Genomic DNA, 55,607 nt, shown 5'->3' on the forward strand with positions numbered 1-55,607 from the left:
GCGCCAGCATCCGCAGGGCGGCCGCGCTGGTGGCGGCCAGCAGAAGCAGCATCTGCACGAAGGTGGCGACGCTGGACAGCAGGGCCGCCGCCACGGCCGCATCACGCACGCCGGGCGTGCCCGGGGCCTTGCGCACCAGCGCGGCCATCGAGGCCACCGTCGCCACGCTCGAGACGAAGCCGCCGAACAGGCCGGTCAGCGGCAGCCCCGCCTTCTCCCCGAACACGCGCGTGGCGATGTGCCCGGCCGCGCCCATCATCATGACCAGCACCGCCACCAGCCAGAGCGTGCGCGGGTTCCAGGCGTCGAGCGGCCCCATGTAGCGGTCCGGCAGCAGCGGCCAGATCACCAGCGCGGCCACCGCCAGCGTCAGCGCGTCGTTGACCTCCTGGCGCGTGAGCGCGCTGCGCACCAGCCGGTGCAGGGTGGCCTTGCCGTGCAGCAGGCTCACCAGCACCGCGGCGAGGCCGGCGGCCAGGCCGGGATGCGTGATGGCGAGCGCACCGAGCAGCACCGTGCACAGCATCGCGAACTCGGTGGTCAGGCCCGGGTCTGCCGCCGCGGTGTGCCGGTAGCCCACCGCGGCGAGGCCGGCCGCGCCGAGCAGCACCGCCGGCAGCAGCCCGGCCTGCGGCAGGAAGGCGCCCAGCGCGCCGCACAGGCTGGCGATGGCGAAGGTGCGCAGGCCGGCGGCGGCCTCGGCGCCGTCCGCCGCCTGGCTGCGCTCGCGCTCGAGCCCGAAACCCAGCCCGATGCCGAGTGCAACGCAAAAAGAGACGACGGTCTGGTTCATGCCGGGTTCCTCTGGCCGGGGGGCGAGCGCAATGCCAGCGCGACTGTGGAAGATTGCGCAATGGCAGTCAGTGTGGGCCGTGCGCGCACATTTTGCCTGATGCACCTCAACCTATGTGGCCGCCGCGGGGTGCCGCCGGACGCCGTCGGGCGCCGCTTCGGCGCGCGCCCGCGCCGAAGCTTGATGCGTGTCAACCAGCGCGCTCGGCGCTCTCCTAGAATCAACTGACGGGCCAGCGCCCGCCCGGCATCGATGGCGGGCGTTGCGCCCGCCGCTTCCGACGGAGACAAGCCCCGGACACCTCGCCGCGCTCCACCACGGCCCGTCCGGTCCCTGCCCCCGCTTCCCGCCAGGCATTGCCGCGGCCCCCGCGGCGCGCGCAAACCAAGGAGATTCATCATGGCAGAACCGACCAGCATCCCGACCGACCTCCTGACCTTCCCCTGCGAAACGGGCCTGCGGACGCTGACGCTGCTGCAGGAAAGCCGCGCACGCCTGCTCGAGGCCCAGCTCGAGGCGGTGCGCAAGGACATCAAGACTTCGCGGGAAATCGGCGAGCAGCTCGTCCACGCGGGCGATTTCGGCGCGCTGGCCGCGCTGCCGGCCGCCCTGTTCCGCAGCCAGGCCGAGCACTACGCCACGCTGATGCAGGCGTGGATGCGGCTCGCCATCCACGACCAGAACGCCGTGCTCGAGCAGTTGCGGGAAACCGGCGAGTCCTGGCAGCGCTGCCAGACCTCGCTGTGGCAGCACGCCGCCAACCCCGCCGCGCTGGCCGCGCCGGTGAAGGACCTGTTCGAGAAACTGAGCCAGCCCACCTCGTGGATGCCGACCGCCACGGAACCCGCCGCCGCCACCGCCACCACCGCCACGGCCGGCGGCAAGTCGAGGAGCGTCGTTCATGCCGGCTAACCGCACCGCGCTCGTCACCGGCGGCATGGGCGGCCTCGGCGAAGCGATCGCGATCCGCCTGCACGACGCCGGCCACCGGGTCGCCGTCACCCACTCCCTGGGCAACGACCACGTGCAGGCCTGGCTCGGGCACCAGCGCGAGGCCGGGCGCGAGTTCAGCGCGTTCGCCGTCGACGTGGCCGATTTCGATGCCTGCCAGCGCTGCGCCGCCGAAGTGCTGGCGCAGCTCGGCCAGGTCGACATCCTCGTCAACAACGCCGGCATCACGCGCGACATGACCTTCCGGCGCATGGGCAAGGCCGACTGGGACGCCGTGCTCAGGACCGACCTCGACTCGATCTTCAACATGACCAAGCCGCTGTGCGAAGGCATGGTCGGCCGGGGCTGGGGGCGCATCGTCAACATCGCCTCGGTCAACGGCTCCAAGGGCGCCTTCGGCCAGACCAACTACGCGACCGCCAAGGCCGGCATCCACGGCTTCAGCAAGTCGCTGGCGCTGGAGCTGGCCACCAAGGGCGTCACCGTCAACACGGTCTCGCCCGGCTACCTGGCCACGCACATGGTCACCGACATTCCCGCCGACATCCTCCAGACCCGCATCCTGCCGCAGATCCCGCTGGGCCGGCTGGGCCGGCCCGACGAAGTGGGCGCGCTGATCGCGTTCCTGTGCTCGGACGATGCGGCCTTCATCACCGGCGCCAACATCGCCATCAACGGTGGGCAGCACATGCAATGAACGCACCGACCACAAACAAGGAACTCGCGGCCGCCGAGGCCGGATGCGGCTGCGAGCCGGTCCCGGCCGGCCCGCACGAACTGCTCGACGAACAGGTCCGCTCCATGCTGGCCGGGGCCACGCAAGGCCTGTCGCTGGCCTCGTTCTGGCTGGCCGGCATGGACTGGGCCCTGCACACGGCGACCTCGCCCGGCAAGGTCAGCGCCGCGGTGGGCCAGTGGCTGGCCGGCGCCGTCGCCGCCGGCGGCTGCGTGCTGCCCGGCACCGAACCGGCGCCGCCGGCGACGCCCGACCAGCGTTTCGCCGATCCGGCCTGGTCGCAATGGCCCTACCGCTTCTGGCGCGATGCCTTCTGCAACAACGAGGCGTTGTGGGAGTCGCTGACGCACGGCCAGAGCGGCGTGTCGCACCACCATGAGCGGCTGGTGTCGTTCTGCGCCCGGCAGGTGCTCGACACCTGCTCGCCCGGCAACGCCTGGTGGCTCAACCCGGTGGTGCTGCAGGCCACCGCCGCCAGCGCCGGCGGCAATTTCGCCAACGGCGCGCGCAACTGGCTCGAAGACCTGCAGGACGTGGTGGCCGACCTCACCCACGAGCCCGCGCTGCGCCGCCCGCCCGCCTTCAAGGTGGGCGAGGACGTGGCCATCACGCCGGGCAAGGTGGTGTTCCGCAATGCGCTGATCGAGCTGATCCAGTACGCGCCGGCCGGCGACGAGGTATGGCGCGAGCCGGTGCTGATCGTGCCGTCGTGGATCATGAAGTACTACATCCTGGACCTGCAGCCGCACGACTCGATGGTGCGCTACCTGGTCGAGCAGGGCCACACGGTCTTCATGATCTCGTGGAAGAACCCGGGCGCCGAGGCGCGCGACACCAGCCTCGACGACTACCTGCGGCTGGGCATACAGGCCGCCCTGCGCGTGGTGCAGGAACGCTGCCCCGATACCCACGTCCACGCCGCCGGCTATTGCCTGGGCGGCACGCTGCTGTCGATCTGCGCCGCGGCGCTCAGCCGCGACAACGACGGCGATGGCGACGGCGACGGCACGCCGCTGCAGAGCCTGACCCTGTTCGCCAGCGAGACCGACTTCACCGAGCCGGGCGAGCTCGGCCTGTTCATCGACAGCAGCGCGCTGGCGACGCTCGACGCCACCATGCGCCGGCAAGGCTACCTCGACGGTCCGCAGATGGCCGCCGCGTTCCAGATGCTGCAGTCGCGCGACCTGATCTGGTCGCGCATGATGAGCGAGTACCTGCTCGGCAAGCGGCTGCGCCCGAACGACCTGGTGTCGTGGAACCGCGACCTCACGCGCCTGCCCTACCGCATGCATTCGGAATGCCTGCACAAGCTGTTCCTCACCAACGACCTGGCCGAGGGCCGCTACTGCGTGGATGGCCGCCCGGTGGCGCTGGCCGACCTGGGCATGCCGATCTTCGCGGTGGGCACCGAGCACGACCACGTCTCGCCGTGGCGCTCGGTCTACAAGCTGCACCTGCTGACGTCGACCACGCTGACCTTCCTGCTGACCTCGGGCGGGCACAACGCCGGCATCGTGTCCGAGCCGGGCCATCCGCGCCGGCGCTTCCGCGTGTCCACGCGCGACGCGCTGGCGCCCTACGCCAGCCCCGAGCATTTCCTCGCCAACGCCACCCACCACGACGGCTCGTGGTGGCCGTGCTGGCAGGCGTGGCTGGCGTCGCACTCCACCGGCCGCGTGGCGGCGCGCGACCCCGCGCCCGGCGCGCTCGCCGATGCGCCGGGCAGCTACGTGCTGGAGGACTAGCGGCAGCCTGGAAGGCTGGAGACCGGAACGCCGCGCGGCGCCGGCCCGGGCAATGCCCGGCCGGCGCCGCGCGGCGTTTTGCGTTCAGTCCGGCGAGTCAAGCGAGCAGGTCAGTCGAGCGGATCAGTCCAGCGATTCAGTCCAGCGCATACGACCGCAGGTATTCCGGCATCGACACCGGCCACTGCAGCTCGCGCTCGATGCGCTGGCGCAGCGCGTCGCTGGCCGCCGGCTCGCCATGCACCACGAAGGTCTGCCGCGGCGCCTGGCCGAAGCCGCCCAGCCACGTCATCAGCTCGTTGGCGTCCGCGTGCGCGGACAGGGTCTCGATCTGCGCGACCGCGGCCCGCACCGGCACCGGCTTGCCGTGGATGCGCAGCTCGCGCGCGCCCGCGGCCAGCGCCGCGCCGCGCGTGCCGGCGGCCTGGAAGCCCGACAGCAGGATGGTGTTGCGCGCGTCCTGGCCGTAGGTCTGCAGGTGATGCACGACGCGCCCGCCGGTGGCCATGCCGCTGCCGGCGAGGATGATCTTGGGCGCGCGGTCGCGCTGGAGCCACGCCGACTGCTGCACGCTCTGCACCAGGATGGCCATGTTGCAGGCCGCGGTGCAGTCGGCGCGCTCGATGCGCAGCTCGTCCGGGTGCAGCGCGAACACCTCGGTGGCGTCGATGGCCATCGGGCTGTCGAGGTAGACCGGCACCGCCGGGATGCGGTTCTGCTGGCGCAGGCGGTACAGGCAGTACAGCAGCGCCTGGCTGCGCCCCACCGCGAAGGCCGGGATCACCACGCTGCCGCCGCGGCCGATGGTGCGGCTGACGACTTCGCCGAGCGTGTCGAGCGGGTCTTCGTCCGGGTGGACGCGGTTGCCGTAGGTGGACTCCACCAGCAGGTAGTCCGCCGCGCGCACGGCTTCCGGCGCGCGCATGACGATGTCCTGCTGCCGCCCCAGGTCGCCCGAGAACACGATGCGCCGCCCGCCCGCATGCAGCGTCACGATGGCCGAGCCGATGATATGCCCGGCGCGGTGGAACTCCGCCTCCACACCGGGCGCCACCGCCACGCGCGTGTCGTAGTGGGACGGCTCCAGCCGCCGCAGCGCGCGCACGGCGTCGGCGCCGTCGTAGAGCGGCAGCGCCGGGTGGTGGCGCGAGAAGCCCTCGCGGTTGGCGAAGCGCGCGTCCTCCTCGGCCAGGTGGGCGGAATCGGGCAGCAGGATGTTGCAGAGCTGGGCGGTGCCCATCGTGCAGAAGACCCGCCCGCGGAAACCGTTGCGCACCAGCAGCGGCAGGTAGCCGCTGTGGTCGATGTGCGCGTGCGTCAGCACCACCGCGTCGAGCCGGGCGGGGTCGACCGGCAGCGGTTCCCAGTTGCGCAGGCGCAGTGCCTTGTAGCCCTGGAACAGCCCGCAGTCCACCATCACGCGGCTGTGGCCGGTATCGAGCACATACCTGGAGCCCGTCACCGTGTCGGTGGCGCCGAGAAATTGCAGTTGCATCGCTGCGTTCCGCCTGTGGGGGTATATATGGGGTGGGCGCATCGCCGCGGCCGGCGATGCGCGCCAGGCCGGTCCGGCGGCGGCACAGCTGCGGGCCGCGCCGGTTGCCGGCGGACCGTCAGCGAATCGTCACGCGCTGCTGCGGCGACGCTTCTTTCTTGGGCAGCACCACGCGCAGCACGCCATCCTCGTAGCTGGCGTCGACCTTGCTTTCGTCGATGGTGCTGTCGAGCGTGAACGCGCGCTGCATCGCGCCGCTGTAGCGCTCGCGGCGGATCACGCGCTCGCCGTCCTTCTGCTCGGACGAGCGCTCGACCTTGGCCGAGATCATCACCGTGCCGCGGTCGACCGACACGTTGATGTCTTCCTTCTTCGCGCCGGGAATCTCGGCCACGAGGTTGTAGGCCTTGTCGGACTCCGTCACGTCGACCTTGAACGCGAAGCCGCCGGCTTCGGGGCCGCTGCGGAACGCCCGCAGCATGCCCTGGAACAAGTCGCCGACCGGTTCGATCGACAGCGGGTCGTAGATCCTGAGATTGCTCATCGCTTGCCTCCATGAGGTGAACGGCCCGGGCCGGGCCTGCGTTTCATGGTGGCACAGGGGGGCAAAACGGCCTTGTTCCAGATCAAGGCCGGCGCCACGCCGCGGCGGCGCGGACGCGGCGCCTCAGAGCTCGCCTTCGCCGAACAGCCGGTGGCGGATCGCATAGCGCACCAGCGCGGCCTCGCTGGGCAGCTGCATCTTCTCCATCAGCCGCATCTTGTAGGTGCTCACGGTCTTGGCGCTGACGCACAGGCCGGCGGCGATCTCGGTCAGCGGCTCGCCGAGCACGAGCCGCCGGTAGACCTCCATCTCGCGGTCCGACAGGCGCAGGTGCGGCTCGTCGCGGTGCTCGTCCTGCAGGCTGTTGGCGAGCTTCTCCGCCATCGCCGGGCTCACGTAGGTGCCGCCGCCGGCCACCTTGCCGATGGCGCTGACCAGCTCGGTCGCCGCGCTCTCCTTGGTCAGGTAGCCGGCCGCGCCGGCGCGGAACGCGCGCACCACGTACTGCTCCTCGGCGTGCATGGTCAGCACCAGGATGCGCAGCGCCGGCTGCTCGGCGCGCAACTGCTTGATCAGCTCCAGGCCGCTGCGCCCGGGCATGGACAGGTCCAGCAGGATCACGCGCGGCTGGCACTCGCGCGCCATCTGCAGCACCTGGGTGCCGTCGACCGCCTCGCCCACCACTTCGAAGCCGCCCGACCTGCCGAGGATGTGGCGCAGGCCGTCCCGCACCACGGCGTGGTCGTCGGCGATCATCACGGAAATCATGACAGGGCCTCCGGGCTGGTCTTGTCGGCGTCCGCTTCGGCGCCGGGCAGCGGGAAGCAGACCGTCAGGCAGAACCCGGCGCCGTCGGCCTGCGTGGTCGAGACCGTGCCGGCCAGCAGGCGCGCGCGCTCGCGGATGCCGACCAGCCCCAGCGAGATGCGCCGGCCGCGCGCCGGCCGGCCGGCGCCGGCCGCGCTGCCGCGGCCGTTGTCGCGCACCGTCAGCTCGTAATGCGCCGGGTGGCGCACCAGCCCGATGTCCACCCGGCTGGCCTCGGCGTGCTGGACCACGTTGCTGAGCGCCTCCTGCACGATGCGGAACACCGCCGTGGCGGCGCGCTCGCCCACGTCCTCCTCCTCGGCCGCGTGCACCGCCACGGCGATGCCGTAGCGCGCGGAGAACTCCTTGGCCAGCCATTCGATGGCCGGCATCAGACCGAGCTCGTCGAGCAGCGCCGGGCGCAGGTCGGCGGCGATGCGCCGCACCGAGGCCACGGTCTCGTCGATCACCAGGTTCATGGCCGCGGCCTGGTCCAGCAGGCCTTGCGCGGCGCCGGCCTCGCGCAGGTCGCCGGCCAGGATCGCCAGGTCCATCTTGAGCGCGCTCAGGCGCTGGCCGAGGTCGTCGTGCAGCTCGCGCGCGATGCGGCGGCGCTCCTCCTCGCGCGAGGCCTGGACCCGGTCGGAAAGCTGCTGGAGCTCCTCGCGCGACTGGCGCATGGCGGCTTCGGCCCGCACGCGCTCGGTGGTGTCGCGCAGGATCACGGTAAACAGCTTGCCGTGGCCGTCCTGGGTCTGCGAGATCGACGCCTCGATCGGGAATTCGGTGCCGTCCCGGCGCAGCGCGTGCAGCACGCGCTGCAGGCCCATCTGCCGCTCGCTCACGCCGGTCACGCCGAAGCGGCGCACATGTGCTCCATGCGCCTCACGGAAGCGGGCCGGGATGAAGTCCCCGAGCGGCCTGCCGAGCGCCTGCGCCGCGGTGTAGCCGAACAGCCGCTCGGCCATCGGGTTGAACAGCACCACCTGCTGCGCCTCGTCCACCGTGATGATGGCCTCCATCGAGGAGCGGATGATGCCGGCGAGACGGGCCTCGCTGGCCTGGGTGCGCGCCAGGTCCTGCGCGCCGGGTTGCGGTAGGTCGGTTGGTTCGGGAGCCATATCGGTAGCCGTCTTTGGGGCGAAGCGTGCTCCGCCGGCAGGTCGGCCGGCGGAGACGAAAGGTAGCCGATCTGCATGATACGCATTCGTGGCCCGCGGCGGGCACCCTTCTCGCGTTTGCCGGCCGTCTTTGTCAGGAAAACCTGACACGGACCTTCCTTTCCCGGACGCCATCTTCAGCCGTCGCTGCTTTCGGCCGGCCCCGCCGGCGACGATACTGCAACCCATGAATTCGTTGCCCTGCACCCAACCGCTGACCGTCCTCGTGCTCGAGCATGCGCCCATGATCAGCGCGCGCCTGACGCGGATGCTGCGCGCGATGAAGGAAGTGGAGCTGGTGGCCTCGTCGCGGGAGCCGCGCGCGGCCATGCTGGCGGCCCTGATCCTGCTGCCCGACGTGGTGATCCTGGCGCTGCCGCTGCGCCGCGAAGCCGGCATGCGCGCGCTGCAGGACCTGGCGCGCATGCGCCGGCCGGCCACCATCATCGTCCTGAGCAACTGTTCGATCCAGCCGATGCGCGATGCCTACCTGCAGGCCGGCGCGTCGTATTTCTTCGACAAGACGATGGAACTGGATGCGCTGCGCGGCGCGCTGCTGCAGCTCGCCGCCAGGAAGACCGCCGCGCAGCAGGCAGCGCCGCAAATTGACGTATCGACGCATTGACGTACCGACGGCAGCACCGGGAAACAGCGCAGTTGAATCGCGGCACGCCAGCCGGCATGCCGAAGGGATGAACGAGGCCACCATGTCACACCACCTGCAACAGGAAGCACCGCCGGCAGCCAGCGCTGCCATCCACGCCCCCCAGGTCCTGCGACTGCTGCGGCAGGAACCGCAGGCGCCGGCGGCGCCGGCCCCGTGCGCGGGCGCCAGCCACAAGGCAAGCTGCTCCAACTGCGCGATGCGCACCATCTGCCTGGGCAGCAAGCTGAACGACGCCGAGCGCATGCGGCTCGACACCGTGATCCACAACTGGCGCATGGTCAGGCGCGGCGAGGCCCTCTACCGCGCCGGCGATGCCTTCCAGAGCATCTACGCGCTGCGCTCGGGTTCGTTCAAGACCGTGGTGGCCCACGCCAACGGCTGCGAGCAGGTCAGCGGCTTCTTCCTCACCGGCGAGACGCTCGGGCTGGACGGCATCTGCACCGAGCAGCACGCCTGCGACGCCATCGCGCTCGAGGACAGCGCGGTCTGCGTGATCCCGTTCCACCTGCTCGAAGCGCTGTGCCGCGAAATGCGCTCGCTCCAGCAGCAGGTGCACCGCATGCTGAGCAGCGAGATCGTGCGCGAATCCGGCGTCATGCTGCTGCTGGCCAGCCTGTGCGCCGAGCAGCGCGTGGCGGCGTTCCTGCTCAATATCTCGGCGCGCCAGAAGGCGCGCGGCTACTCGCCGCGCGAACTCGCGCTGCGCATGACCCGCGAGGAAATCGGCAGCTATCTCGGCATGAAGCTGGAAACCGTCAGCCGGACCCTGTCGCGCTTCCAGCGCGACGGCCTGATCAGCGTGCACGGCAAGCGCATCAGCCTGCTGGACCTCGACGCGCTGGACCGCATCTAGCATCCCGCCCGGCGGCGGCCCCCGCCCCCTCTTGACCCCCGTCAAGCCGGCGCCCGGCCACCCGCCTAGCATGGAGACTCGGCCCGCCGGCACCGGCGGGCGCCACCCGGGAGAGCCGAGCATGGAATCCGAGGGACTCGCGCGGGCGCTGATGCGGCCCGCGGCCTACCCCCACCCCGTGGACAAGGTCACGCTGATCGAAACCCACATCTCGCAAGTCTTCCTGGCCGGTGCCTTCGCCTACAAGGTGCGCAAGCCGGTATGCCTGGACTTCGTCGATTTCCGCAGCCTGGCGGCGCGCCGCGCCGATTGCGAAACCGAGCTGCGGCTCAACCGGCGGCTGGCCGCGCCGCTGTACCTCGGCGTCGTGCCGATCGCCGCCGGCCCCGGGCCGCGCGAGGTCACGGTCGGCGGCGACGGCCCGGCGCTGGAATACGCCGTCAAGATGCGCCGCTTCCGCCAGCGCGACCTGCTGGCCACGATGGCCGAGGCCGACCAGCTGAGCGGCCCGCAGATCGAGGCGCTGGGCCGCCAGCTCTCCGCCTTCCACCGCGCCGCCCCGGCGGCGGCCCCCGGCGGCGGCCACGGTACCCCGGCGCAGATCGGCGCGGTGATGGAACAGGCGCTGGCCGGGCTGGCCGCGCTCGCGCCGGAAGACGCCATGACGGCGCGGGTGGCGGCGCTGCTGCGCGAGCGGGCGGCGGCGCTGCGGGCCGCCTTCGGCAAGCGGCTGGCCAGCGGCCACGTCAGGGAATGCCACGGCGACCTGCATCTGGGCAACGTCGCGCTGATCGACGAGGTGCCAACGCCGTTCGACTGCCTGGAATTCGACGCCGGGCTGCGCTGGATCGACACCGCCAGCGACATCGCCTTCCTGTTCATGGACCTGCAGCACCACGGCCGGCAGGACCTGGCCTACCGGCTGCTCAACACCTACCTGGAATGCAGCGGCGACTACGCCGCGCTGGCCGTGCTGCCGTTCTACACCGCCATGCGCGCCGTGGTGCGCGCGCGCGTGCTGCTCGAGCGCGCGCGGCAGCGCGGCGCGGCCGGCGCCATCAGCGCCGAGGAAACCGCCAGGACGCGGCTGCTGTGCAAGGACCTGCTGGGGCTGGCCGCCTCCACGCTGACGCGCCGCCCGGGCGCCATCACCATCATGCACGGGCTGTCCGGCAGCGGCAAAAGCACGGTCTCCCGGCGCCTGGCGCTGGCCGGGGCGATGGTGCGGGTGCGCTCCGACGCCGAGCGCAAGCGCGCCGCGCGCCGCGCCGGCCCGCCCGGCGGCGAGCTTTACGCGCCCGGGCGCACCGCGCGCGTCTACCGGCGCATGCTGGCGATCTGCCGCCTGGGCAGCGGCGCGGGCTTTCCCATGATCGCCGACGCGACCTTCCTCGCGCGCGGCCAGCGGCAGCAGTTCGCCGCGCTGGCGGCGCGGCGCGGCGTGCCCTTCTCCATCGTCGACTGCGATGCCGACGTGGCCGTCCTGCGCGAGCGCATCGCGGCGCGGACGCGGCAGGGCGGCGATCCGTCCGACGCCACGCTGCAGGTGCTGGAAGGACAGCGGCGCACGCAGGAGCCGCTCGGCAGCGACGAATGGCGCCACGTGGTGCGGATCGGCGCCGGGACGCTGGCCTGACACGCCGACGGCGCCGGCATGCCCCGTCACGCCGGCAGCACGCCGATACCTCCAGATCCAGAGATGGATGGAAATTGAAGGGTGGAAATTGAACCAGGCCCGCTGCGCGCGGGCCTGGCTGCGCTGGCTCAGGCTTCCTTGGGCGAGATCCACGCGGGGCGCTGCGCGCCGCCGCCCTGCCTGCCCGCGGCCTCGACCTGGTCGGCGAAGGTGCGCAAGGGCTGCTGCACCGTGCCGCTGACCACGTCGCTCTGGCGCAGCGCCAGCACCGGCGACGGCGGCGTCCTGCCCAGGCGGGCGATCTCCTCCGCGGCGTTGAACGCGCCCTGCCGCGACATCACGCAGATCACCGAGGTATCGCAGCCCAGCGGCGCGCGCTCGCGCAGGAAGCTGCGCATCGGCGCGGCCAGCTTGCCGATCCAGACCGGCGCGACGATCACCAGCCGCCGGCAGTCGGCCGGCGCCGGCCCGCCGTAGCGATAGGCCACGCGGCGCAGCAGCAGGTTGTCGATCACGCAGCGCAGGTCGCCCGCCAGCCCGGCGCGGGTGGCCACGTCGCTGACTTCCGCGAGCGGCCAGCCGGTCAGCGCCGCCAGGTCTTCGGCGACCTGGCGCGCGGTGCCGGTGCGCGAGTAATAGACGATCTGGATGCCTTGCTCGTTGTCGTTCATCATGTCTCCCCGGCCATCTTGGCGTGGTTGGCTGCGTGGTTGGCTTAGTGGTTGCCTATTGCGCCGGCTTCGGCGCGTGCACCAGCAGCACCGGCAGGTGGCTCTGCCGCACCAGGCCCTCGGCCACGCTGCCCATCAGCAGCCGCTTGACGCCGCGGCGGCCGTGCGTGCCCACCACCAGCAGCTCGGCGCCGGCCTGCTCCGCCGCCTGCTCGATCGCGCTGGAGACGTCGCCGATCGCGAGCGGCTCGTCGATCATGATGGTCGAGCACTTGACCTTTGCCGCCGCGGCGAGGGCCTTGGCCTCGTCGAGCAGTTGCTGCCCGCCCTCGACCAGGCTGGAGCGCAGGTCCGTCAGGTCGACATAACCGACCTCGTAGCGCAGATAGCTGTTGTCGATCACATGCACCACCACCAGTTCGGCGCCGGTCGCGCCGGCCACGCGCAGCGCTTCGTCCAGCGCCTGCATGGAGGATTCGCTGCCGTCCACGGCAACCAGGATCTTGCTGTACATCGTCTTCTCTCCCGCCGCGGTCGCTCCGCGGTCATCAAAGGGGGGAACATAGCCGCCCCTGCGGCAGCCCTGGTCCCGATGGTTCCAGTTTGTCCGCGCCGGCGACGGCCATGTTGATGTGGATCATGCATTTCGCAGCTTTGCCGGCGCGCTCCGGGGGCTGCCCCGCCACCACGCGCCACCACGCGCCACCTTGATGCGGCGCAAGCGGCCGCGCGCGGCGTGGCCTAGCATGGAAACAGGATAATCCGGCCGGCGGCCGGCAAGGAGGCGGAGATGCAGCAGTGGATGCGAGCGATGGTGTTCGACGGCGACGGCCCGGTCCTGCGCGCGGCGCGCGTGCCGGTGCCGGTGCCCGGGCCGGGCGAGGTGCGGATCGCCGTGACCGCCTGCGGCGTCTGTCGCACCGACCTGCACATCCTCGACGGCGAGCTGGCGCAGCCCAAGCCCGCGCTGATTCCGGGCCACGAGATCGTCGGCCGGGTCGAGTCCTGCGGCGCGGGCGTCACCGGCTTCGCCGCGGGCGACCGCGTGGGCGTGCCCTGGCTGGGCCGGACCTGCGGGCACTGCCCGTTCTGCGCGGCGCACCGCGAGAACCTGTGCGACGCGCCGCAGTTCACCGGCTACACGCGCGACGGCGGCTACGCCGAGTACGTGGTGGCCGACAGCCGCTATTGCTTCCGCATCCCGGACCGCTACGACGACGAGCACGCCGCGCCGCTGCTGTGCGCGGGCCTGATCGGCTACCGCACGCTGCGCATGGCCGGCGCGGCCCGGCGCATCGGCATCTACGGCTTCGGCGCGGCGGCCCACCTGGTGACGCAGATCGCGGTGGCGCAGCAGCGCGAGATCTACGCCTTCACGCGCCCCGGCGACGACGCCGCCAGCCGGCTGGCGCGCGCCACCGGCGCCTGCTGGACCGGCCCCAGCGACCAGCCGCCGCCGCGCCTGCTCGACGCCGCGCTGATCTTCGCGCCGGTCGGCGCGCTGGTGCCGCTGGCGCTGCAGGCAGTCGACAAGGGCGGCACGGTGGTCTGCGGCGGCATCCACATGAGCGACATCCCGGCCTTCGCATACCGGCTGCTGTGGGAGGAGCGGTCCCTGGTCTCGGTGGCCAACCTCACGCGCGAGGACGGCGAGGCCCTGATGCGGATCGCGCAGGACACGCCGCTGCGCACCACCATCAAGGTCTATGCGCTGGAGCAGGCCAACGCCGCGCTGGCCGACCTGCGCGCGGGCACCCTCAGCGGCGCCGCGGTGCTGCGCATCGGCGCGGACGCGGCGGGCGCTTGATGTGCGTCAACACCCGGACGGCGCCGGCCCTTATTCTCCAGGCAACGGCGCCCCCCGCGGGGAGGCTGCCCTTGTCACACGGCGAATACTGACGAACACAGCGGCTGCTCAGCCAGGAGAAACATCATCATGTACGACAAGATCTTGCTCGCGGTGGACGGCAGCCGCTCCTCGGACCTGGCGGTGAGCCAGGCCATCCTCTTCGCCAAGGCGACCGGCGGCGAAATCAAGGCGCTGTTCGTGGCCGACGACGCCGACGTGTTCTACTTCGCCGGCACCACCTACCCGTCCTGGCTGATGGACAGCATCCGCACGATGGGCGAGGAAACGCTGGCCGCGGCCGCCCGGCGCATGACGGAAGCCGGCGTGCGCCACGCCACCAAGCTGATCGAGAACCCGGTCTCGCCCGGCCTGATCGCCGAGACCATCGTCGGCGAGGCCAATAGCTGGGGCGCCGACCTGATCGTGATGGGCACGCACGGCCGCCGCGGCGTCAAGCGCATGGTCATGGGCAGCGTGGCCGAAGGCGTGGTGCGCGAAAGCAGCAAGCCCGTGCTGCTGATCCGCAGCGAAATCAAGGAATGAGGGCAGCGCACCGCACTGCCCTGCCACGCGGCCACGCCGGCGCCGCCGCGATCCTGAAGGCGCCGCTGGTCGCTGCCCTGCTGGCCGCCGCGCTGGCGGCCTGGCATGCCGCCGCGCTGGCGGCCTGGCATGCCGGCGCGCTGGCCGCCGAGGCCGGGCTGTGGTTCGCCCAGGGCCGCCCCGTGGCCGAGGCGCAGCAGGCCGTCGACAGCCTTGCCGATGCCGCCGCCGACGGGCTCGAGCCGGACGACTACGGCGCCGCCGCGCTGCGCCGCGCCCTCGCGCAGGCGCAGGACGGGCCGCCGCTGGCGCCGGACGCCGCGGCCGGCCTCGACCGGGCGCTGACCGCGGCGATGGAGCGCTACCTGGCCGACCTGCACGGCGGCCGCATCGACCCGCGCCAGATCCACGAGAATTTCTCCGGCGCGGCCGACGCCCGCTTCGACGCCGCCGCCTACCTGCGCGCCGCCGTCGCCGCGCACCGCCTGCCCGAGGCGGTGCGGCAGGCGGCGCCCTCGTTCCCGCTCTACGGCGCCCTGCGCGACGCGCTGGCCCGCTACCGCGCGCTGGCCGCCGGCCCTGCCTGGCAGGCGCCGCTGCCGCCGCTGCCGGCGCGCAAGCTGGCGCCGGGCGCGCCCTACGCCGGCGCGCCGGCGCTGGCGCAGCGCCTGGCCGCGCTGGGCGACCTGCCCGCCGGCCAGCCCGCGGGCGCGGCGCCGCCCGCGCGCTACGAAGGCGCGCTGGTGGACGGCGTCAAGGCCTTCCAGGCGCGCCACGGGCTGGACCCGGACGGCGTGATCGGCGCGGGGACGTTCGCGCAGCTGAACACGCCGCCGGCCGGCCGCGTGCGCCAGATCGAGCTCACGCTGGAGCGCCTGCGCTGGACGCCGCTGCTGGACGGCCCGCGCATGATCGTGGTCAACGTGCCGGAGTTCGTGCTGCGCGCCTACGAGGTGGAGGACGGCGGCGTGCGGGTCAGGGCCGAGATGAAGGTCATCGTCGGCAAGGCGCTCGACACGCGCACGCCGCTGTTCAAGGAGGACATGCGCTTCATCGAGTTCAGCCCCTACTGGAACATCCCGCCGTCCATCGCGCGCGCGGAAACCCTGCCCCGGCTGCGCCGCGACCCCGCCTATTTCACGCGGCAGGGGCTGGAGTTCGTCGGCGGCGACGGCAAGGTCTCGGCGGTGCTGTCGGCGGCGAACCTCGACGCCGTGCAGCGCGGGCAGATGCGCATACGGCAGCGCCCCGGGCCGCTCAACGCGCTCGGCGACATCAAGTTCATCTTCCCCAACAACGACAACATCTACCTGCACCACACGCCGGCGCCGCAACTGTTCACGCGCGACCGCCGCGACTTCAGCCACGGCTGCATCCGAGTGGAAGACCCGGTGGCGCTAGCCGGCTTCGTCCTGCGCGACATGCCCGGCTGGAACGAGGCGCGCATCCGCCAGGCGATGGACAAGGGCCAGTCGAGCACGCTGCGGCTGCAGGAACCGCTGCCCGTGGTGCTTGCCTACGGCACCGCCATCGTCAAGGCCGACGGGCGTGTATATTTCTTCAACGACATCTACGGGCTCGACGGCCTGCTGGACCGGGCCCTGCGGCAACATTCGGCCAGCCGGCGCGCGGGCAGCGCTACCGGCGCGCCCGCCCAGGCCGCGCCCTGACGCCATGAGGAAACACCCGATGCCCAAGCCGATGCCCAAGCCCTTTCCCCGCCGCGCCTTCCTGTCGCGCTCGGCGCAACTGGCGCTGGCCGGCGCCGCGCTGCCGCTGGCGGCGCGCCCCGCCTTCGCCTCGCTGGCGGCCTTGCCCGACGCGCGCAGCCTGTCGTTCGACCACACCCACACCGGCGAGCGCATCGCGCTGGTGTTCGCCGTGGGCGACCAGTTCGTGCCCGAGTCGCTGGCCGCGCTCAACCACTTCCTGCGCGACCACTACAGCGGGCAGGCCGGCGTCATCGACCCGCAGCTGTTCACGCTGCTCTACCGCCTGCGCCGCACGCTCGACAGCGACAGCCCGTTCCAGGTGATCTCCGGCTACCGCAGCCCGGCCACCAACGCGCGGCTGCGCAAGACGCGCGGCGGCGGCGTGGCCAGCCACAGCCTGCACATGGACGGCAAGGCCATCGACATCCGCCTGGCCGGCGTGCCGCTGGCCGACCTGCGCGACGCGGCGCTGTCCCTGCGCGGCGGCGGCGTGGGCTTCTATCCGCACGAGCAGTTCGTGCATGCCGACACCGGGCGCGTGCGCGACTGGTAGCGGCCCGGAGGATAGGCATTCCGGACGGGATAACGGCGGGCGGCCTCAGCCACGCCGCCGCAGCGTCTCGGACGGCTTCTCGCCGAACGCCTTGCGGTAGTCCACGGCGAACTGTCCCAGGTGCGCAAAGCCCCAGCGCAGCGCGGCCCCGGTCACGGTCTCGCCGCCATCCGCGTCGAGCAGGGCGCGCCTGACGCGCTGCAATCGCACCGCCTTCAGGAACTGCATCACGCCGATGCCGCGCCAGTCGTGGAAGACCCGCTGCAAGGTGCGCACGCTGCACTGCGCCGCGCCGGCCACCGCCAGCAAGGTCAGCGGCTGGTCCGCGTGCGCCTCGATGAACGCGACCGCGCGGCGCAGGCAGGCCGGGCTGACGCCGCCCGCGGGCGATGCTTCCGTGCCGCGCAGCGCGTCCTGCTCGAACAGCAGGTCCAGGATCAGCAGCTCCTCCGCCCGCGGCAGCAGCATGGCCCGCAGCGGCGGCGGCGCGTCCGGGTGCAGCGCCTGCTTGAGCCCCTGCAGCAGCGCCAGCCAGCGCGCCACCTGCGCGCGCCGCACCAGCGCCTGCGGGCGCAGGGCGAACCGCGCGCCGCCGCGGCCGGACAGCGCCCGGCCGACCGCGGCCACGCGCCCGATGTCGATGCGCGCGACCAGCTGCACGTTGTCCGCGCTGTACCGGTAGCGCGAAGCGACCCCGGGCGGCACCACCACCACGCCCGCCGCGCCACTGTGGCGAAACCCGCCGGCCTCGATGTCCGCGTGCCCCGCGACGGTGGCCAGGACCAGCGCGAAATCGGGGAACACCTCCGGCTCGATCGCGATCTCCCTGCCATAGGCAAAGCGCGACAGCCCGACCTGCGCGCCCGGCAGGTTGTGCATGCTGGCGGGATGCCGGCTGGCACCGGCGGCGCGGTAGCGGTACGGGCAGTAGACCCGCCCGATCTCGTCGCGCGCCAGGCCGAGATCGCCGGACTCGAACAGCCTGGCCGACTCGGGCATCTCGGCGGCATGCCAGTCCGGCGCGGAGGCCGCCGCGTCGAAGGCGGTGCCGGGTACGGTAGCGGGTTCCATCCGATGTCTTCCTCCTCGATCGCGCGCCATGCCCGCGGGATAACCCTCGGGCAAGGGTGCCGCGCCAGACGCCGCGCCACAGTAACGGCGCTGCGCCGATAGCCGTGGCGCCGGATCGATAGCGCCGCGGCCCGCCCCGCGCCGATGATCTGCCCACGCGGTGCGCCGCGGCCGCGCCGGCCAGCCAGCCAGAGCCGGGGCCAATGGCCGCAGTATCGCACCGCCGCCACCAGGAGACATCATGAGCACCCCCGCTTTCTACGAAGCCACCGCCGCCGTCACCCGCGCCCGAGGCGCCCCCTTCGTGCTGGAACCGGTCCGCCTGCGCGCGCCGCGCGGCAACGAAGTGCTGGTGCGCATCGTCGCCACCGGCATGTGCCACACCGACATGATCGTGCGCGACCAGTTCTACCCGGTGCCGCTGCCGGCCGTGCTCGGCCACGAAGGCGCGGGCGTGGTCGCCGCCGCGGGGCCGCGGGTCGAGCGCCTCGCCATCGGCGACCACGTGGTGCTGACCTATGGCGCCTGCGGGCATTGCCCGTCCTGCGGCGGCGGCCACGCGGCCTATTGCAATGCGTTCTACGCGCGCAACTTCGGCGGCGCCGGCCCGCACGGCGACTGCGCCATCGAAGACGCGCACGGCCAGCCCGTCCACGACCACTTCTTCGCCCAGTCGTCGTTCGCCACCTACGCCCTGAGCCGCGAAGGCAGCGCCATCAAGGTGCCGCGGGAAGCGCCGCTGGAACTGCTGGGGCCGCTCGGCTGCGGCATCCAGACCGGCGCCGGCGCCGTCATCAACGCGCTCGCGGTGCGCCCCGGCAGCAGCTTCGCCGCGCTCGGCGCCGGCGCGGTCGGGCTCTCGGCCGTGCTGGCGGCGCGCGCCGCGGGCGCCGCCACCATCGTCGCCGTCGACGTGGTGCCCGCCCGGCTGGCGCTGGCCCGCGCGCTGGGCGCCACCCACACCGTCGACAGCCGCGCGGGCGACCTCGCCGAGGCCGTGCGGCAGGCCACCGGCGGCGGCGCCGACTACGCGCTGGAATCCACCGGCCGCCCGGAAGTGCTGCGCCAGGGCGTGGCCGCGCTGGGCCGCCTCGGCACGCTCGGCGTGGTGGGCGCCTCGCCGCTGGGCACCGCGGCGGACTTCGACGTCAACGACCTGCTGATCGCCGGCAAGCGCATCCAGGGCATCTGCGAAGGCGACAGCGTGCCGCAGCGGTTCATTCCCGACCTCGTGAAGCTCTACCTGCAGGGCCGCTTCCCGTTCGACAAGCTGGTGAAGTTCTACCCGTTCGAGCAGATCAACCAGGCCGCCGCGGACAGCGAGAAGGGCCTGACGCTGAAGCCGGTCCTGCGCATCGGCCGCTGACCCCTCCCCGTCCCGACCGGACTCAGACCGAAATCAGATTGCACTCCGACACCATGAACACCTATCACGCCCACATCGGCGGCCGCCCGTTCGCGGCCGAGGCCGGCGCCATCACGGCCACCTTCGCCGCCACCAATGCCGCCACCGGCGCGCACCTGGCCGACATCGCGCGCTGCGGCGCCACCGAGATCGACGCCGCCGTCGCGGCCGCGCGCCACGCGCTGCCGGCCTGGAAGGCCACCACCTACGAAACGCGCTCGGCGCTGCTCAACCGCCTGGCCGACGCGCTCGAGGCGCAGGCACCGCGCCTGGCGCGCATCGACGCGCAGGACATCGGCCGCCGCCTCGCCGAGACGCTGGTCGACTACCAGATCGCCGTGGCCCAGTACCGCTATTTCGCCGGCGCCATCCTCACCCACGAAGGCCACGGCCGGCCGATCCCCGACGGCTACCTGATCGCCAAGCGCGAGCCCATCGGCGTGGTCGGCCAGATCATTCCGTGGAACGTGCCCGCCATCATGGTGGCGCTCAAGGTGGCGCCGGCGCTCGCCGCCGGCAACACCATCGTGCTCAAGCCGGACGAGAACGCCTCGCTCTCCACGCTGGAATTCGCCGCGATCGCCGCGCGCATCTTCCCGCCCGGCGTGGTCAACGTGGTTCCCGGCTTCGGCGAGGAAGCCGGCGCCGCGCTGACGCGCCACCCCGGCGTCGCCAAGCTGGCCTTCACCGGCAGCGCCGAGGTCGGGCGCGTCATCGGCCATGCCGGCGCCGAGCGGCTGGTGCCGGTCTCGCTGGAACTCGGCGGCAAGAGCCCGAACATCGTGTTCCCCGACATCGAGGACATCGGCGCGGTGGTCGACAACGCGCTGTTCGCCGCCATGTACTGCAACGGGCAGTCCTGCCTGGCCGGCACGCGGCTGTTCGTTCACGACGACATCTACCAACCCTTCACCGAAGCGCTGGCCGGCGCGGCCGCGCGCATCCGGGTCGGCGACCCGCTGGCGGCGGACACGCGGCTAAGCTGCCTGGTCTCGGAACGGCAGGGAGCGCGGGTGCTGGACTACATCGGCCTGGGCAAGGCCGAAGGCGCGCGGCTGCTGGCCGGCGGCGAACGCGTGCGGGTGCCCGGGTGCGAGGCCGGCTGCTTCGTCCGGCCGACCATATTCGAGGCGCGCAACGACATGCGCATCGCCCAGGAAGAGATTTTCGGGCCGGTCCTCAGCGTGATCCGCTGGCGCGACCACGACGCGATGCTGCGCGAAGCCAACGACGTGCGCTACGGACTGGCTGCCGGCATCTACACCGCCGGCCTCGAGAACGCCATGCGCACCGCCGACGCGCTCGAAGCCGGCTCGGTGTGGATCAACCACTATTTCAACCTCAACAGCGGCTCGCCCTTCGGCGGCGTGAAGGAAAGCGGGATCGGCCGCGAGCATTGCCGCGAGACGCTGAACCTGTACTCGCACGTCAAGTCGATCACCGTGCAGAACAGGGTGTCGGCGCCGCAGTTCGTGCCGCCGGGGCAGGCGTGAGTCGGGCGCGATGCGTCAGGCGTGAGCCGCGCATGGACCGCGCATGAGCCGCGCGGGCCCGCAAAGGCCCGCGCGGCTGCACGCCCGCGCCGCGCTCAGGCGCCGTCGGCGGGCGGTGGCGTGTCCGCCGCCGCGTTGTCGTTCTGCGCGGGCGCCGGCGCGACCGCGGCGGCGGCGACTTCCTTGCCGCCATCCTTGCCGCTGTCCTTGCCACCGTCCTTGCGGCCACCGCGCCCGGGCGCGCGCCGCGCCCCCTGGCGCCGCGCCCGCGCGGCCTGGTCCGCGCTCACGCTGCCGACCGGGTTGCCCTGCAGGTCGACGCGCGCCGCGCCCTCCACCAGGCACGCCCAGTAGCGGCTGCCCTGGCACCACGCGGCAATCGCCTGCTGCAACTGCTCGCGGGTCAGGCCCAGCGTGTCGAGCTGCAGCGCGGCATCGTCGAGAATGCCCTGCTTGAGCGGCAGCTTGGGCGCGGGATTCTTGGGAAACGCCCGCGGGAAGTGCCTTTGCAGGCGCCAGATCGATTCGACCACCGGGTCGACCGGCTCCTTCTTCTCCGGCCGCCGGGGCGAGGCCTTCCGCTTGTCCGCCTTGTCCGCCCTGGCCTCTTTGCCCTGCCGGGCCTCTTTAGCCTGCGCCGCCAGTTGCTGCTTCAACGCGGCAAGTTGTTCAAAACCCATAGTGCATCCGCTTCAAGAAAGTTATTCGTGCCGGGTGGCAACCATCCCGCCAGCCATCTCCCCGGCGCTGGCCCGGAAGATGGCGGAAAGACCCGCCATCCAGGCCATCGGGGCCGGACCGGGGCAGCGGCAACCCCACAGTCTAGCAATCCTGGCGGCTGCCGGCTTGAATCATGTTGCTTCGGGGATGGGTGAAGGGTAGTCGGGCGGCGCGGAACATGCCAATTGCCGATGCCCTCCGGCGCCGGTTCGGGCCGGCATTTGCGCGAGGATTCGAGCGAAGGAGAAGGTTTGCTCCCCTCTCCCGCACCGTGTGAGAGGGGCCGGGGGAAAGGGCCAGCGCCGGCGCGCGGCACAGGCGGTCACTGTCGCTTCGTGGCGGCGCCGCCCCTCTCCCCCTGCCCCGCTCCCGCACGCGGGAGCGAGGCGACAACACACATCAGGCTGATTTCCGCCGGCAGGCCACGTCGCCCGCCACGGCCATCAACCGGCCGTCAGGCTCAGAAATCCAGCCCGCCCGGCGCGCCGCCCGGCAGCGCGGGGGCGGCGTCGGCCTTGGGCAGTTCGATCACCGCCGCGTCCGTGGTCAGGATCAGGCCGGCCACCGAGGCGGCGTTCTGCAGCGCGGTGCGCGTGACCTTGGTCGGGTCGACCACGCCGCCTTCCACGAGGTCGCCGTATTCGCCGGTGGCCGCGTTGTAGCCGAAGTTGCCCGAGCCCTCCTCCACGCGCGCCACGATCACGCTGGCTTCCTCGCCGGCGTTGGTGACGATCTGGCGCAGCGGCTCTTCCAGCGCGCGCAGCACGATCTTGATGCCGGCCTGCTGGTCCGGGTTGGCGCCGGTCACGCCCTTGACCGCCTGGCGCGCGCGGATCAGCGCCACGCCGCCGCCGGCCACGATGCCTTCTTCCACCGCGGCGCGGGTGGCGTGCAGCGCGTCTTCGACGCGGGCCTTCTTTTCCTTGACCTCGACCTCGGTGGCGCCGCCGACCTTGAGCACGGCCACGCCGCCGGCCAGCTTGGCCACGCGCTCCTGCAGCTTCTCGCGGTCGTAGTCGGAGGTGGCCTCGTCGATCTGGGTGCGGATGCGCTTGACGCGCGCCTGGATCTGCGCGGCGTCGCCGGCGCCGTCGATGATGGTGGTGTTTTCCTTGCCGATCTCCACGCGCGCGGCCTGGCCCAGTTCTTCCAGCGTGGCCTTCTCCAGCGACAGGCCGACTTCCTCTGCCACCACCTGGCCGCGGGTGAGGATGGCGATGTCCTCCAGCAGCGCCTTGCGGCGGTCGCCGAAGCCCGGCGCCTTGACGGCGGCGGCCTTGAGGATGCCGCGGATGTTGTTGACCACCAGCGTGGCCAGCGCCTCGCCGTCGACGTCCTCGGCGATGATCAGCAGCGGGCGGCCGGACTTGGCCACCTGCTCCAGCACCGGCAGCAGGTCGCGGATGCTGGAGATCTTCTTGTCCACCAGCAGCAGGAACGGCTGCTCCAGCACCACCACCTGCTTGTCGGGGTTGTTGATGAAGTACGGCGACAGGTAGCCGCGGTCGAACTGCATGCCTTCCACCACTTCGAGCTCGTCGCCGAGCGACTTGCCGTCTTCCACGGTGATCACGCCTTCCTTGCCGACGCGGTCGATGGCCTCGGCGATGCGCTCGCCGATGGCGCTCTCGCCGTTGGCCGAGATGGTGCCCACCTGCGCGATCTCGCGGCTGGTGGTGGTCGGCTTGCTGATGCGGCGCAGCTCCTCGATGGCCACGGCCACCGCCTTGTCGATGCCGCGCTTCAGGTCCTGCGGGTTCAGGCCCGCCGCCACGTACTTGACGCCCTCGCGCACGATGGCCTGGGCCAGCACGGTGGCGGTGGTGGTGCCGTCGCCGGCGTTGTCGCTGGTGCGCGAGGCCACTTCCTTGACCAGTTGCGCGCCGACGTTCTGCAGCTTGTCCTGCAGCTCGATCTCCTTGGCCACGGACACGCCGTCCTTGGTCACGGTGGGGCTGCCGAAGCTGCGCTCCAGCACCACGTTGCGGCCCTTGGGGCCGAGCGTGACCTTGACCGCGTTGGCGAGGATGTTGACGCCTTCCACCACCTTCGCGCGCGCCACGTCGCTGAACACTACGTCTTTCGCTGCCATTGCTGTTGTTCCTGTGTCGTTGTCTGTTGGTCGGGTTACGGTGCGGCGGCGCGTCAGCGCTCGACCACGGCGACGATGTCTTCCTCGCGCAGCACCAGCAGTTCCTCGCCGTCCACCTTGACGCCCTGCCCGGCGTACTTGCCGAACAGCACGCGGTCGCCCACGCGCAGGTCGGGCGCGATGCGCTCGCCGGCCTCGTTGCGGCGGCCCGGGCCGACCGCGATCACTTCGCCCTGGTCGGGCTTCTCGGCGGCGCTGTCGGGAATCACGATGCCGGACGCGGTGCGGGTTTCGTTGTCGGACCGCTTGACGAGAACGCGGTCATGCAGGGGACGAAGGCTCATGCTGGCTCCTGGATGGGAAAGGGATTCGGGCCGGGGCGGCGCTGCGCCGTCGATGCGATTCAGCGCGTTTCAGCGCGCGTCGACACGGTCGATCAGCACTCGGCACCGGCGAGTGCCAAGTATAGAAACGCGCCCCCGCGCCCTCCAACTGCTTGTTTCGCATTTCCTTATCAGGGGCGCCAGGGGGGCACCCAAGGAGGCACCAAGGAAGCGCGCCCGCGCTCAGAGATCGAAATGGCAGGCCACGCGGTGCGCGGCGCCGGCCGGCCGCAGCGCCGGCTGCTGCTCGCGGCAGCGCGGCGCGGCATGCGGGCAGCGCGACTGGAAACGGCAGCCTTGCGGCAGCGCGATCGGCGACGGGATCTCCGCCATCGCGCCGCCCTGCGTGCCACTTTCCACGCGGCTTTCGCTGGACGCCATCAGCGCCCGCGTATAGGGATGCCGGGGATGGCGGATGATGTCGTCGCGGCTGCCCAGCTCCACGAACTCGCCCAGGTACAGCACGCCGATCCGGCTGCTCATGTAGGCCACCACGGCGAGGTCGTGCGAGATCAGCACATAGGTCAGCCCCTGCTGCTGCTGGATGTCCTTGAGCAGGTTGAGGATCTGCGCCTGGATGGAGACGTCGAGCGCCGACACCGGCTCGTCCAGCACCAGCGCGCGCGGCGCCAGGCCCAGCGCCCGCGCGATCGCCACGCGCTGGCGCTGGCCGCCGCTGAGCTCGTTGGGAAAGCGCTGCGCCAGCGTCGGCGCCAGGCCGACGGACTGCAGCAGCGCGGCCACGCGCGCGGCCAGCGCCGGCCCCTTCGCCAGGCCGTGGATGCGCATGGGCTCGGACACGATGTCGCCGATCCGCATCAGCGGGTTGAGCGATGCATAGGGGTCCTGCAGCACCGGCTGCACCAGCCGGTGGAAGGCCTTGCGCTCGCGCGCCGTGCGCGTGGACAGCGGCTTGCCGTCCACGTGCAGCCGGCCGCCGCTGGGCGGCTCGGCCGCCAGCAGCAGGCGCGCCAGCGTGCTCTTGCCCGAGCCGGACTCGCCCACCAGCCCGAAGGTGCTGCCGGCGGCCACCTCGAAATCGACGCCGGCCACGGCATGCAGGGTCTTGCCCTTGCCGAACAAGCCCTTGCGTACCTGGTACTGCTTGCGCAGGTCTTCCGCGCGGATGAATGCGGTGGCTGCGCTCATGCGACCTTCTGCCTGGCTGGAGGAACGGAAACGGGCTGCGCCACGCCATCGGCGCTCGCGCGGGCGGCCTCCACGCGCTGCGCGGTGTGCCAGCAGGCCACGCGGCGCCGGCCGCCGCCATCGTCACCATCGTCGCCACCCCACTCGAACCAGTTCGGGTAGGCGGCGTGGCAGCGCGCCGCGGCCTCGGGGCAGCGCGGCGCAAAGCGGCAGCCGGGGGCCCAGTCGCGCGGCAGCGGCGGCGTGCCCGGGATGGTCCGCAGCGGCGCGTCGCAGTCGGACAGCGACGGGATCGCGCGCAGCAGGCCTTCGGTGTACGGATGCACGGGATGCGCGAACACCTCGGCGATGGGACCCTGCTCGACGATGCGGCCCGCGTACATGATGGCCACGTCGTCGCAGAACTGCGCGGCCAGCTGCAGGTCGTGCGTGATGAACACGATGGTCATGTCGCGCGTGGCCTGCAGTTCCTTGAGCAGGCCCAGGATCTGCATCTGCACGGTCACGTCGAGCGCCGTGGTGGGCTCGTCGCAGATCAGCAGGTCCGGCGAGCAGGCGATGTTGATGGCGATGGACACGCGCTGGCGCATGCCGCCGCTGAACTGGAACGGGTAGCTGTCGAGCCGCTCGGCGGCGGCGGGAATCCGCACCGCCTCCAGCGCCTGGATGCTCAGGCGGCGCAGCTCGCGGCGGTCGGTGACGCCGTGGTGCCAGCGGAACACCTCGCCGACCTGCTCGCCGATGGTCAGCAGCGGGTTGAGCGAGGTCATGGCGTCCTGCAGCACCATGCCGATCTGCCGGCCGCGCACCTTGCGCAATTCGCGCGCGGGCAGGCGCAGCAGGTCGCGGCCCTTGAACAGCACCTCGCCGCCGACCACCTTGCCGTTGGCCGGCAGCAGGCCGAGCATGGAGGCGCAGGTCATGCTCTTGCCCGAGCCGGACTCGCCCACCAGCGCCAGCACCCTGCCCTTGCGCACCGCCAGGCTGACCTGGTCGACCGCGGTGATGGTGCCGTTGCGGGTAATCAGTTGCGTGGCCAGGCCACGCGCTTCGAGCAGGATGTCCATGCGTTCCCCGTTCACCAGGTCTCCGGAATGACGGGGTTGAGCTTGCCGCGCAGCGCATCCCCCAGCAGATTGACGGCCAGCACGGTGACGATCAGCACCGCGCCCGGCATCACGCAGACCCACCACGCGGTGCTCAGCTGGCCGCGGCCTTCGGCGATCATCGAGCCCCACGAGGCCGCGGGCGGCTGCACGCCCAGCCCCAGGAAGCTCATGGTGGCCTCGAGAATGATCACGCTGCCGATGTCCAGCGTGGCCAGCACCACGAAGATGCCGGCGATGCCGGGCACGATGTGCCGCAGCATCACCCACGCCGGGCCGGCGCCGGCCAGCCGCGCCAGCAGCACGTACTCGCGCGACTTCAGCGACAGCACCTCGCCGCGCGTGATGCGGGCGAAGCGCGCCCAGTTGGCCAGCGTCAGCACCACCACCAGGTTGCTCATGTTGACGCCGATCACGCCGGCCAGCACCAGCGCCAGGATCACCGCCGGGAACGCCAGCTGCATGTCGGTCAGGCGCATGATGAAGGCATCGGCCACGCCGCCCAGGTAGCCGGCGACCACGCCGAGCAGCGTGCCGAGCACGCCCGCCAGCGTGACCACGATCAGCGCGATCGCCAGCGACACGCGCGCGCCGTGGATCACGCGCGAGAGGATGTCGCGGCCGAGCTGGTCGGTGCCCATCCAGTGCGCCAGCGACGGCGGCTGGAAGGTGTCGGCAAGCGCGATGGCCACCGGGTCGAACGGCGACAGCCACTCGGCCAGCACGGCGCAGGCGCACACCGCCAGCACCACGGCGAGCGCGGCCCAGCGCTGCGCGCGCGCCAGCCGCCGGCGGGAGCGCGCCTGCGTGGCGGCGGGCAGCGCGGGCTCGGCCGGTATTTCGCGGACGGTTTTTCCGACGGTCTGGCCAATGACAGGCCGCATGGCGGCGCGGACGGTATCAGGCATAGCGGATGCGGGGATCGATCACGGCGTAGAGCAGGTCCACCGCGAGGTTGACCGCGGCGAACACCAGCGCGGCCACCGTCACGGCGGCCTGCACGACCGTGTAGTCGAGATTGTTGATGGAATCGAGCAGCAGCTGCCCCACGCCGGGCCAGGCGAACACCACCTCCACGGAGACGGCGCCGCCGAGCAGCACGCCAAACTGCAGCGAGACGAAGGTGATCACCGGCAGGATGGCGTTGCGCAGCGCGTGGCGCAGCACGATCACGTGCTCGGGCACGCCCTTGATGCGGGCGAACTTCACGTACTCCGAATGCAGCACCGTGGTCATGCTCGACAGCGTCAGCCGCGCCACGCCGGCCGCCGCGTACCAGCCCAGCGCCAGCATCGGCAGGACCAGGTGCGAGACGGTGCCGTAGCCGCCGGTCGGGAACCAGCCGAACTGCAGCGAGAACACCTTGACGAACACCAGGCTGAAGAAGAACGGCGGCGCCGCCTGCCCGAGCACGGTGAAGATGCGCGCGCACTGGTCCGCCACGCCGTCCGGCCACAGCGCCGACGCCACCCCCAGCGGCAGGCCGATCAGCACCGCCACGGCCAGCGCCGCCACCGCCAGCAGCAGCGTGGGCAGCAGCGCCTGCGCCACCACGCCCAGCGCCGGGCGCGAGAAGCGGTACGAGGTGCCGAAATCGCCGTGCGCCAGGTCCGCCACGAAGCTGGCGAACTGCACCGGCAGCGGGCGGTCCAGCCCCATCTGCTCGCGCAGCACCTGGCGGTCGGCCTCGGTGGCTTCCGGCGGCAGCATCAGGTGGGTCGGGTCGCCGATGGCGCGCACTACCGTGAAGATCACGGCGATGACCAGGAAGACCGTCAGCGCCGACTGGCCGATGCGCCTGAGAAGGTAGTTCAGCATCGCAGCTCCCGGCCTATTTCCAGGCCACCTCGCGGAAGTTCAGGCTCCAGCCCGCGACCTGCGGCTTCCAGCCGAGCTGCGGGTCCTGCACGTAGAGCACCTTGGGCTCGGCCAGCAGCACGGCCTGCCCGTCGTCGCGCGCGATCTGCAGCACCTGCCGGAAGATCGCATCGCGCCGGGTGCGCTCGGACTCGCCGTCCACCTGCGCCACCAGCTTCTCCACTTCCGGGTTGGTGTAGTCCGACCACGTGCCGTCCTTGATGGCGGCGCCGCCGATCACGTGGATCGGGTCGTAGATGGCGTTGCCGAAGCCCATCACCACCAGCGGCCCGCTCTGGTGCGTGTTGTTGAGCCGGTTGTAGGCGATCGAGTCGATCACCTTGATCTGCGTGCGCACGCCGACCTGGCCCCAGTAGGCGGCCAGCGTCTCGCAGATCGCGCGCGGCTGGTTGCTCGGGCAGGTCAGGCTGGTGTCGAAGCCCTTGGCGTAGCCGGCCTGCGCCAGCAACTGGCGGGCGCGGGCGGCGTCGAACTCGAACGGCTTGAGCGCCGGGTTGCTGCCATACGGGTAGCTCGACGGAATCAGCGCGTTGAGCTCGGCTGCCTGCCCGCGCAGCACGCTGGCGATCAGGGCCTTCTTGTCGACGGCGTAGTTCAGCGCCAGCCGCACCTCGCGCTTCGACAGCGGCGAGGCCGGGTCGCTGGCGTAGATGCGGATGTGCAGCGGGCTGCCGCCGTCCACCACCTCGGCCGCCAGGCCCTTGTTGGCCGCGAGGCGCTCCAGGTCGGTGGGCGCGACCTCGGTGGCCAGGTCGATCTCGCCGGCCAGCAGCGCGCTGGCGCGGCTGCTGGGCTCGGGGATGACCTTGTAGACCAGCCGCGCCACGCCGGGCTTCTTGCCCCAGAAGCCGTCGAAGCGCTCGAACACCAGCTCGCGCCCGACCTGGTTCTGCACGATCTTCCACGGCCCGGTGCCCACCGGCGCCTGGCCGAAGGCCTCGGCGTTCGGCAGGCCCTGCACGTACTTGCGCGGCACCACGTAGAGATAGCCGGCCAGCTTGTTGAGGAAGGCGCCATCCTTTTTCTTGAGCCGGAACACCACGGTGTGCGCGTCCTTGACCGTGGTGGATTCCACCACCGGCGCGAAGAACGGCCGGCGCGTGCTCTTGCTCTCGGGCTGCAGCACGCGGTCCATCGAGAACTTCACGTCGTCGGCGGTAAACGCGTCGCCGTTGTGGAACTTCACGCCGGCGCGCAGGCGGAAGGTCCACACCAGGCCGTCGGCGCTGATCTCGTAGCCGGTGGCCAGGCGCGGCTCCAGGTTGCCCTGGCGGTCGAAGCCGTACAGCGAATCGAAGGCGTTCCACGCGTACTTGGCCGATTCGATGCTGGGCGGGATCAGCGGGTCGAGGTTGGCCGGCAGCGCCGTGATGGCCACCACCACGGTCTGCCGGTCGACGGCGGGCTTGCCGTTGATGGCCGATGCGGGCGTGGCGAAGCCCCAGGCCAGCGCGGCGGCCACGCTGGCGGCCAGGGCCGCCTTGCGGCGGCGGATGTTGAGAGTGTCTTGGGTCATGGCGGATTTCATTTCCACGTCACCTGCCGGAAGTTGAAGCTCCAGCCGGCGACCTGCGGCGACCACTGCAAGGCAGAGTCGGCCACGTAGTTGAGTTGCGGCTCGGCGATCAGCACGGCCTGGCCGTCGTCGCGCGCGAGCTTGAGCAGGCGGTTGAAGATCTCGGTGCGGCGCGCCGGGTCGTTGACGCCCTCCACCTCGTCGACCAGCGCCTGCACGGCCGGGTTGTCGTAGTCGGCCCAGGTGCCGTCCTTGGCGATGGAGCCGCCCACCACGTGGATGGGGTCGTAGATGGCATTGCCGAAGTGCGACAGGAACAGCGGGCCGCTCTGGTGCGTGTTGTTGAGGCGGTTGGACGCGGTGGACTCGATCAGCCGGATCTGCGCCTTCACGCCGACCTGCGCCCAGTAGGCCGCGATGGCCTCGCAGAAGGCCCGCTCGAAGGTCGGCGTGGTGCACATCAGGCTGGTGGAAAAGCCCTGCGGATAACCCGCCTCGGCCAGCAACTTGCGCGCCAGCGCCGGGTCGTAGGCGAACGGCTTGAGGCCCTTGTTGGGATCGGTCGGGTAGCTGTCCGGGATGTGCGAGCGCAGCGGCGCGGCGCGCCCGCGGAACACGTTCTTGATCAGCGCGTCCTTGTCGATGGCGTAGTTCAGCGCCAGCCGCACCTGCGGCTTGGACAGCGGCGTCTTCGGATCGTTGGCGTACACGCGCACGAACACCGGGCTGCCGCCCGGCACGGACAGGCTGCGCAGGCCCGGGTTGGCCTGCAGGCGCTCCACCTCGGTCGGCGCGATGTCGGTGGCGAGGTCGATCTCGCCGGCCAGCAGCGCGTTGACGCGGCTGCTGGCCTCGGGCACGAAGCGGTAGACGATGCGGTTGACCTTGGGCGCCTCGCCCCAGAACTGCGCGAAGCGCTGCAGCTCCAGCGACTGGCCGATCTGGTACGACACCACGCGGTACGGGCCGGTGCCGACCGGCTGCCGCGCGAACGCCTCGGGCGAGCCCAGGCCGCGCGTGTAGGCCTCGGGCACCACGTACAGGTAGCCGGCCACCTTGTTGAGGAAGGCGCCGTCCTTCCGGCGCAGGCGGATCACCACGGTGCCGTCGTCGGGCGCCTGCACGCTCTCCACCGCGTTGACGAAGAACGGCCGGCGCGTGCTCTTGGTGGCCGGGTCGAGGATGCGCTCCAGCGAATACTTCACGTCGCGCGCGCTCAGGCTGTCGCCGTTGTGGAACCTGACGCCCTTGCGGATGGTGAAGGTAAACACCAGTCCGTCCTCGCTGATCTTGTACGCGGTGGCCAGGCGCGGCTCCAGGTTGCCCTTGACGTCGAAGCCGTAGGGCGTGTCGAACACGTTCCAGGCGTACTTGGCCGAGTCCACGCTGGGCGCGACCTGCGGGTCCAGGTTGCCGGGGCCGGAGGCGAGCGCCACCACCAGCGTCTGCCTGTCGACGGCGGGCTTGCCGCCCACCGCGTGGGCCGGGCCAGCCGACAGCATCAGGCAGGCGGCGGCCGCGCCGGTCATTCGCAAAACAGCCTTCATGAAACAGGTCCCTCTCTCTGGGTTGGATGATGGATTCACGCCGCCGCGCGCCGCGCGCCGCGCGACACCGCGTGCCGCGCGGCGGCGCGGCCGCCGACGAGGCATTCGGCAAGATTGCCGCCGGCCATGTAGAGATGGCCGAAGGCGCTGCCCAGCTCGCCGGCCGCGTACAGGCCCTCGATGGCGCGGCCGCGCACGTCCAGCACGCGCTGGCAGGCGTCGTGCACGGGGCCGCCCTGGGTGTTGATCACCAGCGGCCACACCGGCGCCGCGTAGAACGGCGCGCGCGCCAGCGCCCGCATGGTGGCCGGCGGGCGGCCGAACGCCGCGTCGTGGCCGTCCGCGCAGGCCGCGTTCCACGCCTGCGCGGTGTCCGCCAGCGCCGGCGCGGGCACGCCGGTCAGCGCCGCGAGCGCGGCCAGCGAGCCGGCCTCGCGGAAGATGCCCAGCGCCAGCTCGCGGCGGTTGTCCGCGCTCCATGCGAACGACTGCTGCGCGTCATGCGCGACGAAGCGGCCGAGCGGATACATGCCGAGACCGTCCGCGTCGAGCACCATCCACGCCGGCAGGCGCGTGTTGCCGCCGTGGTTGCCGTCGAGATGGGAGAAATGGCGCACCCCGGTGTCGCCGGGATAGGGCTCGTATTCGTTGGCGAAGCGCCGGCCGCGCTGGTCCACCAGGATCCACGGCATCACCGGCAGGTGCGCGGTCGGCAGGCCCGGCGTCCACATCGGGAAGTTCTTGACGTAGAGCCCGTAGGGAAAGTCCGGGTCGGGGTGGCGGAAGCCATACGGCCCGTGGAAATGCCACATGTGCCAGAGGTCAGCGCCCAGCTCCTGCGCCATGCGGATGCCGTCGCCGGTATTGCCGAGGAAGCTGCCGTTGAGCACCGTGGCCGGCTCCAGCCAGTCGCTCTGCATGCGCGCGTTGGCCTCGAAGCCGCCGCAGGCCAGGATCACGCCCTGGCGCGCCTGCACCGGCAGGCTGCCGTGCGCGTCCTCCAGCTCCGCGCCGCATACCGCGCCGGCGGCGTCGCGCACGAGCCGCGCCACGCGCGTGGCGGTCAGCACCGACACCGGGCGGCGCTCCACGTGCGCCTGCAGCAGCCCGAAGAAGCGCGCCCCGGCGGGCGAGACCTCGCGCACGCGCGGCGGCACCGGATGGCGGAACGCCAGCCCGGCGGGCAGCGCCTGCACTTCGGCGTAGCCGAGCGCCTCGAAGCCCTCGAACGGATAGTTGCCGGGCGCCGGGCGCACCGCCAGCTCGGCGCCGATGTCGCGGGCCAGCGCCGCCAGCCACGCGGGAAAGTCGCGCATGCCGTCGGCCAGCACGCGCAGCACGTCGTCGGGCGTGCGCCCGCCGCAGGTGCGGCGCAGGTAGGCCAGCGCCGCGTCCGCGTCGAAGGCCATGCGCGCGCCGCCCGCCGACACCACCGACAGGCCGCCCGGCGACGGCATCTTCTCCACCAGCAGCACCACCGCGCCGGCATCCGCGGCCTCGATGGCCGCCGCCGCGCCGGCCGCGCCATAACCGACCACCAGCACGTCGCACGCCAGGCCGCGCGTGCTCATCGCTGGCGCGTGGAGTCGAACGCCTGGCCCAGCGCGGCGGCGCCGATGGTCTGGTGCGTGCGGTCGTGGCCCACGTGCAGGATGTGGGTCTTGAGGTCGCGGATCAGCCGGCCCAGCGGATGGTCGTCGAACAGCGCGGTGGAGCCGGTCAGGCGCCCCAGCGTGTCGGCCGCCAGCACGGCGGCCTGCGCGCAGGTCGACTTGGCCGCCATCGAGAGCAGCTCGGCCTGCGGCACGTCCGGCTGCCGCCACGCGGCGATGGCATGGTCCAGCGCCGCGGCGGCGGCCTGCAGCGCCGCCGTCACCTCACCCACGTGGGCCTGCACGAACGGATCGGCCACGCGCTCCGGGAACTGCCGCAGCCACGCCAGCGACCAGTGCAGGATGCCTTCGCCCATGCCCAGGTAGTTGGCGGTGAAGCCGAGGTGGAAGCGGCCCTGCCAGCGCCCGCGCAGGTACTCGCCGGGCTGGCCCAGCACGTGGCTGGCCGGCACCTCGACCTGATCGAGCCCGATCTGCGGGCTGGCCGCCACGCGCATGCCGCTGGGCGCGTACCAGTTGTCGTCCTGCGCGACGCCGGGCATGCCGGGCTCGACGATCACCATCTGGTGGTTGGCCGCCATGCCCTCGACGCCGTCGAGCGAAGTGAAGACGATGCCGTAGCCGCGCGCCACGCCGTTGGTGGCGTACTGCTTGCGGCCATGCACGCGCAGCCCGCCCGCGTGCGGCGTGGCGGTGGTCTGGAAGCGCGCGGCGCCGGGCGTCAGGCCCGGCTCGCTGCCGATGAACGAGAACAGCGACAGCCCGTGCCGCAGCGGCGCGAGAAAGCGCGCGTGCTGCTCGGGCGTGCCGGCCTCGAGCACGGTCCATACCGCATGGTTGTGCACCTGCAGGCAATGCGCGGTGCCGGGCGACACGCGCGCCACCGCGCGGATCGCCTGCAGGTAGGTGGCGGCCTCGCCGGTGCCCAGGCGGCTGTCGGCGCCGCCGAGCGACTCGGGCAGGGTCAGGCGCAGCCAGCCGCCGTCATGCAGCTCGCGCAGGTTTTCCAGCGGCAGCGCGGCGGCTTCGTGCAGCGCGCGTTCGCGCGGCGCGAAGCGCGTCTGTGCCAGTTGCCGCAGCGCCGCCAGGTCCGGCTGCCGCGCATCGGCGACAGCAGCGGCGGCGACGGGCGCGGGCACATCGGGCAGGCCGGCGGCGCGGGCGGGATCGGTTTCCAGAACGGCGGACATGGAGGGCGTCTTCTTCGATGCGGTTGCCGGGCGACAGGCTTGGCGCCCCGGGCAGGCTGGCAGGCCGCCGCCGCCGCGCCGCCGCCGCTGCCGCGGATGGCGGCGCAACGGACCAAACGAGCGAAGCGGGGGGCGCGCCGCTGGCCTGTGTGCGGCCATGCGGCTCAGTCATGGACAGGCATTGTGCGAATTCCCGCCACGCGCGACAAAGACCGATTTCTCATATGGATGGAAATGCGCGCGGATAACCAAATGCGGAAATCGCGCTTCGGCCACGACCGCGGATTGATTAACCTGTCGGCTCCCGGCGCGCGCTGCCGTGGCCATCTCCGCGGCGGACGGCGTCGCCGCGTCCGTCCATGCCGCCCGCCGCGGCGGCCCTTCCATGCCTCGCCCATCCCGTTGCGCCATGAGCAAAGAAATCCGACTCAACGCCTTCGCGCTGGCCGCGCCGTCCCACCTGTCGATGGGCTTGTGGCGGCATCCGCGCGACCGCTCGCTGGAGTACAACACGCTGTCCTACTGGACCGACCTGGCCCGCATCGCCGAGGACGGCAAGTTCGACGCGGTGTTCCTCGCCGACGGCATCAGCCTGTACGACGTGTACAAGGGCAGCGCGGACACCGCCATCCGCCGCGCGGTGCAGTTCCCGCGCCTCGACCCGATCCTGCTGGTCTCGGCGATGGCGCACGTCACCACGCACCTGGGCTTCGGCATCACCAGCAGCGTCAGCTACGAGCCGCCCTACCTGTTCGCGCGCCGCATGAGCACGCTGGACCATGTCACCGGCGGCCGCGTGGGCTGGAACATCGTCACCAGCTTCGGCGACAGCGGCACCAGAGCCCTCAACGGCCAGGTCGCGCGCGCCCACGACGACCGCTACGACGTGGCCGACGAATACATGTCGCTGGTCTACCAGTACTGGGAAGGCAGCTGGGAGGATGGCGCGGTGCTGCGCGACCGCGAGCAGGGCATCTTCGCCGACCCGGCGCGCATCCACCAGGTGCGGCACGAGGGCGAGTTCTTCCGCAGCGAGGGCATCCACATCTGCGAGCCCTCGCCGCAGCGCACGCCGCTGCTGTTCCAGGCCGGCACCTCCACGCGCGGCAAGGCCTTCGCGGCCGCGCATGCCGAATGCGTGTTCATCAGCGCGCCCAGCAAGAAGGTGGTCAAGGACGCGGTGGACGACCTGCGCCGGCGCGCCGTGCAGGCCGGGCGCCACGCCAGCGACATCAAGGTGTTCCTGTCGCTGACCGCCATCCCCGCGGCCACCGACGAGCTGGCCCGCGCCAAGTACCAGGACTACCTGCAATACGCCTGCCCCGAGGGCGCGGCGGCGCTGTTCTCGCGCTGGGCCGGCATCGACCTGTCGCGCTACGGCCTGGACGACCCCATCGAGTACATCGACTCCAACCACATGCAGTCGGTGGTGAACAACTACACGCGCGCCGACCCGGAGCGCGTCTGGACCTTCCGCGAGATCCTCGCGCGCGTGGCCATCGGCGGCGGCAGCGCGAGCCTGCTGGTGGGCGCGCCCGCCACCATCGCCGACCGCATGCAGGAGTGGGTCGACGACACCGGCGTGGACGGCTTCAACCTCGGCTACGCCGTCGCCCACGAAAGCTTCCGCGACTTCGTCGACCTGGTGGTGCCCGAGTTGCAGCGCCGCGGCGTCTACAAGCGCGACTACGCCCCCGGCACGCTGCGCGAGAAGCTCTACGGCCAGGGCCAGGCGCGCCTGCCCGACAGCCACCCGGCCAGCCGCCACCGCCACGGCGCGGCCGCCTCTCCAACCACCGCCGGCGCCGCCGCGCCCGCACCGCACGTCACCGCACCGTGAGCAAAGAAATCCGCATCAACGCCTTCGTCACCTTCGCCCCGAGCCACCTGTCGCCGGGCCTGTGGAAGCATCCGCGCGACCAGTCGCTGCAATACCACACCCTCGCCTACTGGACCGAGCTGGCCCGCATCGCCGAGCGCGGCCTCTACGACGCGCTGTTCTGGGCCGACGGCATCAGCACCTACAACGTCTACGGCGGCTCCCACGATCCCGCCATCCGCGGCGCGCTGCAGTTCCCGCGCCTCGATCCGCTGCTGCTGGTGTCGGCGCTGGCGCAAGTCACCACGCACCTGGGCTTCGCCGTCACCAGCAGTACCACCTACGAGCCGCCGTACCAGTTCGCGCGGCGCATGTCCACGCTGGACCACCTGACCAACGGCCGCGTGGGCTGGAACATCGTCACCAGCTTCGGCAACACCGGCACCCGCGCCGTGGGCCTGGGCGACGCGCGCGCGCACGACGAGCGCTACGACGTGGCCGACGAATACATGGCCCTGCTGTACAAGCTGTGGGAAGGCAGCTGGGAAGACGGCGCCGCGGTGCGCGACCGCGAGCGGCAGGTCTTCGCCGACCCGGCCCGGGTGCACGAGATCCGCCACGACGGCCGGTATTTCCACATCGAGGGCGTGCACTACAGCGAGCCCTCGCCGCAGCGCACGCCGCTGCTCTACCAGGCCGGCACCTCGGGCCGCGGCAAGGACTTCGCCGCCGCGCACGCCGAGTGCGTGTTCATCAGCGCGCCGTCGCGCAAGGTGATCCGCGACACCGTGCAGGACACGCGCCGCCGCGTGGCCGAACAGGGCCGCGACCCGGCCTCGGTGCTGTTCTTCATGCTGCTCACGGTCATCGTCGGGCGCACCGAGGAAGAAGCGCGCGCCAAGCTGGCCGACATCGAGCAGCACGTCAGCCTCGAAGGCGCGCTCGCGCTGTTCTCGCGCTGGACCGGCATCGACCTGGCCGGGCGCGACATCGACGCGCCGTTTACCTACGAGAAGAGCGAAGGCATGCAGTCCACCGTCGAGGGCTTCACCATTGCCGACCCCGACCGCGTCTGGACCATCGGCGAGCTCGCGCGCCACAACGCCATCGGCGGCAAGGGGCCGGTGCTGGTGGGCTCGCCCGCGCAGGTGGCCGACGCGATGCAGGCCTGGATGGAAGACACCGGCGTGGACGGCTTCAACCTCAGCTACACCATCATGCCCGACTCGCATCGCGACTTCGTCGACCTCGTGGTGCCCGAGCTGCAGCGCCGCGGCGTCTACAAGACCGCCTACCAGCCCGGCACCCTGCGCGAGAAGCTCTACGGCCCGGGCCACGCCCGGCTGGGCGGCGATCATGCCGCCGCGCGCTACCGCGTGCCGGAGGCCGGCGCTGCTGCCGTCACCACGGCCGGCACAAGCGCCAGCACAACCGCCAGCGCCGCCGCCTGACGCACCGATTCCGCCTCGCGCAAGGCCGCCGCGCGCCGCGGCGGTTGCCCGCGCCGGGCACCACACCTCACGTATCTCCGCCATGACCCATACCGACTTCCCGTCCGCGCCCGCCGCCGGCGCCCTGCCTTCCGCCACCGCCGCCCATCCCGCCCCGCCGGGCCAGGCCCTGCCGCCGGCCGGCGACGTGGCCACGCTGTTGCGGCGCGCCCAGGCGCTGCTGCCCGAGATCGGCCGCGAAGCGGCGCGGCGCGAGCAGCAGCGCGAGCTGCCCTATGCGCTGGCCCGCCGCATCGCCGACGCGGGCCTGCTGACCTTCCGCATTCCCAAGGCCTACGGCGGCCCCGGCGGCAGCATGCGCGACACCATCCGCTTCCTGATCGACCTCGCCGCCGTCGACGCCAACATCACCCAGGCCCTGCGCCCCAACTTCGGCCTGATCGAGGCGCTGCTGGCCGGGCAGGACAACGAGGCCGAGCGGCAACTGTGGTTCGGCCGGCTGCTGGCCGGCCAGATCGTCGGCAACGGCGGCGTGGAGCGCGGCGGCAAGCACGGCGAGATCCGCGCCACCATCGTGCGCCGCGACGGCCACTACGTGGTCAACGGCACCAAGTTCTACAGCACCGGCGCGCTCTACGCCGACTGGGTCAGCTCCATCGCCCTGAACGAGGACGGCAAGGAAACCCACTTCGTGGTGCCGCGCGGGCGCGCCGGCATGGAGCTGGTGGACGACTTCGACGCCATCGGCCAGCGCCTCACCGCCAGCGGCACCACCCGCTTCACCGACCTGCGCGTCGAGCCGGAGGAGCTGCGCACCAGCTACTTTCCGCGCGACCGCCGCAACCCCGTGACGCCGCTGTTCCAGCTGTTCCTGGCCGCCGCCGAGGCCGGCATCGCCCGCAACGCGCTCAACGACGCGGTCTGGTTCGCCCGCAACAAGGCGCGCCCGATCAAGCACAGCTCGGCCGAGCGCTCGGTGGACGACCCCTACATCCAGGAGACCATCGGCCAGATCGCGGCGCTGGCCTTCGCCGCCGAGGCCGCCACCCTGCGCGCCGCCGACGCCATCGACGCGGCCTGGGCCGACCGGCTCAGCGACGCCGCGCTGACCGAGGCCTCCATCGCCGTGGCGCAGGCGCAGTACTTCGCCGTCGACGCCGCGCTCAAGAGCGGGGAACTCGCCTTCGACGCGGGCGGCGCGTCGTCCTGCGACCGCCAGTACAACCTCGACCGGCACTGGCGCAACGCCCGCACCGTGGCCAACCACAACCCGCGCCAGTGGAAGGCGGCGGCGGTGGGCGCGTGGCTGCTCAAGGACCAGCCGCCGCCGACCACCGGCCTGTTCTGATTCGGTGTGCCGAAGCGCCGGGCGGCGCCGCGGCGAAGCCGCCCGCAAGCCACTCCGGCGCCGGAGTGCGGCGCCGAATCGCGGCGCCGGGGCACCCTGCCCGCGCCGCCGGCCCGCCGCGGGCGGGCGGCCGCGGCGGCGCATCGTCCATCCGCCGGCCCGGCTCCCGCCGGAGTGGCCCCCGCGCCGCAGGCATTCCTCCCGGCCTGCCCCCCGCTTACCCCTTTCGCCGGTCAGGCTACGCGTGCCGCCGGCGGCAACCTGCGCTATTGTTCCGGGCAGCGCAGACCGCGAGACGAAATCCCTCGTCCAGAACATGGGGCGCGCTGGATTAACCTTTTTGGGGAGCAACTCAGATGTCCGAATTCCGTTCCGAAACCGACTCGATGGGCGCCATCGACGTCCCCGCAGACCGGTACTGGGGCGCGCAGACGCAGCGTTCCATCATCAATTTCCCGATCGGGGTGAGTCGGTTCCGCTGGCAACGGCCGGTCATCCGCGCGCTGGGCATCCTCAAGCGGGCCGCGGCCGAGGCCAATGCCGAACTGGGCGAGCTGCCCAAGGACCTCGCCGCGCTGATCGTGCAGGCCGCCGACGAGGTCATCGCCGGCAAGCTGGACAGCCATTTCCCGCTGGTGGTGTTCCAGACCGGCTCCGGCACGCAGTCCAACATGAACGCCAACGAGGTGATCTCGAACCGCGCCATCGAGATCGCCGGCGGCGAGATCGGCAGCAAGAAGCCGGTGCACGCCAACGACCACGTCAACCGCGGCCAGAGCTCCAACGACACCTTCCCCACCGCCATGCACATCGCCGTGGTGGAGCAGATCTACACCAAGCTGCTGCCGGCGGTGGAAGCCCTGCGCGACACGCTCGCGGCCAAGGCCACGGCCTACAAGGACATCGTCAAGACCGGCCGCACCCACCTCCAGGACGCCACCCCGATCACGCTCGGCCAGGAGATCAGCGCCTGGGTCGCGCAGATCGACTTCGGCCTGAACGCGGTCAAGGCCGCGCTGCCGGGCCTGCTGGAACTGGCCATCGGCGGCACCGCCGTGGGCACCGGGCTGAACGCGCACCCGCGCTTCGGCGCGCGCGCGGCGGCCTACATCGCCACGCTGACCGGCCATCCGTTCGTCGACGCGCCCAACAAGTTCTTCGCGCTGTCCGCGCACGACGCGCTGGTGCAGGCCTCGGCCGCGCTGCGCACGCTCTCCGGCGGGCTGATGAAGATGGCCAACGACGTGCGCTGGCTGGCCTCGGGCCCGCGCTGCGGCATCGGCGAGCTCAACATCCCCGAGAACGAGCCGGGCTCGTCGATCATGCCGGGCAAGGTCAACCCGACCCAGTGCGAAGCCATGACGATGGTGTGCGCGCAGGTGTTCGGCAACGACGCCACGGTCGCCTTCGCCGGCAGCCAGGGCAACTTCCAGCTCAACGTGTACAAGCCGGTGATGGTGCACAACGTGCTGGAGAGCATCGAGCTGATCGCCGACGCCAGCGTGGCCTTCAACGACCACTGCGCGGTCGGCATCGAGCCGAACCTGCCGAAGATCGCCGAGAACCTCGACAAGAACCTGATGCTGGTGACGGCGCTGAACCGCCATATCGGCTACGACAAGGCCGCGGCCATCGCCAAGAAGGCGCACAAGGAAGGGCTCACGCTCAAGGCCGCGGCGCTGGCGCTGGGCTACCTGAGCGAGGAAGACTACGCGCGCTGGATCGTGCCGATCGAGATGACGCATCCGAGCGCCTGACACGCCTGCCGCCGTGCCTGGCCGGTCCGGCGCACCGGGCCGGCCGCGCCGCTAGGCGCCGGCCGGCGCGAACGGCGTGCGCGCGCGCGGCTCCAGCGACGTCACCACGCGCTGCAGCAGCGCGATGAACTGGCGCCGCTCGGCCGCGTCGAACGGCGCCATCAGCGCGTCGTAGGCGGCGTCGGCCATTTCCATCGAGCGCGACAGCGCCTTGCGCCCCTTGGCCGAGAGCGCGAGCTGGCGCTGGCGGCGGTCGTCGGCCGAGGTCTCGCGCGTGACCCAGCCGCGCTCCTCCAGGCTCTGCACCACCTGCGAGACACTGACCTTGTTCACGCCGAGCGCGCGCGCCACGTCGTTCTGGCTGGCGCGCTCGATGTTGTGGAGCGCGATCAGCACGGCGTATTGCGACGGCGTCAGCTCCAGCGCGGCGAAGCTGTCCTCGAAGATGGCGACGGAGATCTGGTGCGCGCGCCGCAGCAGGAAGCCGGGACGGGAATAGAGTTGGGACAGGCGCTCGACCTCGGTGGTGGACATAGGGATGCGAAAGTGGGTGGAATGGGGTGTCACGCGGCCTGGTGGCCGCTGAGCTCCTCGCCGGCGCGCCGGGGCAGCGCCCGGTAGCGCGGCAGCGCGGCGCAGGCGAACAGCGCCACCACCACGAACGCGAGCGAAAAGTCGGCGCCGGCGGGCTCGGCGCGGCCGCCGAGCCGGGCCGACCACTGCACGGCCAGCGCCGACAGCGAAATACCCAGCATGATAGCGAGTTGCCAGCCCATCGTGTTCAGCGTGGTCGCCGCGGCCACCTTCGCCGGCGGCAGGTCGGCATAGGCGAGCGCGGTCAGCGCGTTGAACTGCACGGCGCGGAAGAAGCCCGCCAGCGACACCACCGCGCCGATTCCCAGCAGGTTCCAGCGCGGCAGCGCGAACAGCGCGCAGGCCGCCAGCGCGAGCGCGCACATCAGCCCGTTCCACAGCAGCACGCGGCGAAAGCCCCAGCGCCGCAGCATGGCCGTGGTGCGGGTCTTGGTGAAGAACGCGACCACGCCGCTGGCCAGCAGCACCACCCCGCTGTGCAGCGCGCTGAAGCCGAGCCCGATCTGCAGCATCAGCGGCAGCAGGAACGGCAGCGCGCCATACCCCACGCGCACCAGCGCGCCGGCCCAGAAGCCGGTCGAGAAGGTGCCGACCGAAAGCAGGCGGAAGTCCAGCATGGGCCGCGCCAGCCGGCGGAACTGGCGCGCGTGCAGCCAGGCCAGCAGCGCCAGCAGCGCCGCCAGCGCGGCCAGCAGCGGCGCGTCGAACGCATGGCGCGCGCGCTCCAGCATGACCACCACGAGCGTCAGCACGGCGGCGGCCAGCAGCCATTCGCGCGGGTGGAACACGGCGTCGGTGCGCTCGCGCAGTTGCGGCATCGCGCGCCGCGAGGCCAGCAGGCCCAGCAGCCCGACCGGCACGTTGATCAGGAACACCCAGTGCCACGACAGCCATGCGCACAACAGGCCGCCGAGCGGCGGCCCCAGCATCGGGCCGAGCATGGCCGGCGTGATCATCCACGCCAGTGCCTCCACCAGTTGCGCCTTGCCGACCAGGTGCACGATAGCGGTGCGCCCGACCGGCACCATCATCGCCGCGGCGCTGCCCTGCAGCGCGCGCGCCAGCGTCAGCGCCGGCAGGCTCGGCGCCAGCGCGCACGCGGCCGAGCTGGCCGCGAACAGCGCCACGGCGGCCTGGAACACGGTGCGCGTGCCGTGGCGCGCGGCCAGCAGCCCGCTGAGCGGGATGAAGATCAGCGAGCACAGCAGGTAGACCGTCATGGTCAGGTTGAGGCTGAGCGGATCGACGCCGAACGCGCGCGCGATGTCGGGAATCGCCGGGCTGACGATGGTGGCGTCGAGCTGCTCCATGAAGAAGGCCATGCCGACCAGGATGGACAGCGGGCGGAAGTCGGCCTGCGCGGCTTTGGCGGCTGTGGCGGTCGAAGCGTGCTGGGATGGCATGAGCGGGGAAACGGAAACCGGGGAGGAAAAGGCAACGGGCCGGACCAGGCCGGACCCCGATTCTCGGCGCTGCGCGGGCGCAATGGAAATGCGATTAGTAAATATGCTAACTATTAATCGGTCGTTGGTTGGCCGGCGCGCTGCCTATACGATGCGATCCATTCCTTGCAGCCGGCGCGCTCGCGCGCCGGCCCATCACCACAGAAGACACGGAGCGACACCGATGGCGGTATTCGAACTCGTCAGCGCCGACTGGCTGGCACAACACGCAGGCGCCGCGGGCGTGGCCGTCATCGACAGCCGCCCGCAGGCCGACTACTGGGAAGGGCACATCCCGCACGCGCGCCATCTCGATGCCGCGCTGCTGTCGCTGCCGCGCACCGACGCGCCCGCGCTGGCGCGCTTCCACACGCTGCTGGGCTGGACGCTGTCCGCGCTGGGCATCGCGGCGGACACGCACGTGGTGGTGGCCGGCGCGCAGAACGAGGTCAATGCCGCGCGCGTGGCCTGGGCGCTGGCCTATGCCGGCGTGGCGCGCATCGCGCTGCTCGACGGCGGGCTGAAGGCGTGGGGCGGCGCGCTCGACCGTGCGGCGCCGGCGGTGCGGGCCACGCGCTTCGTGCCGCAGCCGCGGGCCGCCTATCTCGCCACCGCCGAGGAAGTGCTGGCGGCCACGCAAGGCGGCGCGCGCGTGATCGACGCGCGCGAGCACGACGAATACGCGGGCCTGCGCAGCAACGCCCGCCGCAACGGCCGCGTGCCGGGCGCACGCTTCTGGGACACGCGCCAGGAACTCGGCGCCGACGGCCGCTTCGCGCCGCGCGCGCAGCTTGCCGCGGCGCTGGCGCAGGTCGCCGCGCCCGGCGAGCGCGCCATCGTCTACTGCGGCGGCGGCGGGCGCGCCGCGCGCGCCTTCGTGGCACTGCAGCTTGCCGGCCACGCGGACGCGGCGGTCTATCCGGCCTCCTGGAACGAGTGGGGCAACCTCGACCAGTACCCGGTCGACGCAAGCGCCATCGCCATCCCCACCGCCGCCACCGCGCCCGCGGCCTGAACCGGCACGCGGCCCGCCCTCCTCTCTCGCACCACCTTTCCCGATCACATCATGAACGGCATCTTCGTCGACGACGAAAAACTGGACCGGATCCAGTCCAGGGTCCTGGACATGCGCCGCTACCACGGCGCGCCCGCCACCTTCGAGGGCGTCACGCTGACGCCCTATTCCGCCACCGTGGGCGCGCGCGTCACCGGCCTGCGCATCGGCCCGCATGCCGAGCCCGGCGCGGCGCTGCGCCGCTTCCTCTACGACGGCATCCTGCGCCACGGCTTCCTGAGCTTCGCGCCGGGCACCGTGGCGCTGGAGGACTTCGAGCAACTGGTCGCGCTGTTCGGCACGCCGAAGCTGATGAACACGCCGTACACGCCGGAGACCGGCAAGGACGGCCAGCTCAACGCGATCGACTCGTCGATCAAGAAGACCCGCATGAACTACATCTGGCACATGGACCAGGTGTTCCAGCCGACACCGCCGCCCTTCACCGCGCTGTTCGCGCAGGCCGCGCCGCAGGTCGGCGGCGACACGCTGTTCGCCAACGCGACCGCCGCCTACGACCTGCTCGACCCGCTGTTCGCCGCCTACCTGGAGACGCTGAGCGCGGTGCATGACGTGGAGGCCCAGGGTTTCCTCACGCTGGCCTACCACGACCTCGCGCAGCGCGCGGCGCAGCGCGAGAAGCATCCGCCCATCGAGGTGCCGCTGGTGCGCACGCACCCGGAGACCGGCCGCAAGCAGATCTTCGCCAACGAGCTCTATACGCAGCGCATCCTCGGCGTCACGCGCCGCACCAGCCAGGCGCTGCTCGACGTGCTGTTCGACGCGCTGGGCGCGCCCGAGGTGCAGACGCGCCACCGCTGGGAAGACGGCACGGCGCTGATCTGGGACAACCGCACCGTGCAGCACCGCGGCGTGGCGGACTTCGGCCAGGGTCGGCGCGTGCTGCACCGCGCGCTGGTGGTGTGAGCGCGCTTGCGCCGCGCCAGCCTCACGCGCCTTTGACCAACAGGACATCCATGCAACGCAGGCAATTCCTCCTTACCCTCGGCGCCGGCCTGGCGCCGCTCGCGGCCTTCGCGCAGGCGTCCGGCGTGCGCATCACGCTGCCTTCGCCAGGCAGCGCGGGCTCGGTGTGGCGCCCGCTGATCGACCGCTACAAGCTCAACACGGACCCGGCCCTCAAGCTCGACTGGGTCACGGCCGATCCCGGCAAGATGCAGGTGCAGCTCAGCGCCGGCTCGCTCGACGTGGGCGTGTTCGGCGCGGTCGGGCTGGCCACGCTGGCCAACCGCGGCAGCGACATCGTGCTGTTCGGCCCCGCGCTGAACAACCACGGCCGCTGGCTGGTGCGCGGCGACAGCGGCCTGCGCGCGCCGAAGGAACTGGTGGGCAAGCGCATCGCCACCACCGCCGAGACCAGCGAGACCTACCAGCAGGCACGCATCGCCGCCTCGCTGATAGGCATCGACCTCAAGAAGGACGTCAAGGTCATCCACGGTTCCCCGACCGCCAACCTCGCGCTGTTCGAGCGCGGCGACGTCGACGCGATCATCACGCTGGAGCCGACCGCGACGCGGCTGGTGGCGCGCGGCGCGCGCGAGATCGCGCGCGTGGCCGACATCTGGAAGCAGGCCACCGGCCAGCAGGAAGACCCGATCCTGGTCGGGCTGGCCGCGAGCCGGAGCTGGTACGAGAGCAACACCGCCACCGCGGCCAAGCTCAGCGCGCTGTTCCAGCGCGTGAGCGGCTCGTTGCGGCAGAACCCGGCGCAGCTGCGCGAGATCGCGCCCGAGATCGGCTTCAAGGCCGACGAGGCGCGCGCCATCGAGCTGCTGCCGTCGCGGCTGGCGCCCGCCTACGCGACCCGGTGGGACGCCAGCGTGTTCGCCACCATCGACAAGCAGATCGAGGTGGCGGTCAAGCTCGGCGTGCTCGACCGCGCCCCGGCGCGCAAGATCTACGTGCAGGCCTGATGAATACCGATCACATCATTCTCGAGCGCCCCGCCGCGCCGCCCGGCCGGCGCGGCGCGCTGGCGCTGCGCCTGCGCGCGGCGGCCGCGCGCTTCGGCCCGCAGGCGCTGTTCTTCGTGCTGCTGGCGGCCGGCTGGGAAGGCATGGCGCGCGTGTTGCACTCGCCGCTGGTGCCGGGCACCGCGGCCATCGCGCGCGAGCTGGCGGCGATCAGCGTGAGCGGCTTCGCCTTCAGCGAGATCGGCGTGACCTTCCTGCGCATGTCGCTGGGCTTCCTGCTGGCGCTGGTGTTCGCGCTGCCGATCGGCATCGCGTCGGCGGTGTCGCGCTTCGCCGAGCGCTTCTTCGAGCCCGGCATCATCCTCGGCCTGACCGTGCCCGGCCTGGTGTGGGCGCTGCTGTGCGTGATCTGGTTCGGCGTCTCGCTGACCTCGCCGGTGGTGGCGGTGGCGCTGGGCGTGCTGCCCTCGCTGGTGATCTCGGTGCAGCAGGGCGTGCGCTCGCTCGACCACGAGATCGTGGAGATGGTCCGCGTGTTCCGCCTGCCGGGCGCCACGGTATTGCGCAAGGTGTGGCTGCCGCTGCTGTACAGCTTCATCGTGTCGGGCTGCCGCGTGGGCTTCTCGATCGCGTGGAAGGTCATCGTGCTGGTCGAGATCTTCGGCATGTCCAACGGCGTGGGCTACCAGCTCAACGCGCAGTTCAGCACGCAGAACGTCGAGGGCGTGATCGCCTGGACCATCGCCTTCTGGGCGGCGATGATCGTGGTCGAGCACGGCGTGTTCCGCACGCTCGAGGCGCATGCGAACCGCTGGAAACGGGGCGGCGCATCATGAGCAGCGACATCCGCATCGAAGGCGTGGCCAAGCGCTTCGCGCCGCGCGGCACCGACGCCGCGCGCACCATCCTCAGCCAGGTGGACCTGACCGTGCGCGCCGGCGAGCTGGTGGCGCTGGTGGGGCCGTCGGGCTGCGGCAAGTCGACGCTGCTGAACCTGATCGCGGGCCTCGACCGGCCCAGCCAGGGCCGCGTGGCCTTCGACCGCAGCCAGGACGCGATCAGCCTGAGCGTGGTGTTCCAGCAGCCGCGGCTGCTGGACTGGCTCAGCGTCGAGGAGAACATCGGCATCGTGTTCGAGGGACGCGCCGTCGACGCCGCCGAGCGGCCGCGCGTGGTGCGCGAACTGCTGCGCAAGGTCGAGCTCTCCGAGCACGGGCGGGCCTACCCGCAATTCCTCTCGGGCGGGCAGAAGCAGCGCGTGTCCATCGCCCGGGCGTTTGCCGTGCAGCCGGACGTGCTGCTGCTCGACGAGCCGTTCAGCGCGCTGGACGAGCTGACCGCGCGCCGGCTGCGCAGCCTGCTGCAATCGTTGTGGCTGGACGAAAGCCGGCCGCGCCCCACGGGCGTGCTGGTCACGCACAACATGCTCGAAGCGGCCTTCCTCGCCGACCGCATCGCCGTGATGGGCGGCAGCCCGGCCGGCGTGCAGCAGGTGATCGAGGTGGACGTGCCGCGCCCGCGCCATCCCGACGACCCGGCGCTGTTCGAGGTCCACCGCAAAGTGATGGAAGCGCTCCAGAGCTGAAGGGCGCCGCGCGGACGACGAAACGGGGCCGGGCCTGGACGAACGGCCCGGGTGGCCCCGCCGATCAGGCGCCGCCGGCCGAACGCGCCTGCTCGTGCCCGCGCTGGCACGGCATACAGCGCTTGGCGGTCGGGTAGGCCTGCAGGCGCTCGTACGGGATGGGCGCCCCGCACTCCACGCACACGCCATAGGTATGCCCGGCCAGCCGGACGCGCGCGGCGGCGATGTCGGCCAGCTCCACGCGGTGGCGCGCCACCATCGCCTGGTCCGCGTCGTCTTCCTCGGCGATGTCGGACGCATCGCCCGGCTCGGGCCGCGTGGCGACGACGCGGGCGGCCTGCGCCGCCTCGATCTGCCCGCGCAGTTGTTTTTCCCGGCCATCCAGCACCAGGGCCAGGCCGTTGCGTTGCTCGTCGGTCAGTGCAGTCAGTGCCGCCATCATGGGTCTCCGCTCGCGCCGATGCGCGTTCACTCCATTCTGCAACGTCGTCCGCCATCGGATTTGCGCTGCATCAAGCGCCGTGGCGGCACGTGGCCAATACTGCGGTTAGCGTCATCCACGGCGCCCGCCCGGCGGCGACGCCGCGTGCCGGGCGCGTCTCCGGGCACCCGCACGGGCACGGACCGGACTCATCTGGCAAGGACAGCATGGAACAACGGCACCGACAATTCTCCCTGGTCTACCTGCTGGCGGCCCTGCTGCTGATGGCGGCCATGCAGACCCTGCTGCGCACCGGCGCCGAGCAAGGCCTGGCGTACAGCGACTTCAAGGTCCTGCTCAAGGCCGGCAAGCTGCACGACCTGGTGGTCGGCGAGCGGGAAATCCGCGGCACGGTGGACACCCGCGACCTCGGCACCATCCTGGCCGGCCCGCAGGCCGACGCGCTGCGCGGCGCGGGCGGCGGCGAGCGCCGCTTCACCACGGTCCGGGTCGGCGACCCGGCGCTGACGCAGGACCTGGAGGCGGCGAAGATCCGCTTCGTCGGCGACGTCGACAGCCAGTGGCTCGGCACCCTGCTCTCCTGGGTACTGCCCGCGCTGATCTTCGTCGCCATCTGGGGCTATTTCCTGCGGCGCATGGGCTCCGCCACCGGCGGCCTGCTGGAGATCGGCAAGAGCCGGGCGCGCATCTACATGCAGACCGATACCGGGGTCACGTTCGCGGACGTGGCCGGCATCGACGAGGCCAAGGCCGAGCTGATGGAGATCGTGGAATACCTGAAGGCGCCGGAGCGCTTTCGCCGGCTCGGCGGCAAGCTGCCCAAGGGCGTGCTGCTGCTGGGCGCGCCGGGCACCGGCAAGACGCTGCTGGCGCGGGCCGTGGCGGGCGAGGCGGGCGTGCCGTTCTTCAGCATCAGCGGCGCCAGCTTCGTCGAGATGTTCGTCGGCGTGGGCGCGGCCCGCGTGCGCGACCTGTTCACGCAGGCCGAGGCCAAGGCGCCCTGCATCATCTTCATCGACGAGCTCGACGCGCTCGGCAAGGCGCGCGGCTTCGGCATGGCCGGCGGCAACGACGAGCGCGAGCAGACCCTGAACCAGCTGCTGGTGCAGATGGACGGCTTCGACACCAACAAGGGCGTCATCATCATGGCCGCCACCAACCGCCCGGAGATCCTCGACCCGGCCCTGCTGCGCGCCGGCCGCTTCGACCGGCACGTGCCGCTGGACCGGCCCGACCTGCGCGGGCGCGAGCAGATACTGCAGGTGCACGTGCGCGGCGTGCGGCTCGCGCCCGGCACGCAGATCGCGCAGATCGCCGCGCGCACGCCGGGCTTCGCCGGCGCCGACCTCGCCAACCTGGTCAACGAGGCGGCGCTGCTGGCCGCGCGCCGCGGCAAGGACGCGGTCGACATGGCCGATTTCGACGATGCGCTGGAGCGGATCGTGGGCGGCCTGGAGAAAAAGAACCGCGTGATGAATCCGCTCGAGAAACGCATCATCGCCTACCACGAGGCCGGGCACGCGCTGGTCGCCGAGAACCGCCCGTATGCCGACAAGGTGTCGCGGATCTCGATCATTCCGCGCGGGATCGCGGCGCTGGGCTATACCCGGCAGACGCCTTCCGAGGACCGCTACGTGCTGCGCAAGAGCGAGCTGCTCGACCGCCTGGACGTGCTGCTGGGCGGGCGCCTCGCCGAGGAACTGGTGTTCGGCGATGCCTCCACCGGCGCGCAGGACGACCTGCAGCGCGCGACCGACATAGCGCGCCAGATGGTCACGCGCTACGGCATGGGCGAAAAGCTCGGCTTTGCCACCTACGAGCGCCTGGCCAGCCCGCTCGAGCCCGATCCCGCGGCGGCGCCGCGCGAGCCGCGCGACTACAGCGAGCGCACCGCCGAAGCGATCGACGACGAGGTGCGGCACCTGCTGGCCGACGCCGGCGAGCGCGTGCGGCAGACCTTGCAGACCCGGCGCGCCGAACTGGCGGCGCTGGCGGACCTGCTGCTGGCCACCGAGGTGGTCGACCGCGCGGCCCTCGACGCCTTGCTGCATGCGCCGCCGGCGCAGACGCCAACGACGCCAACGACGCCGCAGACGCTGCAGACGCCGCCGGCCGCGCAGCCCGGCGCGGTCGCGCACGCTTCCTGACGCCTGACGCCTGACACCCGGCGCCGCCGGCGCTCCGGCCGGGAAGCGCGGGCCTGCCGATTGCCGATCGCCGATCGCCGGTTCTAGGCCGCGTCCACCCGCCGGCAGACCGCCGGCCGCCCGTCTCCGGCGACGCGAAGCTCGCCTCCCGCCCCGGCGCCAGCCGGCATCACCGCCGCCGCGCCGGCCTTGGGCCGCGGCGGGCGCCACCAGTCCGGCCCCGACGCGCATCCCGCGCAAAGCAGCGCGGCCAGTCCCGCGGCGCCGCACCAGGCGCGCGCGCGGGCGCCGCCGCCAATCCGGACCGCCGTTTTCGTCGTCATTCGCTGTTCCTCCGTCGATGCCCGTGCGGGCGTTGCCATCGCGGCCGGCGCGCCGGCCGCGTCAGTACATCAGGAAGCGCGCGCGCTGCGCGGCGAAGCCGGCGCCCTGCGCCGACACCGCCCGCTCGACCTCGGCCAGCGGCGCGTGCGCGTCGATCAGGCGCCAGGCCTCGGCCGAGCCCAGCGACGCGCGGATCGCGGGCAGGTCGAACTGCTTTGCGTGCAGCGCGTGCAGCGCGATCGCCAGCGCCAGCCCGAGCCGGCCCGGCGGCCTCGGCGCCGCGCCGGGCCGGATCGACACGCCCTGGCACAGGCGGCCGCGATAGCGGCCTTCGGTCGGCACGAAGCTGGTGGCCTCGAAGCGCGCGCCGGCATCCAGCTCGTTCAGGTAGGCGGCCAGTTCCCGCGCGGCGATCCACGGCGCGCCCACCAGCGCGAACGGCGTCGGCGTGCCGCGCCCCACGCTGACGTTCGCGCCCTCGATCAGGCCGACGTCGGCATACAGGTCCAGTTGCGCCGCGTCGCGCAGGTTCGGCGAGAGCGGCACCCAGCCCAGGCCGGTGTCGGCGAAGCGCATGCCGCGCGTGTAGCCCTGCATGGCGACGACGCGCAGGTCGGCGCCGATGCCCAGCTCGCTGTTGAACATCCGGGCCAGCTCGCCCACGGTCATGCCGTGCAGCAGCGGCAGCGGGAAGTAGCCGGTAAACGACGCCTGACCGGGGTCCTGCGGCGGGCCGCCGAAGCGGTCGGCGCCGAGCGGATTGGGCCGGTCCAGCACGAAGGCCGGCACGCCGCGCGCGGCGGCGGCCTCCAGCATGTAGCCGAGCGTGGTGATGTAGGTAAAGAAGCGCACGCCGGCGTCCTGCACGTCGAATACCAGCGCGTCCACGCCCGCCAGCGTCGCCGGCGCGAAGCGCCGGTGCGCGCCGTACAGGCTGTGGACCGGCACGCCGGTGCCCGCGTCGACCGCATCGCCGAGCGGCGCGTCGACATCGCTGCCCAGGCCGTGCTCGGGCGCGAACAGCGCCGCCAGCGTGACGCCGGGCGCGCGCGCCAGCACGTCCGCGGTGCGCGCGCCGCTGCCGTCGAAGCCGCTGCGGTTAGTGACAAGCCCCACGCGCAGGCCCGCCAGCGGCGCGAACGCCTGTGCCTCCAGCACGTCGATGCCGCTGCGCACCGGCCCCGCGGCCGGCGGCAGGCGCATGCTCCACGCCAGCGCCGCGGCGGTGCCCGGCACGGCGGCGCCGATCGCCTGCGCGGCCAGCGGCGGCGTCTCGCTGGCCAGCAGCGCCAGCACCTGCTGCCGCAGCGGCGCGGCGTTGCCCTGGTCGCCGGGATGCAGGCGGCTGCTCAGGATCACGGCGAAACGCCCGCTCACCATGTCGATCCACACGCCGGTGCCGGTGTAGCCGGTCTGCTCCAGCATCCCCAGCGGCGGCAGGCGGTCGCGGTTGGCCGCGAGCGGCGCGGCCAGCGCCCAGCCCAGGCCGCGCCACGCGCCGGCGGCCAGCGGCGTGGCCGGCGCCGCCAGCAGCGCGACGCTCTCGGGCCGCAGCACGCGGGTGCCGCCGGCCTGCCCGCCGTTGAGGATCATCTGCGCGAACCGCGCCAGGTCCGCCGCGGTGGAAAACAGGCCGGCATTGCCGGCCACGCCGCCCAGGCGCGCCGCGGTGGGGTCATGGACGAGGCCGCGCAGCATCCGGCCGCCGCGCGGCGCCGTCGGCGCGGTCCGCGCCACGGTCTGCGGGCCGGGCAGGAAACCCGTGTCGCGCATGCCCAGGGGCGCGAAAACGTGGTCGCGGCACCATGCGTCCAGCGGCTGCCCGGCCACGCGCCGGACCAGTTCGCCGAGCACGACGAAATTGACGTCGCTGTAGATGACACGCTCGCCGGGCGGCGCCACCGGCGCCAGGTTCATCGCCTCGCGCACGGCGTCGCCGTCGCCCGCGCGCCGGCGCGGCGGCAACCCGGCGGGCAGGCCCGAGGTATGCGCGAGCAGTTCGCGCACGGTGATGGACTCCTTGCCGGCGGCGCCGAACGCCGGCAGGTAGCGGACCACCGGCGCGTCCAGCGAGACCGCGCCGCGCTCGCTCAGTTGCAGCACGGCGGTGGTGGTGGCGATCACCTTGGTGACGGAGGCGAGGTCGAACACGGTGTCGGCGCTCATCGCCTCGCTCGCCGGCAGGACCGCGCGCCGGCCGGCGGCAAGCTGGTAGCGGATGTGCCCGGCGTCGCCGGCCAGCACGACCGCGCCGGGAATGTTGCCGGCGCCGATCTGGCCCTCGACGATGGCGCGCAGCTGTTCGCGCGCGGCGGCCGTCGCCGGCTCCGTGGCCGGGGCCGCGGTCTGCCCCCGCGCCAGCGCGCAGGCGAGCAGCAGCACGGCGGACAGCGCGCGGCGCGCGGCGCGATGGTTCATCTGGCCGGGGGCGCTGCCTGCGCCGGTTGCGCTCGCTGCGCCGGTTGTTGTGCCGGCTGCCCCGCTTGCGGCAACTGCGGCAACTGCGCCGGATCGTAGCAGTTGCGCGGATTCCACAGCATCCACCCGTCGGTCTGCTCGGCGTCCGCGGCCTGCGTCTGCGCGCGGATCTCGTCGGCGTCGAACTCGCGGTGGTCGAAGGCGTAGTCGCGGAAGGCCTGCAGCCACGGGCGGAAGCGCACGCCCGGCAGGCCGGTGCGCTTCCTGGCCTCGGCCAGCGAGCGCGCCACGATTTCGCCGGCGTGCTCCACCGGCCGGGTGCAGCCCGGCAGGCCCCAGGTGAAGCCCGAGGGATAGAGCATGGGCGAGATATAGTCCAGCGCCGCGCCGAGCGATTCGAGCTGCTGGCCGATCGCCGTGTCGTCGAGGTTCCAGCACACGTAGCCGAAGATGTCCGCCGCGATGTACACGTTGTAGCGGGCCAGCCGCGCGCGCGCCGCGCGCAGGAAGCCGGTGATCGCGGCCACCCGGTTGTCCTGCGTGTTGGGCCGCGAAAAGCGCAGCCCGCCGGCATCCGGGAAACGCAGGTAGTCGAACTGGATCTCGTCGAAGCCCATGCGCGCCGCCTCCTCCGCCAGGTCGAGGTTGTGCTGCCAGGCTTCGGTCTCGAAGGGATCGATCCAGCGCAGGTCCTCGCGGTCGCGCCACACCGCGCCCTGGCCGTCGCGCACGGTCCAGTCCGGGTGCGCGGCGGCCAGCGGCTCGTCCTTGAAGACCACGATGCGCGCGATCAGGTACAGCCCGCGCGCATGCAGCCCGGCCAGCAAGGCCGGGAAGTCCCGCACCAGCGGCGCGGGTGCCTTGACCTGCGCGCTGGCGCCGATGGCGTCGCGCGCCGCGCTCCGGTAAGGCGTCATGCCGCGGTCGCCCTTGACGTCGATCACCAGCGCGTTGATGGCGCTGGCCTGCGGCAGCGCCACGGCGGCGTCGCGCAATGCCGCGCTGCCGATGCCGAACACCGAGAGGTAGACCGCGCGGGGCCGCACCGGCGTCAGCGCCAGCCGCACCGGCGCGCCGCCGGTGGCCGTGGCGAGCGCGCGGCCATAACCGGGAGCCCTGGCGCCGATGCCGATGCCGATGCCCGCGCCCGGCGGCGGCGCGGCCAGCGCGAAGCCGCCGTCCGCGCCGGTCTGGGCGGACGCGGCGGCATCGTCCATCACCACCACCGTGGCCCCGGCCAGGGGCGCGCCGGTGTGCGCATCGACGACGGTGCCGGTGACGGTGTCCGCCGCCGCGCCATGCCACGCGGCCAGCGCCAGCGCGAAGCCGCACAGGCGGCGCGCGAGGGCGCTCATTGCGCGGCTCCGGCCCGCGGCCGGGATGCGTGCGGCGGGGATGTCTGCGACCGGGACGTGGCGGGCGAGGCCGGCGCGGTTGCCTGCGCCAGCATCCGCGCCAGGCAGCCGTCGCCGCAGGCGTCGGTCATCAGGAAGCGCGGCAGCGCCAGCCGCGGCGACGCCAGCGTGACCGCGCTGCCTTGCAGCGAGAAGGCCGCCTCCACGCCCTCGCTGGCGGCGATCGCCATCAGTTCCTCGTCATGGATGCCGAACGGCCACGCCAGCCACCGCACCGGGCCGCCCAGCTCCTGCTCCAGCCGCTCGCGCGCGCGGCGCAGCTGCATGTGCGCGAACGCGCGGAACGCCTCGGGCGCGAGGCGCCTGCGTTCCGTGTTGAAGTTCGGGTGCCAGTAGCTGTGCGACTGCACCGCGAACAGGCCGGTCTCCTTGAGCGCGCGCAACTGATCCCAGGTCAGCGCATAGGCGGCACTCGAAATCGCCGAGGGATAGATGAACAGCGTGACCGGGACATGCTCGCGCCGCGCGATCGGCAGCATCACGTCGAACACCGAGCGATGGCCGTCGTCCGCCGTGATCGCCACGGCCCGCTCCGGCAGCGTATCCGGCCCGCCCTGCTGCCACCGCACCACGTCGGCCAGCGGCACGACGTGGTAGCCGTGCGCGGCAAGCATGCGCAGGTGCGCCTCGAACGTGGCCGTGCGCACCGTCATGCTGTCCGCGGCCACCGGGCCGAAGCGGTGATAGACCAGCACGGGAACCCCGCGCTGCGCGCCAGGCGCCTGCGCGCCGGCCGACAGCGCGGCGAGCGCCAGCGCCGGCAGCAGCACGGCCCGGCACAGAAGACGGCACCACCTGCCCTGCTGCTGCTTCCGATGCATCGCATTCTCCGTGTGATTCCCGCGCCCTCTCCCGGGCCGCTCCGGCTGGCGGCATGGCGGCGCGCGCGTATCCATTCTGGATGCCGCGGCCCGGCGGGACATGACGCACGTCAAGCCCGGGCCTCTGACGGCGCATGTCCGCGCATTGCCGCGGCGGCTGACCGGGATCAATGCCGAAGCGCCGGCGTTGCCTACGATGCAGGGACGGATCGCCGGCGGCGCCGGCGCGTTGGCGACGCCCGCGCCTCATGGACACCAGGAGCCCGACCATGCCATGTCACCGCCCTTTTCCCGCGCCGTGGAAGCACGCGCTTGCCGCCCTGCTGGTCTGCCTGCACGCCGCGGCCGCGCCGGCGGCGACCGCGCCGCCGGCCACGCCGCTGGGCCCGAACCCGCCGCGGGTGGAGCAGCGCGACGGCATCGCCTACCTGTCCGGCGGCATCGGCGCGGACGAAGCCGCGCGGATGCGCTCGATGCGCGCCGCGTTCAACGTCCAGATGCAGTTCGCCGACGCCCGCACCGGCGAATGGCTGTCCGACGTGGCGGTGGCGCTCGCCGACGCGCGGGGCAAGCCGGTGTTCTCGCTGGTCACGTCCGGGCCGTTTCTCTACGTGAAGCTGCCGCCCGGCAGCTACCGCGCGCGCATCACTTACCAGGGCGTCTCGCAGACCCGGAAGTTCACCGCCGGCCGCAAGCCGGCGGCGCTGGACTTCCGCATCGCGGTCAACGACGCGGAGCGCTCCTGGCTCTACTGCGGCGGCGGCTGCAAGCCGGCCGGGCGATAGGCGGACCAGGAGCGGACGATGAGCACGCGATGAGCACGCGGAAGCACCGGCGCCAACGCTTGATATGCGTCAAGCACCCGCCGCCGCCGTCACCTATGCTGCAAGAAGGACGCGCGCCCTCGCCGGGCGCGCCATGACAACGTTGAAAGGAGACCCGCCATGTACCAGAAAATCCTGCTTGCCGTGGATGGCAGCCATTCTTCCGACCTCGCCATCAGCCAGGCGATCATCATCGCCAAGGCGACCGGCAGCGAGGTGGAGGCGCTGTTCGTGGCGGACGACAGCGACGCCTTCTTCCCGGTCGGCGCCTACGACCCCAACAAGCTGGTGGAAAGCATCCTCACCCTGGGCCGCGAAGCGCTGGCCACGGCCGCCAGGCGGCTCGCGGAAGCC

Annotated in this window: 50 protein-coding genes (2 of these 50 only partly in view); 24 read left to right on the forward strand and 26 right to left on the reverse strand. The window is 72.2% G+C overall.

Features of this window, described 5'->3' with window-relative positions; all coding sequences use genetic code 11:
* Positions 1-793 carry the 5' portion of an MgtC/SapB family protein gene (locus AC3WXD_RS10645; RefSeq protein WP_492323655.1) on the reverse strand. It extends 476 nt beyond the left edge of the window, so the window shows 793 of its 1,269 coding nt (coding positions 1-793); it begins with the start codon at positions 791-793; its stop codon lies off the left edge, out of view.
* A 399-nt stretch (positions 794-1,192) separates the two neighbouring features.
* On the opposite strand from AC3WXD_RS10645, the gene AC3WXD_RS10650 reads away from it, so the two are divergent.
* The 3 genes from AC3WXD_RS10650 to AC3WXD_RS10660 are packed head-to-tail and all read left to right on the forward strand — an operon-like array spanning position 1,193 to position 4,225.
* The gene (locus AC3WXD_RS10650) at positions 1,193-1,705 is read left to right on the forward strand and encodes a phasin family protein (RefSeq protein WP_492323656.1); all 513 of its coding nucleotides are present in this window, start codon (positions 1,193-1,195) and stop codon (positions 1,703-1,705) included.
* Positions 1,695-2,441, forward strand: coding sequence for an acetoacetyl-CoA reductase (gene phbB, locus AC3WXD_RS10655; protein ID WP_492323657.1), 747 nt, complete (start codon positions 1,695-1,697; stop codon positions 2,439-2,441). The genes AC3WXD_RS10650 and phbB overlap by 11 nt, the downstream gene beginning before the upstream one ends.
* Entirely contained in the window at positions 2,438-4,225 is a 1,788-nt protein-coding gene (locus AC3WXD_RS10660) for a PHA/PHB synthase family protein (RefSeq protein WP_059413155.1), read from the forward strand. Before phbB ends, AC3WXD_RS10660 begins: the two co-directional genes overlap by 4 nt.
* 136 nt (positions 4,226-4,361) lie before the next feature.
* Here the strand turns inward: AC3WXD_RS10660 and AC3WXD_RS10665 are convergent, their stop codons facing one another.
* From AC3WXD_RS10665 to AC3WXD_RS10680, 4 genes are all read right to left on the reverse strand, one after another.
* Positions 4,362-5,720, reverse strand: coding sequence for an MBL fold metallo-hydrolase RNA specificity domain-containing protein (locus AC3WXD_RS10665; RefSeq protein WP_059413156.1), 1,359 nt, complete (start codon positions 5,718-5,720; stop codon positions 4,362-4,364).
* Between the two features lie 118 nt (positions 5,721-5,838).
* A complete protein-coding gene (locus AC3WXD_RS10670; RefSeq protein WP_492323658.1) occupies positions 5,839-6,264 on the reverse strand; it encodes an Hsp20/alpha crystallin family protein in 426 nt (141 codons plus the stop codon).
* Between the two features lie 123 nt (positions 6,265-6,387).
* Positions 6,388-7,032 (reverse strand): response regulator, encoded by a 645-nt coding sequence (locus tag AC3WXD_RS10675; RefSeq protein ID WP_454731363.1) that lies wholly within the window; start codon positions 7,030-7,032, stop codon positions 6,388-6,390.
* Entirely contained in the window at positions 7,029-8,192 is a 1,164-nt protein-coding gene (locus tag AC3WXD_RS10680) for a PAS domain-containing sensor histidine kinase (RefSeq protein ID WP_059413159.1), read from the reverse strand. Before AC3WXD_RS10680 ends, AC3WXD_RS10675 begins: the two co-directional genes overlap by 4 nt.
* A 226-nt stretch (positions 8,193-8,418) precedes the next feature.
* On the opposite strand from AC3WXD_RS10680, the gene AC3WXD_RS10685 reads away from it, so the two are divergent.
* The 3 genes from AC3WXD_RS10685 (at position 8,419) to AC3WXD_RS10695 (ending at position 11,387) form a co-directional block, all read left to right on the forward strand.
* Positions 8,419-8,856 carry a response regulator gene (locus AC3WXD_RS10685; RefSeq protein ID WP_059413160.1) on the forward strand — a complete coding sequence of 146 codons (438 nt, stop codon included), beginning with the start codon at positions 8,419-8,421 and terminating at the stop codon, positions 8,854-8,856.
* Between the two features lie 82 nt (positions 8,857-8,938).
* The gene (gene fnr / locus AC3WXD_RS10690; protein ID WP_231586548.1) at positions 8,939-9,751 is read left to right on the forward strand and encodes a fumarate/nitrate reduction transcriptional regulator Fnr; all 813 of its coding nucleotides are present in this window, start codon (positions 8,939-8,941) and stop codon (positions 9,749-9,751) included.
* A gap of 121 nt (positions 9,752-9,872) precedes the next feature.
* Positions 9,873-11,387: a bifunctional aminoglycoside phosphotransferase/ATP-binding protein gene (locus AC3WXD_RS10695; RefSeq protein WP_492323659.1), complete on the forward strand. Its 1,515-nt coding sequence runs from the start codon at positions 9,873-9,875 to the stop codon at positions 11,385-11,387.
* 128 nt (positions 11,388-11,515) lie between these two features.
* Here the strand turns inward: AC3WXD_RS10695 and AC3WXD_RS10700 are convergent, their stop codons facing one another.
* Positions 11,516-12,061 (reverse strand): flavodoxin family protein, encoded by a 546-nt coding sequence (locus tag AC3WXD_RS10700; protein WP_082079663.1) that lies wholly within the window; start codon positions 12,059-12,061, stop codon positions 11,516-11,518.
* A gap of 52 nt (positions 12,062-12,113) precedes the next feature.
* Positions 12,114-12,572, reverse strand: coding sequence for a universal stress protein (locus AC3WXD_RS10705; protein WP_059413162.1), 459 nt, complete (start codon positions 12,570-12,572; stop codon positions 12,114-12,116).
* Positions 12,573-12,848: 276 nt separating this feature from the next.
* On the opposite strand from AC3WXD_RS10705, the gene AC3WXD_RS10710 reads away from it, so the two are divergent.
* The 4 genes from AC3WXD_RS10710 (at position 12,849) to mepK (ending at position 16,715) form a co-directional block, all read left to right on the forward strand.
* Positions 12,849-13,865, forward strand: coding sequence for a zinc-dependent alcohol dehydrogenase family protein (locus AC3WXD_RS10710; protein ID WP_492323660.1), 1,017 nt, complete (start codon positions 12,849-12,851; stop codon positions 13,863-13,865).
* A 129-nt stretch (positions 13,866-13,994) separates the two neighbouring features.
* Complete coding sequence (locus AC3WXD_RS10715; protein ID WP_059413163.1) at positions 13,995-14,450, forward strand: universal stress protein; 456 nt, start codon at positions 13,995-13,997, stop codon at positions 14,448-14,450.
* Complete coding sequence (locus tag AC3WXD_RS10720) at positions 14,447-16,120, forward strand: L,D-transpeptidase family protein (RefSeq protein WP_492323661.1); 1,674 nt, start codon at positions 14,447-14,449, stop codon at positions 16,118-16,120. The genes AC3WXD_RS10715 and AC3WXD_RS10720 overlap by 4 nt, the downstream gene beginning before the upstream one ends.
* A gap of 19 nt (positions 16,121-16,139) precedes the next feature.
* Positions 16,140-16,715: a peptidoglycan L,D-endopeptidase MepK gene (mepK, locus tag AC3WXD_RS10725; protein WP_231586549.1), complete on the forward strand. Its 576-nt coding sequence runs from the start codon at positions 16,140-16,142 to the stop codon at positions 16,713-16,715.
* Positions 16,716-16,760: 45 nt separating this feature from the next.
* Here mepK and AC3WXD_RS10730 read toward each other — a convergent pair whose 3' ends face one another.
* On the reverse strand, positions 16,761-17,786 hold the full coding sequence (locus AC3WXD_RS10730) for a helix-turn-helix domain-containing protein (RefSeq protein ID WP_492323662.1): 1,026 nt from the start codon (positions 17,784-17,786) through the stop codon (positions 16,761-16,763).
* 241 nt (positions 17,787-18,027) lie between these two features.
* On the opposite strand from AC3WXD_RS10730, the gene AC3WXD_RS10735 reads away from it, so the two are divergent.
* Positions 18,028-19,152: an NAD(P)-dependent alcohol dehydrogenase gene (locus AC3WXD_RS10735; protein WP_492323663.1), complete on the forward strand. Its 1,125-nt coding sequence runs from the start codon at positions 18,028-18,030 to the stop codon at positions 19,150-19,152.
* Positions 19,153-19,190: 38 nt separating this feature from the next.
* Positions 19,191-20,684 (forward strand): aldehyde dehydrogenase family protein, encoded by a 1,494-nt coding sequence (locus tag AC3WXD_RS10740; protein WP_492323664.1) that lies wholly within the window; start codon positions 19,191-19,193, stop codon positions 20,682-20,684.
* 95 nt (positions 20,685-20,779) lie between these two features.
* Here the strand turns inward: AC3WXD_RS10740 and AC3WXD_RS10745 are convergent, their stop codons facing one another.
* The 11 genes from AC3WXD_RS10745 to AC3WXD_RS10795 form a co-directional block, all read right to left on the reverse strand.
* The gene (locus AC3WXD_RS10745) at positions 20,780-21,364 is read right to left on the reverse strand and encodes a ProQ/FinO family protein (protein WP_492323665.1); all 585 of its coding nucleotides are present in this window, start codon (positions 21,362-21,364) and stop codon (positions 20,780-20,782) included.
* 500 nt (positions 21,365-21,864) lie between these two features.
* The gene (groL, locus tag AC3WXD_RS10750) at positions 21,865-23,496 is read right to left on the reverse strand and encodes a chaperonin GroEL (protein ID WP_059413168.1); all 1,632 of its coding nucleotides are present in this window, start codon (positions 23,494-23,496) and stop codon (positions 21,865-21,867) included.
* Positions 23,497-23,549: 53 nt separating this feature from the next.
* Entirely contained in the window at positions 23,550-23,840 is a 291-nt protein-coding gene (groES, locus tag AC3WXD_RS10755; protein WP_059413169.1) for a co-chaperone GroES, read from the reverse strand.
* A 222-nt stretch (positions 23,841-24,062) separates the two neighbouring features.
* On the reverse strand, positions 24,063-25,028 hold the full coding sequence (locus AC3WXD_RS10760) for an ABC transporter ATP-binding protein (protein WP_492323666.1): 966 nt from the start codon (positions 25,026-25,028) through the stop codon (positions 24,063-24,065).
* On the reverse strand, positions 25,025-26,110 hold the full coding sequence (locus AC3WXD_RS10765) for an ABC transporter ATP-binding protein (protein ID WP_492323667.1): 1,086 nt from the start codon (positions 26,108-26,110) through the stop codon (positions 25,025-25,027). The genes AC3WXD_RS10760 and AC3WXD_RS10765 overlap by 4 nt, the downstream gene beginning before the upstream one ends.
* The gene (locus AC3WXD_RS10770; protein WP_492323668.1) at positions 26,107-27,042 is read right to left on the reverse strand and encodes an ABC transporter permease; all 936 of its coding nucleotides are present in this window, start codon (positions 27,040-27,042) and stop codon (positions 26,107-26,109) included. The genes AC3WXD_RS10765 and AC3WXD_RS10770 overlap by 4 nt, the downstream gene beginning before the upstream one ends.
* On the reverse strand, positions 27,035-27,952 hold the full coding sequence (locus AC3WXD_RS10775) for an ABC transporter permease (RefSeq protein ID WP_454731350.1): 918 nt from the start codon (positions 27,950-27,952) through the stop codon (positions 27,035-27,037). The genes AC3WXD_RS10770 and AC3WXD_RS10775 overlap by 8 nt, the downstream gene beginning before the upstream one ends.
* A gap of 13 nt (positions 27,953-27,965) precedes the next feature.
* The gene (locus tag AC3WXD_RS10780) at positions 27,966-29,528 is read right to left on the reverse strand and encodes an ABC transporter substrate-binding protein (RefSeq protein ID WP_492323669.1); all 1,563 of its coding nucleotides are present in this window, start codon (positions 29,526-29,528) and stop codon (positions 27,966-27,968) included.
* Between the two features lie 8 nt (positions 29,529-29,536).
* Positions 29,537-31,075, reverse strand: a complete 1,539-nt coding sequence (locus tag AC3WXD_RS10785) for an ABC transporter substrate-binding protein (protein WP_492323670.1) — start codon at positions 31,073-31,075, stop codon at positions 29,537-29,539.
* Between the two features lie 35 nt (positions 31,076-31,110).
* A complete protein-coding gene (locus tag AC3WXD_RS10790) occupies positions 31,111-32,646 on the reverse strand; it encodes an FAD-dependent oxidoreductase (protein WP_492323671.1) in 1,536 nt (511 codons plus the stop codon).
* Positions 32,643-33,878: an acyl-CoA dehydrogenase family protein gene (locus AC3WXD_RS10795; RefSeq protein WP_492323672.1), complete on the reverse strand. Its 1,236-nt coding sequence runs from the start codon at positions 33,876-33,878 to the stop codon at positions 32,643-32,645. The genes AC3WXD_RS10790 and AC3WXD_RS10795 overlap by 4 nt, the downstream gene beginning before the upstream one ends.
* Positions 33,879-34,287: 409 nt before the next feature.
* Between AC3WXD_RS10795 and AC3WXD_RS10800 the strand changes: the two genes are divergently transcribed.
* The 4 genes from AC3WXD_RS10800 to fumC all read left to right on the forward strand — a co-directional run bounded on the left by AC3WXD_RS10800 (position 34,288) and on the right by fumC (position 40,253).
* On the forward strand, positions 34,288-35,718 hold the full coding sequence (locus AC3WXD_RS10800) for an LLM class flavin-dependent oxidoreductase (protein WP_492323673.1): 1,431 nt from the start codon (positions 34,288-34,290) through the stop codon (positions 35,716-35,718).
* A complete protein-coding gene (locus AC3WXD_RS10805; RefSeq protein WP_492323674.1) occupies positions 35,715-37,148 on the forward strand; it encodes an LLM class flavin-dependent oxidoreductase in 1,434 nt (477 codons plus the stop codon). Before AC3WXD_RS10800 ends, AC3WXD_RS10805 begins: the two co-directional genes overlap by 4 nt.
* Before the next feature lie 82 nt (positions 37,149-37,230).
* A complete protein-coding gene (locus tag AC3WXD_RS10810) occupies positions 37,231-38,496 on the forward strand; it encodes an acyl-CoA dehydrogenase family protein (RefSeq protein ID WP_492323675.1) in 1,266 nt (421 codons plus the stop codon).
* A 356-nt stretch (positions 38,497-38,852) separates the two neighbouring features.
* Positions 38,853-40,253 (forward strand): class II fumarate hydratase, encoded by a 1,401-nt coding sequence (fumC, locus tag AC3WXD_RS10815; protein WP_059413178.1) that lies wholly within the window; start codon positions 38,853-38,855, stop codon positions 40,251-40,253.
* Positions 40,254-40,304: 51 nt separating this feature from the next.
* On the opposite strand, the gene AC3WXD_RS10820 is transcribed toward fumC, so the two are convergent.
* Positions 40,305-40,787: a MarR family winged helix-turn-helix transcriptional regulator gene (locus AC3WXD_RS10820; protein WP_492323676.1), complete on the reverse strand. Its 483-nt coding sequence runs from the start codon at positions 40,785-40,787 to the stop codon at positions 40,305-40,307.
* A 29-nt stretch (positions 40,788-40,816) separates the two neighbouring features.
* The gene (locus AC3WXD_RS10825; protein ID WP_492323677.1) at positions 40,817-42,250 is read right to left on the reverse strand and encodes an MFS transporter; all 1,434 of its coding nucleotides are present in this window, start codon (positions 42,248-42,250) and stop codon (positions 40,817-40,819) included.
* A 223-nt stretch (positions 42,251-42,473) separates the two neighbouring features.
* On the opposite strand from AC3WXD_RS10825, the gene AC3WXD_RS10830 reads away from it, so the two are divergent.
* Genes AC3WXD_RS10830 through AC3WXD_RS10850 form a run of 5 tightly spaced genes read left to right on the forward strand, consistent with a single transcriptional unit; the run spans position 42,474 to position 46,862 of the window.
* Positions 42,474-43,304 (forward strand): sulfurtransferase, encoded by an 831-nt coding sequence (locus tag AC3WXD_RS10830; protein WP_492323678.1) that lies wholly within the window; start codon positions 42,474-42,476, stop codon positions 43,302-43,304.
* Positions 43,305-43,355: 51 nt separating this feature from the next.
* On the forward strand, positions 43,356-44,270 hold the full coding sequence (locus AC3WXD_RS10835) for a TauD/TfdA dioxygenase family protein (protein ID WP_492323679.1): 915 nt from the start codon (positions 43,356-43,358) through the stop codon (positions 44,268-44,270).
* Between the two features lie 50 nt (positions 44,271-44,320).
* A complete protein-coding gene (locus AC3WXD_RS10840; protein WP_492323680.1) occupies positions 44,321-45,277 on the forward strand; it encodes an ABC transporter substrate-binding protein in 957 nt (318 codons plus the stop codon).
* Entirely contained in the window at positions 45,277-46,113 is an 837-nt protein-coding gene (locus tag AC3WXD_RS10845) for an ABC transporter permease (protein WP_492323681.1), read from the forward strand. The genes AC3WXD_RS10840 and AC3WXD_RS10845 overlap by 1 nt, the downstream gene beginning before the upstream one ends.
* The gene (locus tag AC3WXD_RS10850; RefSeq protein ID WP_454731337.1) at positions 46,110-46,862 is read left to right on the forward strand and encodes an ABC transporter ATP-binding protein; all 753 of its coding nucleotides are present in this window, start codon (positions 46,110-46,112) and stop codon (positions 46,860-46,862) included. The genes AC3WXD_RS10845 and AC3WXD_RS10850 overlap by 4 nt, the downstream gene beginning before the upstream one ends.
* Positions 46,863-46,926: 64 nt before the next feature.
* On the opposite strand, the gene AC3WXD_RS10855 is transcribed toward AC3WXD_RS10850, so the two are convergent.
* Positions 46,927-47,304, reverse strand: coding sequence for a TraR/DksA family transcriptional regulator (locus tag AC3WXD_RS10855; RefSeq protein WP_059413186.1), 378 nt, complete (start codon positions 47,302-47,304; stop codon positions 46,927-46,929).
* Between the two features lie 206 nt (positions 47,305-47,510).
* Between AC3WXD_RS10855 and ftsH the strand changes: the two genes are divergently transcribed.
* A complete protein-coding gene (gene ftsH / locus AC3WXD_RS10860) occupies positions 47,511-49,451 on the forward strand; it encodes an ATP-dependent zinc metalloprotease FtsH (protein WP_492323682.1) in 1,941 nt (646 codons plus the stop codon).
* 83 nt (positions 49,452-49,534) lie between these two features.
* Here ftsH and AC3WXD_RS10865 read toward each other — a convergent pair whose 3' ends face one another.
* The 4 genes from AC3WXD_RS10865 to AC3WXD_RS10880 form a co-directional block, all read right to left on the reverse strand.
* Positions 49,535-49,774 carry a hypothetical protein gene (locus AC3WXD_RS10865; RefSeq protein WP_492323683.1) on the reverse strand — a complete coding sequence of 80 codons (240 nt, stop codon included), beginning with the start codon at positions 49,772-49,774 and terminating at the stop codon, positions 49,535-49,537.
* A gap of 61 nt (positions 49,775-49,835) precedes the next feature.
* Complete coding sequence (locus AC3WXD_RS10870; RefSeq protein ID WP_492323684.1) at positions 49,836-52,193, reverse strand: exo-beta-N-acetylmuramidase NamZ domain-containing protein; 2,358 nt, start codon at positions 52,191-52,193, stop codon at positions 49,836-49,838.
* Positions 52,190-53,548, reverse strand: a complete 1,359-nt coding sequence (locus AC3WXD_RS10875) for a putative glycoside hydrolase (protein WP_492323685.1) — start codon at positions 53,546-53,548, stop codon at positions 52,190-52,192. The genes AC3WXD_RS10870 and AC3WXD_RS10875 overlap by 4 nt, the downstream gene beginning before the upstream one ends.
* Complete coding sequence (locus tag AC3WXD_RS10880; RefSeq protein WP_492323686.1) at positions 53,545-54,429, reverse strand: polysaccharide deacetylase family protein; 885 nt, start codon at positions 54,427-54,429, stop codon at positions 53,545-53,547. The genes AC3WXD_RS10875 and AC3WXD_RS10880 overlap by 4 nt, the downstream gene beginning before the upstream one ends.
* 269 nt (positions 54,430-54,698) lie before the next feature.
* Between AC3WXD_RS10880 and AC3WXD_RS10885 the strand changes: the two genes are divergently transcribed.
* Positions 54,699-55,214: a hypothetical protein gene (locus AC3WXD_RS10885; RefSeq protein WP_059413190.1), complete on the forward strand. Its 516-nt coding sequence runs from the start codon at positions 54,699-54,701 to the stop codon at positions 55,212-55,214.
* Positions 55,215-55,373: 159 nt separating this feature from the next.
* Positions 55,374-55,607, forward strand: partial view of a universal stress protein gene (locus tag AC3WXD_RS10890; RefSeq protein ID WP_059413191.1) — the 5' portion only. 222 nt of this gene lie beyond the right edge of the window; only the first 234 of its 456 coding nucleotides appear in the window; it begins with the start codon at positions 55,374-55,376; its stop codon lies beyond the right edge, outside the window.

Source organism: Cupriavidus sp. FW216-B1, from assembly GCF_058789195.1.

Bases quoted from the DNA above. Each gene is read 5' to 3' on its own strand.
- AC3WXD_RS10680 (WP_059413159.1), bottom strand. From the start codon at position 8,192: ATGGCTCCCGAACCAACCGACCTACCGCAACCCGGCGCGCAGGACCTG.
- AC3WXD_RS10840 (WP_492323680.1), top strand. From the start codon at position 44,321: ATGCAACGCAGGCAATTCCTCCTTACCCTCGGCGCCGGCCTGGCGCCG.
- AC3WXD_RS10825 (WP_492323677.1), bottom strand. From the start codon at position 42,250: ATGCCATCCCAGCACGCTTCGACCGCCACAGCCGCCAAAGCCGCGCAG.
- AC3WXD_RS10685 (WP_059413160.1), top strand. From the start codon at position 8,419: ATGAATTCGTTGCCCTGCACCCAACCGCTGACCGTCCTCGTGCTCGAG.
- AC3WXD_RS10675 (WP_454731363.1), bottom strand. From the start codon at position 7,032: ATGATTTCCGTGATGATCGCCGACGACCACGCCGTGGTGCGGGACGGC.
- fnr (WP_231586548.1), top strand. From the start codon at position 8,939: ATGTCACACCACCTGCAACAGGAAGCACCGCCGGCAGCCAGCGCTGCC.
- AC3WXD_RS10795 (WP_492323672.1), bottom strand. From the start codon at position 33,878: ATGTCCGCCGTTCTGGAAACCGATCCCGCCCGCGCCGCCGGCCTGCCC.
- AC3WXD_RS10855 (WP_059413186.1), bottom strand. From the start codon at position 47,304: ATGATGGCGGCACTGACTGCACTGACCGACGAGCAACGCAACGGCCTG.
- AC3WXD_RS10665 (WP_059413156.1), bottom strand. From the start codon at position 5,720: ATGCAACTGCAATTTCTCGGCGCCACCGACACGGTGACGGGCTCCAGG.
- AC3WXD_RS10715 (WP_059413163.1), top strand. From the start codon at position 13,995: ATGTACGACAAGATCTTGCTCGCGGTGGACGGCAGCCGCTCCTCGGAC.
- AC3WXD_RS10770 (WP_492323668.1), bottom strand. From the start codon at position 27,042: ATGCCTGATACCGTCCGCGCCGCCATGCGGCCTGTCATTGGCCAGACC.
- fumC (WP_059413178.1), top strand. From the start codon at position 38,853: ATGTCCGAATTCCGTTCCGAAACCGACTCGATGGGCGCCATCGACGTC.
- AC3WXD_RS10800 (WP_492323673.1), top strand. From the start codon at position 34,288: ATGAGCAAAGAAATCCGACTCAACGCCTTCGCGCTGGCCGCGCCGTCC.
- AC3WXD_RS10710 (WP_492323660.1), top strand. From the start codon at position 12,849: ATGCAGCAGTGGATGCGAGCGATGGTGTTCGACGGCGACGGCCCGGTC.
- AC3WXD_RS10885 (WP_059413190.1), top strand. From the start codon at position 54,699: ATGCCATGTCACCGCCCTTTTCCCGCGCCGTGGAAGCACGCGCTTGCC.
- AC3WXD_RS10845 (WP_492323681.1), top strand. From the start codon at position 45,277: ATGAATACCGATCACATCATTCTCGAGCGCCCCGCCGCGCCGCCCGGC.
- AC3WXD_RS10830 (WP_492323678.1), top strand. From the start codon at position 42,474: ATGGCGGTATTCGAACTCGTCAGCGCCGACTGGCTGGCACAACACGCA.
- AC3WXD_RS10785 (WP_492323670.1), bottom strand. From the start codon at position 31,075: ATGAAGGCTGTTTTGCGAATGACCGGCGCGGCCGCCGCCTGCCTGATG.
- AC3WXD_RS10870 (WP_492323684.1), bottom strand. From the start codon at position 52,193: ATGAACCATCGCGCCGCGCGCCGCGCGCTGTCCGCCGTGCTGCTGCTC.
- AC3WXD_RS10820 (WP_492323676.1), bottom strand. From the start codon at position 40,787: ATGTCCACCACCGAGGTCGAGCGCCTGTCCCAACTCTATTCCCGTCCC.
- AC3WXD_RS10695 (WP_492323659.1), top strand. From the start codon at position 9,873: ATGGAATCCGAGGGACTCGCGCGGGCGCTGATGCGGCCCGCGGCCTAC.
- AC3WXD_RS10670 (WP_492323658.1), bottom strand. From the start codon at position 6,264: ATGAGCAATCTCAGGATCTACGACCCGCTGTCGATCGAACCGGTCGGC.
- AC3WXD_RS10720 (WP_492323661.1), top strand. From the start codon at position 14,447: ATGAGGGCAGCGCACCGCACTGCCCTGCCACGCGGCCACGCCGGCGCC.
- groL (WP_059413168.1), bottom strand. From the start codon at position 23,496: ATGGCAGCGAAAGACGTAGTGTTCAGCGACGTGGCGCGCGCGAAGGTG.
- groES (WP_059413169.1), bottom strand. From the start codon at position 23,840: ATGAGCCTTCGTCCCCTGCATGACCGCGTTCTCGTCAAGCGGTCCGAC.
- AC3WXD_RS10875 (WP_492323685.1), bottom strand. From the start codon at position 53,548: ATGAGCGCCCTCGCGCGCCGCCTGTGCGGCTTCGCGCTGGCGCTGGCC.
- AC3WXD_RS10735 (WP_492323663.1), top strand. From the start codon at position 18,028: ATGAGCACCCCCGCTTTCTACGAAGCCACCGCCGCCGTCACCCGCGCC.
- AC3WXD_RS10705 (WP_059413162.1), bottom strand. From the start codon at position 12,572: ATGTACAGCAAGATCCTGGTTGCCGTGGACGGCAGCGAATCCTCCATG.
- AC3WXD_RS10760 (WP_492323666.1), bottom strand. From the start codon at position 25,028: ATGAGCGCAGCCACCGCATTCATCCGCGCGGAAGACCTGCGCAAGCAG.
- AC3WXD_RS10835 (WP_492323679.1), top strand. From the start codon at position 43,356: ATGAACGGCATCTTCGTCGACGACGAAAAACTGGACCGGATCCAGTCC.
- AC3WXD_RS10745 (WP_492323665.1), bottom strand. From the start codon at position 21,364: ATGGGTTTTGAACAACTTGCCGCGTTGAAGCAGCAACTGGCGGCGCAG.
- AC3WXD_RS10780 (WP_492323669.1), bottom strand. From the start codon at position 29,528: ATGACCCAAGACACTCTCAACATCCGCCGCCGCAAGGCGGCCCTGGCC.
- AC3WXD_RS10650 (WP_492323656.1), top strand. From the start codon at position 1,193: ATGGCAGAACCGACCAGCATCCCGACCGACCTCCTGACCTTCCCCTGC.
- AC3WXD_RS10850 (WP_454731337.1), top strand. From the start codon at position 46,110: ATGAGCAGCGACATCCGCATCGAAGGCGTGGCCAAGCGCTTCGCGCCG.
- phbB (WP_492323657.1), top strand. From the start codon at position 1,695: ATGCCGGCTAACCGCACCGCGCTCGTCACCGGCGGCATGGGCGGCCTC.
- AC3WXD_RS10660 (WP_059413155.1), top strand. From the start codon at position 2,438: ATGAACGCACCGACCACAAACAAGGAACTCGCGGCCGCCGAGGCCGGA.
- AC3WXD_RS10775 (WP_454731350.1), bottom strand. From the start codon at position 27,952: ATGCTGAACTACCTTCTCAGGCGCATCGGCCAGTCGGCGCTGACGGTC.
- ftsH (WP_492323682.1), top strand. From the start codon at position 47,511: ATGGAACAACGGCACCGACAATTCTCCCTGGTCTACCTGCTGGCGGCC.
- AC3WXD_RS10880 (WP_492323686.1), bottom strand. From the start codon at position 54,429: ATGCATCGGAAGCAGCAGCAGGGCAGGTGGTGCCGTCTTCTGTGCCGG.
- mepK (WP_231586549.1), top strand. From the start codon at position 16,140: ATGCCCAAGCCGATGCCCAAGCCCTTTCCCCGCCGCGCCTTCCTGTCG.
- AC3WXD_RS10700 (WP_082079663.1), bottom strand. From the start codon at position 12,061: ATGATGAACGACAACGAGCAAGGCATCCAGATCGTCTATTACTCGCGC.
- AC3WXD_RS10790 (WP_492323671.1), bottom strand. From the start codon at position 32,646: ATGAGCACGCGCGGCCTGGCGTGCGACGTGCTGGTGGTCGGTTATGGC.
- AC3WXD_RS10865 (WP_492323683.1), bottom strand. From the start codon at position 49,774: ATGACGACGAAAACGGCGGTCCGGATTGGCGGCGGCGCCCGCGCGCGC.
- AC3WXD_RS10810 (WP_492323675.1), top strand. From the start codon at position 37,231: ATGACCCATACCGACTTCCCGTCCGCGCCCGCCGCCGGCGCCCTGCCT.
- AC3WXD_RS10730 (WP_492323662.1), bottom strand. From the start codon at position 17,786: ATGGAACCCGCTACCGTACCCGGCACCGCCTTCGACGCGGCGGCCTCC.